Annotated in this window: 52 protein-coding genes, 3 tRNA genes and 1 pseudogene (1 of these 56 running past the window's edge); 26 read left to right on the top strand and 30 right to left on the bottom strand. The window is 40.4% G+C overall.

Annotation, left to right across the window (positions count from 1 at the left end; genetic code table 11):
• Together BV372_RS02770 and BV372_RS02765 are read left to right on the top strand one after the other, a co-directional pair.
• Positions 1–1,569, top strand: the 3' portion of a protein-coding gene (locus tag BV372_RS02770; RefSeq protein ID WP_086682929.1) for an AAA-like domain-containing protein. 15 nt of this gene lie to the left of the window's left edge; only the last 1,569 of its 1,584 coding nucleotides appear in the window; its start codon lies off the left edge, out of view; its stop codon occupies positions 1,567–1,569.
• A gap of 27 nt (positions 1,570–1,596) precedes the next feature.
• The gene (locus BV372_RS02765; protein ID WP_086682926.1) at positions 1,597–4,461 is read left to right on the top strand and encodes an AAA-like domain-containing protein; all 2,865 of its coding nucleotides are present in this window, start codon (positions 1,597–1,599) and stop codon (positions 4,459–4,461) included.
• Here BV372_RS02765 and sir read toward each other — a convergent pair.
• Both sir and BV372_RS02755 read right to left on the bottom strand, forming a co-directional pair.
• Positions 4,458–6,476, bottom strand: a complete 2,019-nt coding sequence (gene sir, locus BV372_RS02760) for a sulfite reductase, ferredoxin dependent (protein WP_086682923.1) — start codon at positions 6,474–6,476, stop codon at positions 4,458–4,460. The genes BV372_RS02765 and sir overlap by 4 nt on opposite strands.
• Positions 6,477–6,781: 305 nt before the next feature.
• Positions 6,782–7,327 (bottom strand): outer membrane beta-barrel protein, encoded by a 546-nt coding sequence (locus tag BV372_RS02755; protein WP_086682919.1) that lies wholly within the window; start codon positions 7,325–7,327, stop codon positions 6,782–6,784.
• A 539-nt stretch (positions 7,328–7,866) separates the two neighbouring features.
• Here BV372_RS02755 and BV372_RS02750 point away from each other — a divergent pair.
• Positions 7,867–8,808 carry an ADP-ribosylglycohydrolase family protein gene (locus BV372_RS02750; RefSeq protein WP_086682916.1) on the top strand — a complete coding sequence of 314 codons (942 nt, stop codon included), beginning with the start codon at positions 7,867–7,869 and terminating at the stop codon, positions 8,806–8,808.
• A 93-nt stretch (positions 8,809–8,901) separates the two neighbouring features.
• Here the strand turns inward: BV372_RS02750 and cutA are convergent, their stop codons facing one another.
• The 4 genes from cutA to BV372_RS02730 all read right to left on the bottom strand — a co-directional run bounded on the left by cutA (position 8,902) and on the right by BV372_RS02730 (position 12,135).
• A complete protein-coding gene (gene cutA / locus BV372_RS02745) occupies positions 8,902–9,234 on the bottom strand; it encodes a divalent-cation tolerance protein CutA (protein WP_086682913.1) in 333 nt (110 codons plus the stop codon).
• Between the two features lie 5 nt (positions 9,235–9,239).
• Positions 9,240–10,325: a transposase gene (locus BV372_RS02740; protein WP_086682910.1), complete on the bottom strand. Its 1,086-nt coding sequence runs from the start codon at positions 10,323–10,325 to the stop codon at positions 9,240–9,242.
• Between the two features lie 22 nt (positions 10,326–10,347).
• Positions 10,348–11,205 carry a hypothetical protein gene (locus BV372_RS02735; RefSeq protein ID WP_086682907.1) on the bottom strand — a complete coding sequence of 286 codons (858 nt, stop codon included), beginning with the start codon at positions 11,203–11,205 and terminating at the stop codon, positions 10,348–10,350.
• A 270-nt stretch (positions 11,206–11,475) separates the two neighbouring features.
• Positions 11,476–12,135, bottom strand: coding sequence for an Npun_F0813 family protein (locus BV372_RS02730; protein ID WP_086682904.1), 660 nt, complete (start codon positions 12,133–12,135; stop codon positions 11,476–11,478).
• A 356-nt stretch (positions 12,136–12,491) separates the two neighbouring features.
• Between BV372_RS02730 and BV372_RS02725 the strand changes: the two genes are divergently transcribed.
• Together BV372_RS02725 and BV372_RS02720 are read left to right on the top strand one after the other, a co-directional pair.
• A tRNA-Arg gene (locus BV372_RS02725) sits at positions 12,492–12,564 on the top strand.
• Positions 12,565–12,635: 71 nt separating this feature from the next.
• Complete coding sequence (locus BV372_RS02720; protein WP_086682901.1) at positions 12,636–13,289, top strand: group I intron-associated PD-(D/E)XK endonuclease; 654 nt, start codon at positions 12,636–12,638, stop codon at positions 13,287–13,289.
• A gap of 276 nt (positions 13,290–13,565) precedes the next feature.
• Here the strand turns inward: BV372_RS02720 and BV372_RS02715 are convergent.
• The 4 genes from BV372_RS02715 to BV372_RS02700 all read right to left on the bottom strand — a co-directional run bounded on the left by BV372_RS02715 (position 13,566) and on the right by BV372_RS02700 (position 16,629).
• Positions 13,566–13,637 (bottom strand) — tRNA-Thr (locus BV372_RS02715).
• An 85-nt stretch (positions 13,638–13,722) separates the two neighbouring features.
• A tRNA-Tyr gene (locus BV372_RS02710) sits at positions 13,723–13,808 on the bottom strand.
• Positions 13,809–13,916: 108 nt separating this feature from the next.
• Positions 13,917–15,737: an ABC transporter ATP-binding protein gene (locus tag BV372_RS02705; RefSeq protein ID WP_086682898.1), complete on the bottom strand. Its 1,821-nt coding sequence runs from the start codon at positions 15,735–15,737 to the stop codon at positions 13,917–13,919.
• A gap of 94 nt (positions 15,738–15,831) precedes the next feature.
• Positions 15,832–16,629 (bottom strand): DUF6816 family protein, encoded by a 798-nt coding sequence (locus BV372_RS02700; protein ID WP_086682895.1) that lies wholly within the window; start codon positions 16,627–16,629, stop codon positions 15,832–15,834.
• Between the two features lie 465 nt (positions 16,630–17,094).
• Here BV372_RS02700 and BV372_RS02695 point away from each other — a divergent pair, with 465 nt between their 5' ends.
• The 3 genes from BV372_RS02695 (at position 17,095) to BV372_RS02685 (ending at position 18,749) form a co-directional block, all read left to right on the top strand.
• Complete coding sequence (locus BV372_RS02695) at positions 17,095–17,634, top strand: ATP/GTP-binding protein (protein WP_086682892.1); 540 nt, start codon at positions 17,095–17,097, stop codon at positions 17,632–17,634.
• Positions 17,635–17,651: 17 nt separating this feature from the next.
• Entirely contained in the window at positions 17,652–18,158 is a 507-nt protein-coding gene (locus BV372_RS02690; protein WP_086682889.1) for a roadblock/LC7 domain-containing protein, read from the top strand.
• Positions 18,159–18,290: 132 nt separating this feature from the next.
• The gene (locus BV372_RS02685) at positions 18,291–18,749 is read left to right on the top strand and encodes a hydrocarbon-binding protein (RefSeq protein WP_086682885.1); all 459 of its coding nucleotides are present in this window, start codon (positions 18,291–18,293) and stop codon (positions 18,747–18,749) included.
• A gap of 67 nt (positions 18,750–18,816) precedes the next feature.
• On the opposite strand, the gene BV372_RS02680 is transcribed toward BV372_RS02685, so the two are convergent.
• From BV372_RS02680 to rpsU, 3 genes are all read right to left on the bottom strand, one after another.
• The gene (locus BV372_RS02680) at positions 18,817–19,221 is read right to left on the bottom strand and encodes a ChuX/HutX family heme-like substrate-binding protein (protein WP_086683027.1); all 405 of its coding nucleotides are present in this window, start codon (positions 19,219–19,221) and stop codon (positions 18,817–18,819) included.
• Positions 19,222–19,301: 80 nt separating this feature from the next.
• Positions 19,302–20,255 (bottom strand): PhoH family protein, encoded by a 954-nt coding sequence (locus BV372_RS02675; protein WP_086682882.1) that lies wholly within the window; start codon positions 20,253–20,255, stop codon positions 19,302–19,304.
• A gap of 211 nt (positions 20,256–20,466) precedes the next feature.
• A complete protein-coding gene (gene rpsU / locus BV372_RS02670; RefSeq protein ID WP_086682879.1) occupies positions 20,467–20,643 on the bottom strand; it encodes a 30S ribosomal protein S21 in 177 nt (58 codons plus the stop codon).
• A gap of 43 nt (positions 20,644–20,686) precedes the next feature.
• Here rpsU and BV372_RS34975 point away from each other — a divergent pair, with 43 nt between their 5' ends.
• Complete coding sequence (locus tag BV372_RS34975) at positions 20,687–20,902, top strand: hypothetical protein (protein ID WP_143844947.1); 216 nt, start codon at positions 20,687–20,689, stop codon at positions 20,900–20,902.
• Between the two features lie 2 nt (positions 20,903–20,904).
• Here BV372_RS34975 and BV372_RS02665 read toward each other — a convergent pair whose 3' ends face one another.
• The 3 genes from BV372_RS02665 to ffh all read right to left on the bottom strand — a co-directional run bounded on the left by BV372_RS02665 (position 20,905) and on the right by ffh (position 23,299).
• Positions 20,905–21,348, bottom strand: coding sequence for a KH domain-containing protein (locus BV372_RS02665; RefSeq protein WP_086682876.1), 444 nt, complete (start codon positions 21,346–21,348; stop codon positions 20,905–20,907).
• Entirely contained in the window at positions 21,308–21,571 is a 264-nt protein-coding gene (gene rpsP / locus BV372_RS02660) for a 30S ribosomal protein S16 (RefSeq protein ID WP_086682871.1), read from the bottom strand. Before rpsP ends, BV372_RS02665 begins: the two co-directional genes overlap by 41 nt.
• A gap of 270 nt (positions 21,572–21,841) precedes the next feature.
• Positions 21,842–23,299: a signal recognition particle protein gene (gene ffh / locus BV372_RS02655; protein WP_086682868.1), complete on the bottom strand. Its 1,458-nt coding sequence runs from the start codon at positions 23,297–23,299 to the stop codon at positions 21,842–21,844.
• A 277-nt stretch (positions 23,300–23,576) separates the two neighbouring features.
• On the opposite strand from ffh, the gene BV372_RS02650 reads away from it, so the two are divergent.
• Complete coding sequence (locus tag BV372_RS02650) at positions 23,577–24,218, top strand: Uma2 family endonuclease (protein WP_086682865.1); 642 nt, start codon at positions 23,577–23,579, stop codon at positions 24,216–24,218.
• 93 nt (positions 24,219–24,311) lie between these two features.
• On the opposite strand, the gene BV372_RS02645 is transcribed toward BV372_RS02650, so the two are convergent.
• From BV372_RS02645 to BV372_RS02630, 4 genes are all read right to left on the bottom strand, one after another.
• Positions 24,312–25,694, bottom strand: coding sequence for an aminopeptidase P family protein (locus BV372_RS02645; protein WP_086682862.1), 1,383 nt, complete (start codon positions 25,692–25,694; stop codon positions 24,312–24,314).
• 25 nt (positions 25,695–25,719) lie between these two features.
• Positions 25,720–25,980: a hypothetical protein gene (locus BV372_RS02640; protein ID WP_086682859.1), complete on the bottom strand. Its 261-nt coding sequence runs from the start codon at positions 25,978–25,980 to the stop codon at positions 25,720–25,722.
• A gap of 173 nt (positions 25,981–26,153) precedes the next feature.
• Positions 26,154–26,399 carry a type II toxin-antitoxin system HicA family toxin gene (locus BV372_RS02635; RefSeq protein ID WP_086682856.1) on the bottom strand — a complete coding sequence of 82 codons (246 nt, stop codon included), beginning with the start codon at positions 26,397–26,399 and terminating at the stop codon, positions 26,154–26,156.
• Positions 26,392–26,598: a type II toxin-antitoxin system HicB family antitoxin gene (locus BV372_RS02630; protein ID WP_086682853.1), complete on the bottom strand. Its 207-nt coding sequence runs from the start codon at positions 26,596–26,598 to the stop codon at positions 26,392–26,394. Before BV372_RS02630 ends, BV372_RS02635 begins: the two co-directional genes overlap by 8 nt.
• 132 nt (positions 26,599–26,730) lie before the next feature.
• Between BV372_RS02630 and BV372_RS02625 the strand changes: the two genes are divergently transcribed.
• From BV372_RS02625 to BV372_RS02615, 3 genes are all read left to right on the top strand, one after another.
• On the top strand, positions 26,731–27,540 hold the full coding sequence (locus BV372_RS02625) for a PhzF family phenazine biosynthesis protein (protein ID WP_086682850.1): 810 nt from the start codon (positions 26,731–26,733) through the stop codon (positions 27,538–27,540).
• 127 nt (positions 27,541–27,667) lie between these two features.
• Positions 27,668–28,528 carry a site-specific DNA-methyltransferase gene (locus tag BV372_RS02620; RefSeq protein WP_086682846.1) on the top strand — a complete coding sequence of 287 codons (861 nt, stop codon included), beginning with the start codon at positions 27,668–27,670 and terminating at the stop codon, positions 28,526–28,528.
• 119 nt (positions 28,529–28,647) lie between these two features.
• Positions 28,648–29,085: a DUF4332 domain-containing protein gene (locus BV372_RS02615; RefSeq protein ID WP_086682843.1), complete on the top strand. Its 438-nt coding sequence runs from the start codon at positions 28,648–28,650 to the stop codon at positions 29,083–29,085.
• 28 nt (positions 29,086–29,113) lie between these two features.
• On the opposite strand, the gene BV372_RS02610 is transcribed toward BV372_RS02615, so the two are convergent.
• Positions 29,114–29,728 (bottom strand): TetR/AcrR family transcriptional regulator, encoded by a 615-nt coding sequence (locus BV372_RS02610; RefSeq protein WP_086682840.1) that lies wholly within the window; start codon positions 29,726–29,728, stop codon positions 29,114–29,116.
• Between the two features lie 205 nt (positions 29,729–29,933).
• Between BV372_RS02610 and BV372_RS02605 the strand changes: the two genes are divergently transcribed.
• The 12 genes from BV372_RS02605 to BV372_RS02545 all read left to right on the top strand — a co-directional run bounded on the left by BV372_RS02605 (position 29,934) and on the right by BV372_RS02545 (position 41,458).
• Complete coding sequence (locus BV372_RS02605; protein WP_086682837.1) at positions 29,934–31,499, top strand: pitrilysin family protein; 1,566 nt, start codon at positions 29,934–29,936, stop codon at positions 31,497–31,499.
• A 42-nt stretch (positions 31,500–31,541) separates the two neighbouring features.
• Positions 31,542–33,074, top strand: coding sequence for a pitrilysin family protein (locus tag BV372_RS02600; RefSeq protein ID WP_086682833.1), 1,533 nt, complete (start codon positions 31,542–31,544; stop codon positions 33,072–33,074).
• Between the two features lie 574 nt (positions 33,075–33,648).
• The gene (locus BV372_RS02595) at positions 33,649–33,867 is read left to right on the top strand and encodes a hypothetical protein (protein ID WP_086682830.1); all 219 of its coding nucleotides are present in this window, start codon (positions 33,649–33,651) and stop codon (positions 33,865–33,867) included.
• Positions 33,868–33,960: 93 nt separating this feature from the next.
• Positions 33,961–34,179, top strand: coding sequence for a hypothetical protein (locus BV372_RS02590; RefSeq protein WP_086682827.1), 219 nt, complete (start codon positions 33,961–33,963; stop codon positions 34,177–34,179).
• A 93-nt stretch (positions 34,180–34,272) separates the two neighbouring features.
• Positions 34,273–34,491, top strand: coding sequence for a hypothetical protein (locus tag BV372_RS02585; protein WP_086682823.1), 219 nt, complete (start codon positions 34,273–34,275; stop codon positions 34,489–34,491).
• 99 nt (positions 34,492–34,590) lie between these two features.
• Positions 34,591–34,809, top strand: coding sequence for a hypothetical protein (locus BV372_RS02580; protein WP_086682820.1), 219 nt, complete (start codon positions 34,591–34,593; stop codon positions 34,807–34,809).
• Between the two features lie 926 nt (positions 34,810–35,735).
• Positions 35,736–36,008: a hypothetical protein gene (locus BV372_RS02570; RefSeq protein WP_086682814.1), complete on the top strand. Its 273-nt coding sequence runs from the start codon at positions 35,736–35,738 to the stop codon at positions 36,006–36,008.
• Between the two features lie 398 nt (positions 36,009–36,406).
• On the top strand, positions 36,407–37,570 hold the full coding sequence (locus tag BV372_RS02565) for a phosphotransferase (RefSeq protein ID WP_179197949.1): 1,164 nt from the start codon (positions 36,407–36,409) through the stop codon (positions 37,568–37,570).
• 51 nt (positions 37,571–37,621) lie between these two features.
• The gene (locus tag BV372_RS02560; protein ID WP_086682808.1) at positions 37,622–38,722 is read left to right on the top strand and encodes a T3SS effector HopA1 family protein; all 1,101 of its coding nucleotides are present in this window, start codon (positions 37,622–37,624) and stop codon (positions 38,720–38,722) included.
• Complete coding sequence (locus BV372_RS02555) at positions 38,719–39,759, top strand: aldo/keto reductase (RefSeq protein ID WP_086682805.1); 1,041 nt, start codon at positions 38,719–38,721, stop codon at positions 39,757–39,759. Before BV372_RS02560 ends, BV372_RS02555 begins: the two co-directional genes overlap by 4 nt.
• Positions 39,760–39,786: 27 nt before the next feature.
• Positions 39,787–40,563: a peptidylprolyl isomerase gene (locus tag BV372_RS02550; RefSeq protein WP_086682800.1), complete on the top strand. Its 777-nt coding sequence runs from the start codon at positions 39,787–39,789 to the stop codon at positions 40,561–40,563.
• A gap of 223 nt (positions 40,564–40,786) precedes the next feature.
• Positions 40,787–41,458 carry a calcium-binding protein gene (locus tag BV372_RS02545; RefSeq protein ID WP_086682797.1) on the top strand — a complete coding sequence of 224 codons (672 nt, stop codon included), beginning with the start codon at positions 40,787–40,789 and terminating at the stop codon, positions 41,456–41,458.
• A gap of 72 nt (positions 41,459–41,530) precedes the next feature.
• Here BV372_RS02545 and BV372_RS02540 read toward each other — a convergent pair whose 3' ends face one another.
• The 8 genes and pseudogenes from BV372_RS02540 to BV372_RS02505 all read right to left on the bottom strand — a co-directional run bounded on the left by BV372_RS02540 (position 41,531) and on the right by BV372_RS02505 (position 56,620).
• Complete coding sequence (locus tag BV372_RS02540; protein WP_086682794.1) at positions 41,531–42,322, bottom strand: peptidylprolyl isomerase; 792 nt, start codon at positions 42,320–42,322, stop codon at positions 41,531–41,533.
• 195 nt (positions 42,323–42,517) lie between these two features.
• Positions 42,518–44,077 (bottom strand): HlyD family efflux transporter periplasmic adaptor subunit, encoded by a 1,560-nt coding sequence (locus BV372_RS02535; protein ID WP_086682791.1) that lies wholly within the window; start codon positions 44,075–44,077, stop codon positions 42,518–42,520.
• A gap of 126 nt (positions 44,078–44,203) precedes the next feature.
• Positions 44,204–47,260, bottom strand: coding sequence for a peptidase domain-containing ABC transporter (locus BV372_RS02530; RefSeq protein WP_086682788.1), 3,057 nt, complete (start codon positions 47,258–47,260; stop codon positions 44,204–44,206).
• 21 nt (positions 47,261–47,281) lie between these two features.
• The gene (locus BV372_RS02525; protein WP_086683023.1) at positions 47,282–47,884 is read right to left on the bottom strand and encodes a helix-turn-helix domain-containing protein; all 603 of its coding nucleotides are present in this window, start codon (positions 47,882–47,884) and stop codon (positions 47,282–47,284) included.
• Positions 47,885–50,081: 2,197 nt separating this feature from the next.
• A pseudogene (locus BV372_RS02520) lies at positions 50,082–50,549 on the bottom strand (HetP family heterocyst commitment protein).
• A gap of 290 nt (positions 50,550–50,839) precedes the next feature.
• Complete coding sequence (locus BV372_RS02515; protein WP_143844945.1) at positions 50,840–51,121, bottom strand: hypothetical protein; 282 nt, start codon at positions 51,119–51,121, stop codon at positions 50,840–50,842.
• A gap of 1,116 nt (positions 51,122–52,237) precedes the next feature.
• Complete coding sequence (locus tag BV372_RS02510; protein WP_086682780.1) at positions 52,238–53,221, bottom strand: hypothetical protein; 984 nt, start codon at positions 53,219–53,221, stop codon at positions 52,238–52,240.
• A gap of 933 nt (positions 53,222–54,154) precedes the next feature.
• Positions 54,155–56,620 carry a GH116 family glycosyl hydrolase gene (locus tag BV372_RS02505; protein WP_086682777.1) on the bottom strand — a complete coding sequence of 822 codons (2,466 nt, stop codon included), beginning with the start codon at positions 56,618–56,620 and terminating at the stop codon, positions 54,155–54,157.
• 181 nt (positions 56,621–56,801) lie between these two features.
• Here BV372_RS02505 and BV372_RS02500 point away from each other — a divergent pair, with 181 nt between their 5' ends.
• Positions 56,802–57,275: a hypothetical protein gene (locus BV372_RS02500; protein WP_086682773.1), complete on the top strand. Its 474-nt coding sequence runs from the start codon at positions 56,802–56,804 to the stop codon at positions 57,273–57,275.
• Positions 57,276–57,278: 3 nt separating this feature from the next.
• On the opposite strand, the gene BV372_RS34970 is transcribed toward BV372_RS02500, so the two are convergent.
• On the bottom strand, positions 57,279–57,539 hold the full coding sequence (locus BV372_RS34970; RefSeq protein WP_143844941.1) for a hypothetical protein: 261 nt from the start codon (positions 57,537–57,539) through the stop codon (positions 57,279–57,281).
• Positions 57,540–57,671 lie beyond the last annotated feature (132 nt).

The raw sequence follows: 57,671 nt of genomic DNA, 5'->3' as shown, positions 1-57,671 counted from the left end.
CAGATTAGAATTCTGTTTTTGATAGCTGAACCTACTAATACTGCTAGGCTGCGTTTACAAGAAGAGTTACGAGAAATCAAACAAAGGCTGCTACTAGCCAATCAGCGAGAAAGATTTCAGCTAGAGTTCGGATTTTCTGCACGTTCAGAAGATGTCAGCCAAGAACTACTGCATTTTCAGCCTCATATTGTGCATTTTTCTGGACATGGCACAAGTACTGGTGAGCTTTGCTTTGAAGATAAATTGGGTAAAATGCAGCCCGTAAAGCCTGAAGCTTTAGCTGCGTTGTTTGAATTAGTAGCCAATCAAGTTCAGTGCGTGGTTCTAAATGCTTGTTATTCAGATATTCAAGCCAAAGCTATTGCCCAGCATATCCCGTTTGTAATTGGCATGAATACAGCAATTGGCGATCAAGCTGCGATCGCTTTTTCTGTTGGTTTTTATAAAGCGCTAGGTGCAAATCGCTCACCTGAGGAGGCTTTTAAGTTTGGGTGTGTAGAGATTCAACTAGAAAACATTCCCGAACAATTAACCCCAATCCTGCGTAAAAAGATAGTAAGCCAATCTCCTGATGATTTCTATGTAGAACGCCCTCCCACTGAGCAGCGCTGTTATGAAGCGATTAGGCAGCTAGGTGCCCTAATCCGAATTAAAGCGCCTGACAAGATGGGGAAAACATCCCTGATGAACAGGATTCTCACTTATGCAAGAGCGAATAACTTTCAAACCGTAACTTTGAGTTGTCGGCGCTTAGTAAATCGTCAAGTTGCGACTGATATAGAGAGATTCTTACAGTCATTCTGTGCTGTTATTAGTAACGAGCTAGGGTTAACTAATAAGGTAAATGAGTATTGGGATAATCAACTGACTCCTATTTATAACAGTAGCGAATACTTTAAAAAATACCTATTACCCAACACATCTCGTGATTTCGTACTAGCGTTGAATGACGTTGATTTAATTTTTGAACACCATGAACTTGCCCAAGACTTTTGTAATCTGCTCCGCAGTTTTCACGATATGGCAAGACGCGGCGATGCAAATAGCAAGATTTGGGAAAAACTTCGTTTGATAATTGTCCATTCTACGGAATTTTATACATCTTTAGATATCAATAACTCACCACTTGCTAATGTGGGTTTAGTGGTAGATTTACCTGAATTTAGTCGGGAGCAAGTACAACTGTTACTCAAGTCTTATCAGATGAATTGGAAAAGCCAAAAGATTGAGCAACTGATGGCTATGGTGGGCGGACATCCTTATCTGCTAAAAATTAGCATTGATGAAATTAAGTTTAATAACAAGACATTTGAGCAATTTTTAAAAGAAGCACCTACCCTATCTGGAGCATTCAGTGACCATCTGCGCGAACTTTTGGAACAACTTGAAAATAATTCAGATTTGAGAACAGCATTTAGTCAAGTTATATCGGCTGATGCAGAAACTCAGGTTAAGTTACATCCAAGAATTGCAAAATCTTTACAGCGTTTGGGATTGATAAAGTTAGACGTAATTTTTGCCAAGCCGCGTTGTAAATTATATCGGCTTTATTTCCAAATGTACCTTTAACAAATAGCAGATAGGTAAAAATTAACAATGAATCAACCAGAAAAATATTATCAAGTTGGTGGAACTTTAAAACCTGATGTTCCTAGTTATATAGAAAGACAAGCTGATAAAGATCTTTATGAGATGCTGAAAAACGGAAATTTTTGCTATGTATTCAACTCTCGACAAATGGGTAAGTCCAGCTTACAGGTAAGAGTGTGTAAAAGGTTAGAAGCCGAAGACTTTAGATGTGTTGTAATCAGCCTAGAAATTCTTGGGACTAAAGGATTTAACCAAGAGCAGTGGTATGATACTTTAATCAAAAATATAGTAGATAAACTGGATTTACAAAGAGAGCAATTGTCAACTTTATTTCAAGATAACAAACGGCTCACTCCTTTAAATAAATTAGTTGATTTTTTTGAGAAAATTTTATTAGCAAAAGTTAATAATAATATTGTTATTTTTATAGATGAAATTGATAAGGTTCTCAGTTTAGATTTTCCAACTGATGATTTTTTTAGCTTTATCCGTTATTGCTATAATCAACGTGCTAATAACCGAAAATATGAACGAATTACCTTTGCATTATTAGGAGTAGCTACGCCATCTCAATTGATAAAAGATACGCGACGCACACCTTTTAATATTGGCGAAGCAATTCAATTAAATGGTTTTTCCTTTCAAGAAGCTCGACCTTTAACTCAAGGCTTAGAAAGCAAAGTAAATGACTTGAAAATTGCCGAAGAAATTCTCCAGGAAGTACTGAAATGGACTAGTGGACAACCATTTCTCACACAAAAGATATGTGAAATTATTGTAGATGATGAAAATGTGATTCCTAGTGAGGCAAAGCTACTATCTAAATGGATAGAAGAATTAGTAAAATCACGGATAATTGATAACTGGGAATTTCAAGATGAACCGCAACATTTAAGAACTATACGTGACAGGATTATTAATAGTAAAGAACCTATGATTAAGTTGCTTAAGTTCTATTTAGAAATTTTGCAATACCATGATTTACCCAGTAATAACAGTCCAGAACAGAGTGAACTAGTTTTATCCGGTTTGCTAGAAGAGACAGCTGGAAAATTAAACGTTTATAACCCCATTTATAAATCTGTTTTTGATTCTAACTGGGTTGCTGAAATGCTTGCCGATATGCGACCTTATGAAGAAGAATTACTAGGATGGTTATCTTCTAATAGTCAAGATAAATCCTGGCTATTACAGGGTCACGAATTACAAAAAGCAATTAAATGGTGTAATGATAAAAATTTGACAATAGAAGATTATCAATTTATTAATGCTAGCCAAGAGTTAGAAATAAATAATCTCAGAACTAGCCAAAATTTACAAATCGCTGATTTAAAAAATCAAATTATAGAATCTAAGCGCTTTCAGCGCTTATTTGCAGGAATAACTGCAAGTCTGATGATTTTTACTGGGGTAATTACATTTCAATTGAAGGAAAAAATTCAATCAGTCTTCATTCCATATATTGAAGAGCCAGAACTATTTAGCCAAGGAGAAAAGTCTTTCTTTTTAGGAAATGGTAATTATTACCAAAATCAGGGTGTCGATGCTTTCAAACGAGGCAATTATACAGAAGCAATTAACCAATTCGCCAAAGCAAAAGAAATTGATAAAAATGATCCAGAAGGATTGATTTACTATAATAATGCCTTAGCGCATCGAAATGGTAATTATTTAACTTTAGCGGTTGCTGTACCCATTAACGCTAGAAGAGACATGGCAAAAGAAATATTGAGAGGAGTGGCACAAGCACAAGACGAATTTAATAATAATGCTGGGCATGGACTAAATAATCAATTATTGAATATTGTAATTGCTGATGATAAAAATGATAGAAGCTTAGGTGAAAGAGTTGCCCAACAATTCATTAAAGATGCAAATGTTTTAGGCGTAATTGGACACAGTGGAAGCTCGGTTAGTGAGGTGGCACTTGCTAAATATAAAGATGCTAATTTAGGGATGATATCTCCAACAAGCACTAGTACAGAATTAAGTATGGAAAAATATAAAGTTTTTTTTAGAACCGTTCCTTCTGATGCAAAAGCTGGTGAACAATTAGCCGAATATGCTATCAAAAATGCCATTAACAAAGTTGTTATTTTTTATAAAGCTGAGGATACATATAGTGAAAGCTTAAAGCAAGCTTTTCAAACAGCGTTTGAAAACAAAGGTGGCAAAGTTGTCCGAATTAGAAATTTGGCAGATCGAAATTTGAATGCATCTTATGAAGTGTATCGCAGCGTAGTTGAAGATGAAGCTAATGCAGTTGTCTTTTTCCCAAATATAGAGCTAATTTCTACCGTAATCAACATGGCTCGAGCTCGCCAACAACCAAAAATACAAAAAATTTTTGGGAAAAATATCCCGTTATTGGGAGGAGATGCTTTGTATGGTGCAGATACTTTAACACAAGGTCAAAAGGCTCTTGAAAGTTTAGTTCTGCCGATTCCCTGGTTTCCTGAAGAATCCAATTCCACTGAAGAATCTTACTCAAAAAAATTTGCTAAACAAGCTTGTACGCAATGGGGAGGAGGTATTAGTTGGCGTACTGCTGCTAGTTATGATGCAACTCAGGCTTTTATTAAAGCTATTTCTGAGTTAAAAAATCCCACTCGACAAACTATAGTTGAAAAGCTCAAATCGATTATACTGCCACCTGAGAAAACTTCAGGAGATGCACTTACTTTTCAAAATGGTGAACGGGATAAAAAACCAGTCCTTGTTAAAGTAGTTCCTGGTAGCGGTGATGATTGCGTTGGTGCCCAAGGAGGTGGATATCACTTTCAAAAAGTTGATGAAAATTCATCTTCGTCGTCTTCTGTTCTACCCCTCACCATTCGTGATGAGGGGGTTAAGAATAAAATTGCTAACTAGAGATTCTGTAAATAAGCCTCCAGCGCCTCGTTAACTAGCTCAGTCATCGGCTTACCTTGGCTAGCTGCGGCAGCTTTGAGCTTGTCATAAATCTCATGTTGCAGGCTAACACGACGCCGCGTTTTATAAGTGGCAATTGTAGTATTCGCGATCGCCACTTCTTGTCCTTCACTTTCTACGGTTATTGAGTCTGCCATTGTCTCTATCAAACCATCGCTATCGTCTGTAATTTCAAGCGATGCAACAGTTTGAGTTTCGTAATTAGCAGCAAATTCGCGGATGGCATCAAAACCGAGGCGATCGCAAAAATCCCCAAAGTTTTCTTCAGGCTTTCTCGATTGCTTAAAGTAGACAAAAATCGGTTCTAGTTGAGTTTCCAGGTCATTATGGTGTAGCCGTTCCATGTAAGGCTGTGCTAGCCGCGTCTGATTTGGCGAACCGCCCAACCATAGTTGGTAACTTTCCGGCGCACTTCCAACAAAACCCAATTCAGCCATGTAAGGACGAGCGCAGCCATTGGGACAGCCTGTCATCCTTACCACAAACTGTTCGTTTTGTAAACCCACTTTATTCAAAACTGTGGTAATCCGTTCTAAAATGCCTGGGATTGCCCGTTCTGATTCAGTGATTGCTAAAGCGCAAGTTGGCAAAGCCGGACAAGCCATTGACAACCGTTCTAAAGGTGCAATTTGGCTGGGATCAGAGACAACACCACGACGGTCGAGAATTTCTTGAATCGTGGGTTTATCTTCTGGTGCAATTTCGCAAAAAATCAGGTTTTGGTGGGGTGTGAGGCGGATGGGCAAGTTAAATTGCTCAACAATTTCCCGTAAGGCAGTTTTTAGTTGAAACGAACCTTCGTCCTTAACTCGACCATTATCAATGGAAATACCTAAGAATAGCTTGCCATCGCCTTGTTCATGCCATCCCAGGAAATCTTGGTATTTAAATTCTGGCAGGGGTTTGAAAGGAGCAATGGATTTCCCAAAATATTCCTCGACCTTAGCGCGGAACTTATCTACGCCCCAATCGTGAATTAAATATTTTAATCTGGAGTGACGGCGGTCAGAGCGATCGCCATAATCTCTTTGGGTGGCAACAATTGCTTTTACGATGTCGTAAACATCATCCTTTGCTACATAGCCAATGGGATCTGCTAGCCTAGCGAATGTTTCTTCTTTATTGTGTGTCCGCCCTAAGCCACCACCAGCAAACACGTTAAATCCTTCTAGTTTGCCTTTCTTATTGGTAATTACTACTAAGGTGAGGTCTTGGGAATATAAATCAATTGAATTATCCCCTGGCACTGTGACGCAAACCTTGAATTTGCGTGGCATATAGTAAGTGCCATAGATGGGTTCTTCGGAATTGTTGATTAGTGTTCCATTACCATCACTTTGTCGCGCTGCTTTCACCTCTGGGCTTTCCTCAGCGCTAATTGCTTTTTCGCCATCTAGCCAGATTTCGTAATAAGCACCAGTTTGCGGGGACAACAAGTCAGCGACATTCTGGGCATATTCCCAAGCGTACTGGTACTCTGGGCGATTCTTCCAAGGAACTGGGGGAGCCATGACATTGCGGTTGACATCGCCACAAGCGCCCAAAGTGGAACCCAAATTATTCACAATAGAAGCGATCGCAGCTTTGAGATTCTTCTTTAAAATCCCGTGTAGCTGAAATCCTTGACGGGTAGTGGCCCGCAGCGTGTGGTTCCCATATTCATCAGCCAGCTTATCTAAAGCAAGATACAGCTGCGGCGGCACTAATCCACCCGGATTTTTCGTCCGCAGCATAAACTGGTAATCTTTCTCCTGCCCCTTGGCGCGATTATCACGGTTATCTTGCTGATAAGATCCGTGAAACTTCAGCAGTTGCACTGCATTTTCGCTAAAGTGAGTAGTGTCCTGAAGTATCTCTGTTGCTACGGGTTCACGCAAAAAATTACTGTTTTCCTTGATTCCTTCTACTTTGGAAGGCTTACGGCTGGCGATCGGGGAAGGAGGAGATTTAACCATTAGAGTTGTAGACTGTTCTCAATAAGGCATCAGTAGACGCCGAAGCTGCAAATTTCAAAGCACCTATTCGGCTAGATGATCCCCGGAAATCCGGTCGGAATTATGAGGAATATTTTAATTTTAACATGGCAAAAAGCCGGCTTTGTTAGTGATGCAACACTTAACAAAACCAGCATACCAGTATATATGGTTGTGCCAAACTATGACATTTTGAACTTTAGAACAAACAACTGACTTCCCTTGTCCCTACAAGAATATTTATTTTCTATCCTCTGCGCGTCTATGCGGTTCGTTAATGAGTTGCTTTATTTAAAGCGATAACCAAGACCACCTTGGATGCTAACAGCAGAAGCAGGGCTATTTTGATATGTTTTCATACCAACAGTGGCATTGCTGTAGACAAGAAAGTTTTTCGCGACTTCAGATTCTACACCAGCGGTTAGCGCTACCCCATCTCTGTCACCTAGGGGAGATTGTTTGCCCTCAGCCTCGACCAATGAGTAACCAGCACCTAAAAATACGTTGGTTCCCTTAGCAATGGGCGCGTCTACAGAAATTTGGGGGATAATGGCAGTCGTCTGATTATCGCCGGTGCCAAATAGGATTTGAGTACGTGCAGAAAATGGGGTAGGTCCCAATTTTAAGCGGCCTGATATGTTACCACCAAATTGAGAATCTTGACCCAGTTGACCGCCATCAGTCACGCCAGATGCAACACCAGCACCAATATAGCTAGCATCAGTACCTTTTTGTGTTTGCGCAGAAGCTTGACCAGCATTTAGAAAAAGAGGAGCAACTACTAAAGAAGACAATGCAGAAATTGTAAGAAAAGACTTGAGAAAACCTTTCATAATCTTCACCAAATATTGTATTTTATTGCTGTTAAATTACTAGTCGAAAATGCATAAAAAATGTTCCTATTTGATTGACAATTTTTACTGCAATTTTTATGTTATTTGTTATTGGTTAGTTGTTGCAAGGCTTTGGTGTAATGAATCATGACTTTTGTCATAGATTTCTTTGCTGATGGGTACTGACTACTAATCAAATCAAGAGTTCCCTTGTGTGTGAATATTGTTACTAAATATTTGATGTTATTGATGCCTGTAAATGACAATTTCTACAGCAATCGCAGCTTTAAATAAAAGCCCTATAATTACACCCTATTATTGTGTTATCCGGGATTTTTTGCTCAAAGTAGACGCTTTTCAAACTGGCACAATAATTAATAAGAAAAATTAGCGGAGATTGGTAAGAGAAAATCATCTATGAATCTTATGCTGAGAACATTTCTATCCTGGATAAAACAGTAGGTTGTAGCAGCTATGGCAACAAGCTTTAGGCAGAATCTATAAAGTTAAGTTTTGGAGACTTCTATGGAGACTGAATAATGCTAACCGCTGCAAAAACGTTGTCTGGATTGATGGGTTTATGTATCGGTGATGCGTTGGGTGTACCAGTGGAGTTTACTAGCCGCGCTGAACGAGTTAAATCTCCAGTCACGAAGATGCTGGGTTATGGCACATGGAATCAACCACCAGGGACTTGGTCAGATGATAGTTCGTTGACGTTTTGCTTGGCAGAAAGTCTTTGTAGAGGCTATTCGTTAGATGCTATAGCCAATTCCTTCTGGCGCTGGTACAAAGCCGCTTACTGGACTCCCCGTGGTGAACTATTTGATATTGGCAATACTACCCATGCAGCGATTATGCGCTTGAAACAAGGCATATTACCTCGGGAAGCAGGGGGAAAAATTGAAAATACCAATGGCAATGGTTCGTTGATGAGAATTCTGCCAATGGCTTACTATCACAAAAGCTTAAGTTTCAGCGAATTGATTGCACGAGTACATGATGTTTCTGCAATTACCCATGCCCATGCGCGATCGCAAATGGCTTGTGGCATTTATATTAGTATTGCCGTTGCCTTGCTAGAAGGGGCTGATCTACAAGCAGCTTATTTGCAAAGTTTAGACAAAATCCAGTCAATTTATTCTGTACGGGAATATTTGTTGGAAAAACCGCATTTTGCCAGAATCTACAGTGGTGAAATTGGCAAGCTGCCAGTAGAAGAGATTAATTCTGGTGGCTATGTAATTGATACCTTAGAGGCTTCGCTGTGGTGTTTGTTAAATAGCTCATCTTATTCTGAGACAGTACTGAAAGCAGTAAACTTAGGTGGAGATACGGATACTACCGCTGCGGTGACTGGTGGATTAGCAGGAATTTATTACGGGGTGGAGAATATTCCCCAAGAATGGATTAACCAAATCGCCCGCAAACAAGACATTATTAACCTGGCAAAGCGTTTTGCGGCTGCTGTGTTCAGCTAATTGGCAATTGTGAATCAGTAACAAAATTATTCAATAAATTACCCCATCTCCTAGGAAAGTAGAAAGATGGGGAAAGTAATTTTGATAAATTGCCTACTGCTCAACCTTCATCTGTTCAGATATCCATTGCAAGTAGGGTTGAGAACCTGCAAGAATTGGTAAAGCAATAACTTCTGGCACCACATAGGAGTGCATTTCCCGGATTTTGGCTTCAACAGTAGGAAATTGCGCCAAATCAGTTTTGATTAACAACTGCCATTCATCTTCTGCGTTTATCTCCCCTTCCCAGGTATAAACCGAGTGGATGGGCAATATACTCACACAAGCAGCGAGTTTAGCTTCCACAAGGGCATTTGCGATCGCTTTTGCCTCTTGGACGTTGGCAGCTGTCGTCAATACCACACCATAGCCAGCAGGTATTTCCATAAAATCTAAACCGGAGACAAGGAATATACCTGACCATCAATCAACAGCCGCGTGATGCCTTTAGCTTGGAGATGAGTACGAGCCTTGTGCAGCATTTTACTATCGGGCACTTTAATCACGCGATCGCGCTTGGTAGAAAAGCGCTTGGCTACGCGGTGGTTATCGAACACTGGGAGAGTTCTTTGCTGCGTTTCCAGGCTGGGAATTTGCCCCAAGTCACCAAAGTCTCTCAGCGGTCGGGTAATTAACTCTGAGGATCTGTCGATGACCAAATAGCAAGTTTTGGGCAAGTGCGCTGAAGACAATGGCAATACCTGAACTGGTGCTTCACCAGGCCGGCGTCTTGTAACTAGAGGTCTTGGCTCCTCAAAGTCATCTTCCTCATCCTCTTCCTCGAAGTCATCGTCTTCGTCTAAATCGTCCTCTAAATCGTCCAAATCCTCTGACTCATCTAGCAAGTCTTCACCTAGCATTTGGGCGAAGACGTTTGCTTCTGGAGGCTCATCATCTTCTAGCAAGGGACTGGAAATACTGGCAATTTCTGGCCGCTTGGGACTGGGAATGCTGGTCACTTCCGGTGGCTTGGGGCTGGGAAGACTAACTATTTCTGGCAGCTTAGGACTGGGGATGCTTGCAACGTCGGGTAACTTTTTGGGTAAAATTTCTAGCTGCTCTGCTGCTGGAGACTTCGATTTTGTCTCAGCTGAAGAGCGCCGCCGCACCCGTCTGATAGCAGGGGTTGATTCTCTACTATCTTCATCTTCTGGAGACCCTGCTACTACTTCCTCTGGCTCAACCTCAGGCAACGTTAAGGGACGGTTGTCGTTGCTTGGAATTTCTTTTTCTGGCTGTGGCTGACTCAACAGCGGTAACTGCTCATAGTTGACCTGCGCCCTGCCTTCAGGAGTTCTAGCAGCACGTTTTAAGGAAACGAGGTATTCGTACTCGTCTTCTGGCAAGGTACTTTTAAGCAAGCGGCTAATTGTCGAGTTACTAACGCCATAGTGTTCCGCCAAAGTTGAGGTGGTTTCGGCAGTTTCTCGATATAACTTCAGAATTTCTTGTTTGTCAGAATCGGTTAATTTTCTCACGGTAGATACCAAAAATCTTTTTCTAAGCTCGTTTTCGTCCTCGCTCCCGCCGCGATCGGCTCAATGATGCGTCATATTCTAAAACAGCGCCCATGCCAAATAAAACTCCACTAAAAACCCAAAACACTTCTAATATTTCTCCACTTTGATAATTAGGAATCGAATTGGTGGCGTATTTAAACCACATATCTGCAATGTAGAGTGAAAACGCTGCGGCTGCAATCATTCTCCAAGACTGGGCAACTCTTCCTCCCCAAAACGCTAAGAGCAAAGTTGTAGCGATAATTAAAATAGCCACATCGCTAACTACGTAAAACCAATTCAAAATAGTGCCTAGCAACTCAAGGGGTTTGGTCTGTTGCAGCGAAATCCACCAGGCTAATAAACTACCAAACACGCCAATCGCTAAGACAATTAGCCATTGCCATTTTTCTAGATTGATTCGCCTATGAGCCGCTGCCAAAATCATACCTGCACCAACAAACAGATAAGTTACTACAAAAAACACATCGCCAATAGAAACATCCGGTTCTTCTTTTAAGATTATTTCCGTATAACCGAAAAATATCCCCCCTAGGAAATAAGACAGCATACCTATGCCAATAGCGAGCCAAACATTTCGCCCACTGACAATTTGCGGACTACGCCAATTCCTCAAGCATAAGATACTGGAACCCAGGTAAGCTAATGCTTCAAAAATATTTGTACCAATTACATACCACTCGGCACGACTTTCTATGCCATCTGGTCCTGGAACTTTAGCGCTAAACAATAGATAGTATAGCAGTGCCAGTACAGCCCAGCCAACGCCAAGCAAGACGATATTCCCTGTGGTGAAAATAGATTTAGAACGGTAAGAATTTTCGTAAGAACTACTCATAGAGATTGACTATGTAAACACACTTTGGCAGTATTTTGACGTGCATGACTGTGTGGGAAGCAATTTATCTGAAAACCAACTAGTGCCATTGTGCGGAAGCCAAAAGTCAAAACTTAAAAGTCAAAAGACTCTTATTTCAGGCTTTTAGGCTGTTTTCAACGGTCTGTTGATTTATGCCATGCTGTACTACTCAATTGCTCTGCCAAAAAATACATAATCAGATGCCAAGAGCAACTATCAGTGGCAACAGTTTTTCCCACCTTGTCTATGCTATTGCCACAGTTTACTCATTGGAGATTGTTTTAGCCAACTGATAAACACCGATCGCTCTGCTTCTGGCATATCTTGTAACCGATCAACCACTGGATGGGCAAATTTAGCATTACCAAAATAGGTTTTGCCTAGCCTATGGAGTTCTTGTAAAAAGATAACTATATGATTTTCTTGCCAGGGAGGCAGACTGGTTGTATCGAGTGGATCTTGTTTGAGCAAAGATTTTAATCCTGCTGGAGAAGATGCTTGAGGAAGTTGCTTTTGCCGCATCATTTCCGCAATATCTTTCTCAAATAAAGCCGCTTGTCGAGCACCTAAAAAATCTTCAATGTCTACATACACAGCTTGCAACAGCAAAATACAGCCTTGAACAAAAATTCCTGTTTTGCTGTGACCACCTGTGTCACTACCTAGCTGCTCTAAACGGATTTTACCCCAGACACTATAGCGGTCTGGTTCTTCCAACAAAACACAGGCTTTACCTCGATGATCGGTTAGTTCTCTCCACAAGGCTCTAGCTTCTTCCTCTTGGCTAGCTTTAAAAACACTAATCAAGCGAAAGGTTTGCCCCTGATAGTGGAGAACTGGCATTGGCTGATCCCGCTTAGGGTGCTGAATGCTTGATATTTCTACATCCTGCCGTTTGAGAATAAACATGGCACTAGCAAATAACTCCTCACAGGGGCGTTCTCAATATGCGATCTATAATCCGATTTGACAGTATCGCCAAGAGTGCGATTACCTAGCATACTGTAGACCATTACCTCGCGATCGCAAGAGGCTAATCTACAGTACCCCGCCCAAACTTGATTTATATCAACACCCAAATAAGCCATTGACCACACAATATATCTAACAAATAGTCCATTTACTTCGTTTTTAGTGTACATTGACTAACTAGCGACTAGCATCTTAGCCTTCCCACTAGGAAATCTGCAATTTTCAATTGCTTCTTGGTAAGGGAAACGATATAATTAGATGAGTGACTCTTCTTAGAGCCATAGTATTATATTGGGCGCGTAGCTCAGTGGATAGAGCCACGGATTTCTAATCCGTTGGTCGCAGGTTCGAACCCTGCCGCGCTCGTTTTAGTTAAATACGAACCTTCAAGCAGTGTTTTTATGGTAATTTACCAATAGGCTGCAAATTCCATATCAATGCACCACACAAAAGACAAGGGTGATTTAGCTGCGGCTAAAGTCATAGCAGATTTAGTTGAAAAAGAATATTCTGTTTTTGTCCCAGTAGTAACTGAACATGCACCCTTTGATTTAATTGCCTACAAATATGGCAAATGTTACAGAATTCAAGCCAAATATAACAGTAGCGGCACAATTAAAAATAAAACCAATTGGGCGGATAAGAATGGGTGTCATGAGAGAAAGTACAAATCGGATGATTTCGACTTTTATGCTATTTACTTACCAGACATAGATAGAGTTATATATCCATCAATTAAATTTGGTGGTTGCCGCATCAGAATAACACCACCAAAATCACCCAGCCCTTTTTACTGGTGGGAAGATTTTAGAGAGTTTACAGAAGCAGCGCCTAAGCGAACTTATAAGGAATTCGGAGTTGATTTAACAACTAGAAAAGTTAATCCAGACTCTAGAATTAATACCAGAAAAGTAGAAAGACCATCAAAAGAAGAATTAGAAAAATTGGTATGGGAAAAACCAACAGCGCAAATCGGTAGAGATTTTGGTGTATCTGATAAGGCTGTAGAGAAGTGGTGTAAAGCTTATGGTATAGAAAAGCCACCTAGGGGATATTGGGTTAAGAAGGCTTTTGGAAAAGTAGAAGTATAGTTAAAAATCAACTATCGAGAATTCACTTTGTAACAATCACTCTTACGAATGTGTATTGCGTGGGGGATTATGGACAGCCATAGCAGAAATTCTTCTCTATTACATTACGAAGTAATAAATCCACAAAAATCAGTTTTTTAATAAAAATATCTTATTGTTTAGTTTAATCTAATAATTAATTCTATTATGTAACTTCTATGCAACTAGATTGACCCAAAGCGATACTGGTAGCGTACAGCCAATTTATGCAATCTTTGCTTTTTCTATGATTTAAAAAGCCCGTGACGAGGATTGAACTCGTGACCTCACCCTTACCAAGGGTGTGCTCTACCACTGAGCCACACGGGCAAAATCTAACTTTTATTTTTAGTTAAGAGCTATAATGCTGTGAACTTTACCATTCTCTCAGCAATTATAACTCATAACTCTGAAGTGGTGGGCCGGGCTGGATTTGAACCAGCGTAGGCGTAAACCAACGGATTTACAGTCCGTCTCCATTAACCACTCGGACACCGACCCATTTGTCTCACGATTTACAATAGTAGCACCAAGTTTTAGAAATCGCAATGATTTTAGAAAAATTATTTTGGCTAAACTGGGTTTTGTGAGGAAACCCAGTTCACAAGACTAACTCAGGAGTTCACCTGTTTCTTGCAAGGAATGCAAGCGGCGGTAAATACCTTGTTGGCGCAAAAGTTCATCGTGGCTACCGACTTCCACAATTCTTCCCTGATCTAGAACGACAATCTTGTCGGCTTCTCGCACTGTACTCAGACGATGAGCAATGATGATTGTGGTGCGAGTTCCTTGAATTGATCGCATCGCTAATTGAATGGAACGCTCAGACTCGTAATCTAGGCTGGAGGTAGCTTCGTCAAAAACTAGTACGTCTGGTTCTACCAGCAACGCCCTCGCAATTCCCAAGCGTTGTCTTTGTCCACCAGATAATCTCACACCACGTTCTCCCACAACGGTGTAATAACCTTGGGGTAGGTTTTGTAGCACTTCATCAACTCTGGCAATCTTGCAGGCTTCCTGAACCTGCTCAAAACTGGCGTTTGGTCTGCCATAGGTGAGATTATCTAACAAAGTTCCGTTGAAGACATCGACTTCTTGGTGAACGATCGCCAATCTCCGCCTGTAATTACCTACATCTAATGTGCGAATATCTTGGCCATCAATCAGAATTTGACCAGATTGGGGTTCAAAATATCGCAATAATAGTTTCACGAAAGTAGATTTACCAGAACCAGAACGCCCGACTAAGGCCACTGTTTGGTATGGCTCAATCAGTAAGTTGATATCTTGCAAAACTAGACGATTGGCATCATACCCAAAACTTACGTGAGATAGTTCTATTTTGCCAGTAAATTGATAAGGTGATTCTGCCTGATATTCAACATTTAGTAAACCATCTGCATCAGAGCCAATTGGCTCTTGCAAAAATTCATGAAACCGTAACATTGAAGAATAGCGACGCGCAAAAACTTCTGCCAAGTTGCTGATAGGTTCCAACTCAGCATAGGCCATACTAGAAAGAGTTAAGGTCATCACAAAATGACCAAGGGAAATCTTACCGCCTACTGTTGCTGCTAAAGTTAAACCCAGTATGCTAAACACACAAAACTGAATTACAGTTTTCTGCCAAGTCAGCAGGTGAATATAACCTTTGTGGATGCGATAGTCAACTACAGCGAATTCCCGATCTAAACGTTGTTTTTGCCGCTTTAGTTCTTTGGCTTCCGTAGCAAATGCTTTCACTGTTTTGATATTAGTGATCAGTTCGGAAGTGCGACTTTCAGTGTTTTCCATGTACTTATCCAAACGGCTTTCGTACCAAATAAGCCGTTTTAACTCTTTCAAGCTAAAGCTAAGAATAATTACAAAAGAAATCAGATATAAAGTCGCAATTCGCCAATCAATCAACAAAATAAACACAAAAATTCCCAGGACTCGCATTAGTTTGGGAATTAACTGTCCGGCAATTTCAGGATATGTCCATGTATGGTTAGAAACGCCTCTTGCTACTCTGCCAGCAATACGTCCAGGGTTATTTTCATCATAAAATTCCAGTGGGAGAGTGAGAATTTTGGCTATGGCTGTTTGACTTTTTTCTCGACGTGCTCTTAATGGTATATCCCAGTGAAACCAATTAGCTAACCAAGGTTGTGTTGGCGCTTTTACAACAGTTACAACAAAAATGATGCTAAGTAATACACCTAAGGACAGTTGTTGATTAACTGGGTAATTAATAAGTTGAGAAAAATTTGCGATCGCTCCTGCTAGTGGTTTGTCCAATGGTTGACCAGACAAGACATTTAAAATTTGTCCGATAGCATAAGGTACAACCAAATCAGTAATTTCGTAAATGCTGGATGCTGTAATACTGAATACACTCAGCCCCCAGTAGGGACGAAAATAATGTATAATATCTCGAAATTTGGCCATGATGCACTCTTTCCAAGAGCGTAAGCTTGAGCTTGGAATCTTTATACTACATACGTAATACAATGTAGTCAAGCTCTACACCTCTAAATCATCCTTAGGGAGTAGTTGGTAATTTAGAAGGAAAAAATTCTAGGCGATAGCGATAAAGCGCAACAGGTTTAGAGCCTGCGGCAAAGTAATCTGGATCTTGAGGTGAAAGGTAAACAGCAGTAACTTGATCTGCTTCTATGGCTGGATTAGATATAGAAAGTTGATGGTAGGCAGTAGTAGATTCTACAGAGTTGAAATAAGGACGAGAACCACCTTTAAAAAGTTGTTGAAACACTTCTGTAGTAATGAATTTCCCATCAGAAGTCGTTTCTGTAGCACGTGCTGTAACAACAGAAACTAGTTGCCGTTCTCCACGCAACAACGTAATCTGGCGATTAGGCGAATCTGGATCTACTTTTACCGATAGCACCGCTTCATCTCCTAAATAAGCTCGTGCTAAATTCAAGCTATTAAACGCTCTATCTGCGACTAATAGTGATAATTTGTTATCTATCTTTGGAAGTATTTTTAGTATGGAAATAGGTGATTTCTCTGGAATAAATCTGACTAAAAAACTTATAGGCTGATTGAGTTGTTTACGGTTAGCTTCAAATCCAGGTGTTACTATATTTGGTGCTAAAGGCGCAACCAAATCCACTAATGTACTTGTAACCTGCCAAGAACCTGCCATCCACTCAGGATAAGCTAAATCGCCGGCAGCAGGTTGCACAGAAGTTAATTTTTCCCATTGCGGAAAATTGCTCAATCTTTCAGACAATTCCCCCGCAGTAGCATTTCCATTCCACCCAAATACCAACAAAGCAACCAAGCAAAAACTCCAAATCGCCCTCATAGCAAGCAATTGATTTTTCCTCAAGCAAAAATTTATCTACAGAATAATTGTGTTGCATTTTGTTGACTCAAGTGACAAAAATGCAAGCAAACATAACTTATCAGTTGTAATCCCACTCGATATGCAAATATAAAAGCCCTGTGTTTAGTATTATGTAATACACAAAGTTATATACAAAAAAGTAATGGTTTATTATTTGAAAAGTAAATTAATAATAGTGTAAAATCCGGTAAAATACTGATTGACTGATTTTCGGGTGCGTAATACCTGGTGCAATTGCTTTGTGAATTGCATCATTGCGAAAAAATAGTTACGTAAAAATTTTCAAAGCAGACTAGAACTACTAATGTGCTTCCAGAATATATTTGCACTGCTGATATCAGTGTGGGCAATTCCGATTGTCTTCACCCATATAGAAAGCAGCTCTGCAATTATCTCAACGGCTATAGAACTATCATCCTTGCGGAGGTTTAGATGGAAATCCTACGCATTGCGATCGCAGGTAGCGTAGGTGCAGGGAAAACGAGCCTTATTCGCAGTATCAGTGAAATTGAAGTCGTTGATACCGATAAAAGAAGCACAGATGAAATAGCGCTATTAAAGGCTAAAACTACGGTAGCGCTAGACTTTGGGCTGTTCACCATAGTACCTAATCAATTACTTTACCTTTATGGCACACCAGGACAACCCCGATTTGACTTTATGTGGGACATCCTCATTCGCCAGGTTCAAGCTTGCATCGTGCTTGTAGATGCACATCGCCCAGAACATTTCCACTATGGGAGTCAGATTCTCAACTTTGTTAACCAAAGGGTGCAAATTCCTGTACTTATAGGGCTAACTCACATGGACTGTCCCAATGCGGGGAAACCAGAAGATATTGCGATCGCTTTGGGATTGCACAATGCAACCAAAAAACCACCAGTAATAGTTGTGAATCCTACTCAAAAAGCTTCAATTACAGAGGCTTTCAAGGTACTTATCTCAGAAATGATGAAACCCTCAATATTGTAGTCAGCAGATGAGCCTCAATGCATTTGGGCAATATCCTCAAGCTACTTCCAAGGACATTTAGCCAAATGTTCATGGATGGGAAAACCTCTACTTTGGCAATAAATTCACACACAACTAATCAGCAACTTTTACCAACAATTACTGAGGAAAAAAACATGATAAACATTTCAATGTTACAGCAGGTTCTACAAGAATTTGTTAGCGGTACATCTAACATTCAAGGTGCAGCTTTGGTAAGTCCCGATGGTCTGGCTTTGGCTTCTGTACTACCTGCTGAGATGGATGAAGACCGTACTGCTGCTATGTCAGCGGCTATGCTTTCCTTAGGTGAACGTATAGGTAGCGAATTAGTGCGCGGGACTATTGACCGGATTGTTGTTGAAGGCGAAAAAGGCTATGGGATTGTAGTTAGTTGTGGTTCCGATGCTGTTTTATTAGTTTTAGCTAACGCTGCTGTTAAACAAGGTTTATTGTTTCTAGAAATTAAACGCGCTGTTGCTCAAATTACGCCTTTAGTAGCTTAGTCAATCAATTTTGGATTTTAGATTTCGGATTTTAAATTGGGAAATTCTCCAATCCAAAATTTAAAATTCGGTCAATAAAGTTTTGGATTTTGAAATCTAGGCATTTATGAGAACTGGGGAGAAGAATTGGTGATGTTGCGTCCTACTTTGGGAGATTTTAGCAGTATTGTCTGCTTTAAAGCAGCAATTTCGGGTATGGAAGAAGCTTTGGGAGAAAAAGCCACTGCGATCGCTTTGACTGCGGCAGGTCGTAGTCGTGGTAAACACTTAGCAAAAGAACTAGGCTTAGTAAATACAACCTTATCCTTGGATGATGTAGCCTATAAACTAGGGTTAGCCTTAGGTAAAGATGGTACTCACTTGTGTATCATTGACCAAATCAAGCAAGAAGGCGATGCTATCAAAATTTTTACCTCAGAAACCTTATGCTCTGCTGGAGAAGCTCAAGGTTCAAGCCGTAAATGTACTTATACCCTTGGTGCTGTTTGGGGAGCGCTAGAACTGGCAATTGGTAAACGATTCATGGGTAAACAAATAGAATCTGTGCTACGTGGTGGCAGCCATGATGTATTTGAGTTTACTGAATTTTAAGATTGGTGGCAAATAAAAAATTAGGCAGAGGGTATAAATATTTATGCTCTCTGCCCAATTCCCACAATTAAATCTCGGCTGGTAAAGGTTGCCAAACTTCTCCATACTTATCTTTCAGGGCTTGCCAAGCCTCCACCTGACCTGGTTCATATTCTCCTGGCTTCCCCCATTGCAAGAATAAACTTAAAGCAGACTCCTGTTTCTCATCTAAAAAGCGGATAGCATAAGTCGTAAAGTTACCCCTTTTTGCTTCACCTGTTTCAAATTTCACTTGCGTAATTTTGTCCATATTCAAGTGAAACTCAAAATTTTCGGTGTGCATATTCGCATATTTACCCTTGGGTAACTCTGCATAAAATAGCTTTTCTAGCTTGCTTCTTACTTCTAAGACACCAGCGCTACTAGTGACAATTACACGCAAAGTTCCTAAGTTTTCGCAAGCTGCTAAAAATTCATTTAATGTTGTGGTCATTTGTCCTTTGTCCTTTGTCATTGGTCATTTGTCATTTGTCATTTGTCATTTGTTCTTGGACATTAGCCAATGATTCTTGACTATTTCTCATATTGTTCGTAAGCAGCGACGATGCGCTGAACTAGGGGATGACGCACGACATCTTTTTGGGAGAATTCACAAAAAGCAATGCCTTCAACGTTTTTTAAGACGTGCAAAGCCACTGCTAAACCTGATTGTTGGTTGATTGGTAAATCAGTTTGTGTCATGTCACCTGTAATTACCATACGCGAACGGAAGCCCAAACGAGTCAAAACCATTTTTATTTGAGCAGGTGTGGTATTTTGGGCTTCATCTACAATCACAAAAGCATTATTCAGGGTACGTCCCCGCATATAGGCTAGTGGCGCGACTTCAATTACACCGCGTTCCATTAAATTAGGGACTTTCTCTGGATCGATAAATTCATTGATGGCATCGTAAAGTGGGCGGAGATAGGGATTCACTTTCTGTTGCAAATCTCCAGGTAAAAAGCCGAGCTTTTCGCCAGCTTCGACGGCAGGACGAGTTAAAATTAGCTTCTCAAACTGGTTGGCGAGGAGTGCTTGAACGGCGACAACAACAGCGAGAAAAGTCTTCCCAGTCCCAGCAGGCCCAGTGCAAAAGGTGAGGTCACTCTTGCGTAGGACATCAATGTACTTTTGCTGTTTAAAAGTTTTGGCACGAATTTCTTCACCCCGTCGAGTTCTGGCGAGGATGTCTCGCTGTAAATCTTGCAGTTCCCCTTCTCGATGAGTATCTAGGGCTTGACGGGCTGTGGAAATATCGGCGCTGGAGATATTATTACCTTTAATCCAGAGGTCTTCAAGCGATCGCACTAATCGCGAAGCTAAATCAATTTGCTTTGGTGTTCCGGAAATATGTAAGTCCTGTCCGCGTAGCACCAAGCTGGCCCCTGTTTGCTGGGATAGGAGTTTGAGATTTTCTTCTCCATCTCCAGCTAAAGCGATCGCACTGGGAATATTCGGCAGCTCAATTTTGAAGGACTCTGCCATAGTATTTCTTAATTGATGAGGAGTATTTATATAGTTTGGGCAAAACTTAATGGAAATTCTAGTTTTGAATTATCTAAGACTTATGGAATAAAAGTAGAGACACGATTACTCACATCTCTACTTTCTGTAGGTTTGCTTTCAAAATAGTTTCAAACCTGAATTTGCACAATTGATACAGGTTAACCACATTCACCAAAGACACTACTCTGATTTAGTAGCGGACACCTTTGCGTGCGGCTTCCTCTTTGCGCTTGCGTCGTAAACTAGGCTTTTCGTATCTTTCCCGGCGTCTGACTTCTGACAAAATTCCGGCTTTTTGAATTTTCTTTTTAAAACGTCTAAGAGCCGAGTCAATAGACTCGTTCTCACCTAAACGAACTTCGGCCACTCTTTGGTTTCACCTCCTGACAGAGATTATTCAGAGTTGCAAGATGATTTTCATTAAACTACAAGCAATATGGCGATCGCTTCTCTTGATGAGAAACACTCATCTGTTCAATCCTCAAAAGGATTTCGAGCATTTTATAGTGACGCGACGCCTAACGCCACTGATGCCAGATTACCAAATTTGGACGTTTTTTAGCCATTGCTATTTACTAGAATGTCTGAGCGGAGTAGAAACCGCCCAGACTGGCTGTAAAGTTTGAACCTAGCGGGTGCGGGGTTTAGCGATCGGCATGGGTCCGTTTCCGTTTCCGTCTCCACGTCGTTCTCTTGATTTGGGTGGCGGTACTCGCTCTTCCCGGTCTTCATCAAAAGCCGCGCCTTCTCGTGAGGCGCTACTGCCATAGATATCCAGATATACTGATTGTCCAGCAACTTCGGCCGCTGCGGCAATTACCGTGCGAATCGCCTGAATATTGCGTCCTCCCCGACCAAACACTTTCCCTTTATCTGCGCTGTCAAAGGCGATGCGAATCCAAGCCTTTTGGAGGCTCTGAGAAATTTCACAATCGACGCTTAAAGACTCTGGAGATTCTAAAAACGGCTGCACTAAAAACCTTACCAACCCCTCGTAATTGGGGCTGGCTGTGGAAGATTGTTTTTCGGAACTATGATGCGGCTGTTGTGGCACTGACCTGTTCAAAAACATTGGCTTTTACTAGGATGCGACGGACGGTGTCAGTGGGTTGAGCGCCTTGTTGTAGTCGCTTGACGATTCCGGGAATGTCCAATCGTACTTCATCCGTTCTGGGGTTATAGAATCCCAGTTCTTCTAGGGGACGACCATCGCGGCGAGCGAGGTTGTTAATAGCTATAATGCGGTAACTCGCTTCCCGCTTTTTGCCGTATCGCTTCAAGCGCAGTTTGATCATGGTTGAAGAATCGTTCTCCTGTTTGTAGATATTACTTGACAGCAAATGCTGTTTCGCAGAAGTCAAAAGTTAGAAGACATTGTTGCTTAAAGCTTTTGACTTTAATGAGGAAGCACCTTAAATCTACGTATTGCCTATTAATTAAGGCTTAACTTTCTTTAGGCACAATTTTCCACACTGGAAAGCTAATTTTAGCACTTGCTGTGCATTAACTGCTATTAGTCTAGAGTCATTTGTCAGTTGTCTAGGTAAATCACTAATGACAATTGACTAAAGATTGCCGAAGCCTTTCTTTTTTTTCTCCTTCTTTTTCTTTTTCGCGCCAGGGTTGTCAGTGTAACCTCGCCATCCAGGGGCTGCGGGACGATTGCCGGCAAAAGCGTTGGCGTTACCCATACCACCGCCAAACATTCCCGGCATACCTGGAAATTGACCTTGGCCCATTTGCTGCATGAGCGATCGCATTTTTTGGAAATCAGCCACTAATTTACTAACATCAGACTCTTTATAGCCAGCGCCAGTAGCAATCCGCCGTCTGCGGCTGGGAGAACTGGCTAATAGATCGGGGTCTTGGCGTTCTTGGCGAGTCATGGAGTTAATCATGGACTCACAGCGTTTTAGCTGGGTTTCTCCATGCTTTAGCTGGTCATCTGAGAGCTTGTTCATGCCAGGAATCATCTTGATGATGCCTCCCAGCGATCCCATGTTCTTCAGCAGGCGCAATTGCTTGAGAAAGTCGGTGAAGTCAAACTTGGCTGACAGGATTTTCTCCTGCATTTTCTCGGCATCTGCCAAGTCAATTTCTTCTTGGGCTTTTTCTACCAAGGTCAGGACATCACCCATACCCAAAATCCGCGATGCCATCCGGTCTGGGTAAAACGGTTGTAATGCCTCAACTTTCTCACCCACGCCCACAAACTTAATTGGCGCACCAGAGATTTGTCTTACCGATAGTGCCGCACCACCACGGCTATCACCATCCAGCTTGGTAAGAATTGCTCCAGTAATTCCTATCTGCTCGTGGAAGGTGCGGGTAAGATTTGCTGCTTCTTGACCAGTCATGGAGTCCACAACTAGCAAGGTTTCTTGGGGTTGAACTGTGGCTTTAATCTGGGCCAGTTCCGCCATCATGTCTTCGTCAATTTGCAGACGACCAGCCGTATCAATGATTACTGTATTGACACCTTCTGCCCTGGCGCGTTCTACACCTTGGCGAGCAATTTCTACTGGATCTGCGTCGCTTCCCAGTTCAAATACTGGTACGTCAATTTGTTTACCTAACGTCACGAGCTGATCGATAGCCGCTGGGCGATACACGTCTGTCGCCACCAACAAGCAGCTGCGGTCTAATTTACGTAAATGCAAGGCTAACTTAGCAGTAGCCGTAGTTTTACCAGTACCTTGCAACCCAGCCATCAGCACAATGGTAGGCTCTCCCTGCACTTCTGCCAGGGGAACATTTTCCTCCCCCATCACCTGTACCAGTTCATCGTAAACAATTTTGATGAACTGTTGGTCAGGTCGCACGCCAGCGATCACCTCAGATCCCTGTGCCTTGGCTTCGACTTCGGTAATAAAATCTTTGACTACCTGGAGGTTGACATCTGCTTCCAACAAAGCGCGGCGAACTTCTCGCAAAGCGTCTTGAATGTTGGATTGAGAAATTTTATCCTGCCCCCGTAGTTTCTTCCAGGCAGATTCTAAACGGTCAGCTAATGCATCAAACATAATTTCGATTACAGATAGTAAGCCAGTAGGAATTTGGGTAGAGTTTGAACGTGCTATTTACCAGCTTAGTAGTTTTCCCACCGACTTGAGCAACCTAATACCTATCTCTGTTGAGGTGGTTAACCGTCCTTTAGTTGTAAATTTTGATTTTTGAGGAAAAATTCTAGGGTTTGGGTTGTTTCGCTGGTCTTATCCTGGCAAGCATTGCTTTCATTAATCAAGTACAGTGAAGGTAAGAATGGCTATTGTACAGCGAGACTATAGATGACTTATCGCTATGGCTAGCAACACTCTAATCCAACCCGCAGAAATTATTCACCTGTCAGGTATTAGTTGGCAAACTTATGAGAATTTGCTAACTGAACTTAGTGCTAGTCGCCGCCTCAGGCTTACCTATAATCGCGGTACTCTAGAAATTATGGTTCCTTCACCTGAACATGAAAGTTATAAAAAAATCTTGGGTCGATTTGTTGAAACCTTAGCTGAAGAACTACAAGTTAGGATTGAACCTCTTGGTTCTACCACTTTCAAGCGTCCAGACATTAGCGGTGCAGAACCAGATGAATGCTTTTACATTGAAAATATCAATGTAATTAGAGGTAAAAAAAGAATAAATTTAGAGCAAGATCCACCACCCGATTTAGTTGTGGAAATTGATATTACCAGCAGTTCCACAAATCGTTTTGAAGTTTATGCTGATATGGGTGTGCCTGAAATATGGCGATATGATGGCAATTATTTTAATATAAATATATTGCAAAATAAAAAATATATAGCTGTTGATCGGAGTTTAGCTTTCCCAAATTTGCAGCTTTCAGAAATTTCTAATTTTTTACAGCAAGTCGGACAAAAGGATTATTTAGATTTGGTCAGGGAATTTCGCAACTGGGTTAAAAGCCAAATTCAGCAAAATATATGAGCTGATTGCAAACACAGAGACTAAGGCTATCAAACCATAAATAAACACAGATAAATTATCGGTGGGCATCTGTGTTTATCTGTGGTTTCAAAATTAGGAAGCAATCAGTTCTTCGACAGCATCAGCTTTATTGGGTAACGCGGCTGTTAAAACTTCGCTGCCATCTGTTGTAACTAAAACATCATCTTCGATGCGGATTCCTCGCACATCGGCAAATTGCGATAAGCGCTCCCAATTAACTACATTATGATATTTTGAGCTTTGTTTGGCATCATTTAAAATGGCTGGGACTTGATAAAACCCAGGCTCAATTGTAACTAGCATTCCTGGACGCAGGGGACGATTTAAACGGAGGTAGCCTAAGCCAAAGCGATCGCTCCTTTGTCGCCCCTCTTCATACCCTGCTAAATCGCCCAAATCCTCCATATCGTGAACATCCAAGCCTAGGAGATGCCCGATACCGTGGGGGAAAAACAAAGCATGAGCATCTAGTTCTACTAAATCTTGGGCATTTCCTTGTAAAATCCCTAAATCCACTAGCCCCTCAGCAATAACTGTGGCAGCTAAAAGATGAATATCGCCATACTCAACACCAGGACTGATTTTGGCAATACAAGCATCATGGGCTGCTAGCACGACATCATAAATATCTCTTTGGGTAGAGGAAAACTTACCGGAAACAGGCCAAGTACGGGTAATATCAGCAGCCCAACCCGTTTCAGTTTCAGCGCCAACATCAGCCAGCAGTAAATCGCCTGATTGCAGTGGATGGTGATAATGCTCGTTGTGCAAAACTTCGCCGTGGACGGTGACAATACTGTTGTAAGAAGTAGTCATGTTATGGGCAATAATTACACCTTCCATTGCCCCACGAACCTCTGCCTCCCTTCTAGCTTGAGGTGTTGCTGCCATACCCACTTTATGTGCTTCCACACTCACAGCTGCCGCCTTACGTAACTCAGCTAATGCTCCTTCGTCGTGGGTAAGGCGTAAGGAAACAACTGCTTTGGCTAACTCTAAGTCAATTCCTTGGGGTGGATTTTGCGGTAAAACCCATCTATTTAATAGCTGGGATTGCTGTGTCCAAGTAGCCGCATCCTGAACTGCGATCGTGGCTGCGTCTGCCATTAAAAACTCTAATTCTGCCATTGATTTAGCAGCATCTGCCCCAATGATTTGGGCAATTTCCTCACGCTTAGGCATTTCTCCATGCCACAAGGCGCTGCTGGGTTGGGGATCTTCCATGAAGAGTTCTAGCTTCCCCGCCTCCAAGCGAATTGCGGCGTTGGGCAAGGGAAGCCCAGCAAAATAGAGAAAATGGCTGTTAGCCCGAAATGGATACACATTAGCGGCAAAGTTACGCGGACTGCTGCTTCCAGACCAAAGAATTGCAGGAAAATCAATTAGTTGAGCTAGTCGTTGCCGCCGTTGGCTTAAGATATCAACCAGAGAACTGGAGGTGTTGAGGATAACCATAAAATAGAAACTCAAACGCTTTTATTTAATCTTTATCGTCATCGTCTTTATCATCTTTGTCGTCGTCATCTTTTTTGTCGTCGTTATCTTCGTCATTTTGCTGACTCGATTGAGGTTTTTGGTTAGGTTGATTTTTGTACTGTTCTTTTTGTTGCTCAGTTTGATTCAGTGGATTCTGTACTTCAGCACCGCAGCTACTTAATCCTAAAGAAATTATCACTATGTTAAGAGCAGCAAAAATAGCTCCAGTGATTTTTACCCTCAAGTGTTGGTTTTGATTTACCATTGACCTAAACCTTTAAACGCTAGGTTTGCTCATTTCAGAAACATACTAGCTAAATCAGAACCTGAAATAGCCCGTGCTTTTAGTGTATCGATTCAAGAATTGATGGAACTGCTGGAAAAGTATGCGATGTCTACGACAAGCTGCTCCGCGTCTACGTATTTTTTAAGGAATGACTACAAACTCTCTAAAAACTTTTCAACTGAAACACCTGCCTGATTTAAAATACTTTTGAGTGTCCCAACTGCTACAGTCTTTTTGTGTAGTGGAACAACACAACCTATTTCAACAACATCCTGATTTTCATCAATTATCTGCTTTTTCAAAATTATATGGCTTCCCCGTTGTCTCATTTGGATAAATCCTAAACGTTCCAAAGCACGAATAACTTCAGAAGCAGGTACTCGTGGTAGCTTAGGCACTCATTACCTCAAATGTAGTTAACAAACGGGGACTTGATTGCGGAAGCGGAAATTCTTCTAGATAAAGTTCAGTTGCTTCTTTGAGATTAGCAATTGCTGCTTCAATTGTTTCGCCTTGGCTAGCTGTTCCTACTTCTGGACACTCAGCTACGTAGACATCATCTTCCCAATACACAATTGCTGAAAAAGTACGAGTCATAAGCAATCATAATATTTCTACTACTTCAGTTTCTATTATTGAGCAATACCATGCGCTCGCTAAGAGAAATACATAGGTTGTGAGAAGCTGACATTATCCAACTTTGTCTAAGTCTTATATAACGGTGATTCTATGGGACAAATCATTACACAGGTGGATGCTTTCACTGATACACCATTTGCTGGGAATCCTGCTGCTGTTTGTGTTTTACCTGCTCCTCAAAGCGATCGCTGGATGCAGAATGTAGCGCAGGAGATGAATTTATCGGAGACGGCTTTTCTAGTTAAACAGGATGATGGCTTTAATCTGCGCTGGTTTACGCCGACGGTGGAAGTACCACTTTGTGGTCATGCAACCTTAGCTAGTGCCCATGTACTCTGGTCAGAGGCGTATTTGTTACCGGATGAAATTGCCCGTTTCTATACGAAAAGCGGTGTGTTGATTGCCAAACGCCAAGTTAACTGGATTGAGTTAGATTTTCCTGTAAATCACTCCCAAGCAACTGTTGCTCCAGAAGAACTTGGCCAAGCCTTGGGTGTAGAGTGTAAATCTGTTTTCCAGAATTCCTTGGGCTATTTGGTGGAAGTAGAATCTGAAGATTTGGTGCGGCAAATGCAGCCCAATTTTCAACAATTAAAAACGTTACCTGTGTCTAATGTGCTCATCACTAGCCTCACTGATTCTAATTCCAAGTATGATTTTGTTTCTCGCTTTTTTGCGCCAGGATTCGGCATTGATGAAGATCCGGTAACTGGTGCGGCGCATTGTTGTCTTGCTCCCTTCTGGCGCGATCGCTTGGGTAAAGATGAGTTCTTGGCTTATCAAGCATCTAGTCGTGGGGGAGTGGTGAAGGTGCGCTATAGCGGAGGCGATCGCGTCTTTTTAGCTGGACAAGCTGTTACTGTGTTGCGTGGGGAATTAATTACAACAAACAAGCAATAGCTTCAGGTTGTATAGAAATCCGAGCTTATTTGTGAAAATTAAAAGCTACAGATCCCCGAGTTCTTAAAGAAGTCGGGGATCTTGATTATTCTTTATTTGTAACAGACTAATTATTAATATTGAAGCTATGAAATTACTCTATTCTCATGAAAATGGTCAACTCTGGCAAGGAGATGCAATCGAGTGGCTGCGTACTTTAGATACAGAGTCGGTTGATTTAGTTATTGCCGACCCTCCATATAATATAAAAAAAGCAGAGTGGGATACTTTTGAATCTCAAGAAGCTTATATTGAATGGTCTTTAGAGTGGATTGAGCAAGTATCCCGAGTTCTTAAACCTACTGGAAGTTTTTATATTTGTGGTTTCTCGGAAATATTAGCTGATCTAAAATTACCTGCTTCTCGTTTTTTTCAAGGCTGCCGCTGGCTAATTTGGCATTATAAGAACAAAGCTAATTTGTCAAATGATTGGGGACGCTCCCATGAAAGCATTTTACATTTTCGCAAATCAAAATATTTCTACATGGATATCGATAATGTCAGAATATTATATGGAGAACATACTTTAAAATATCCATCCCATCCGCAAGCGATAACTAGTCAGTATGGCAATAATGGTAAGAATAATGGCAAGACATGGAATCCCAACTTAAAGGGAGCTAAACCAAGAGATGTGATAGAAATTCCTACAACTTGTAATGGAATGAATGAAAAAACAAAACATCCTACACAAAAACCAGAAGAACTGATTAGAAAATTTATTCTTGCTTCATCCAAACGACACGATATCGTCATTGACCCTTTTTTAGGTTCAGGTACTACAGCTGTAACTGCTGAACAATTAGGCAGAAGATGGTTAGGATGTGAGATTAATTATGAGTATTTAGAGTTAGCAATTCAAAGGATTAAAGATGCAAATCACATGAGTGATGAAGATTGGTTTTGGTTTGATAGAAAAAATGAAGAACGCAGAAAAAAAATTAGGTAACACTATTTTGAATTAAGATTCCCCACTTCTTGAAAAAGTCAGAAATCTCGGTTATTCAATTTCACAAATAATTATTCTGCGGCACAATGGTTAAAGAAGCTCTTATTTAATTTAAAGAAATGTCCCCTAAACAAACAACTAATAAAAACACGATTCAAGCGTGTGACTGGCCGATTGAACAATTACCTGGATTGAGTCAAGAAGAGCAATCCCAACTGCAAAATTGTGGAATTACAACCACAGGCGCACTAGTTAAACAAGGGAAGACTCTAGAAGCGAGGCTGGCGCTAGCTAATAAATTACAAGTTCACCTTCAATATGTAAACAAATGGATAGCTTTGGCAGATTTGGCACGAATTCCCAGCGTCGGACCGCAATATTGTGGTTTATTATTACATGCAGGTATTGGTTCTGTAGCGCAATTGGCTCAGGTTCCCTCTCACCGATTACACCAACAAATCTTACGTTTGCAAGTAGCAACAATGCAGCGGCGAGATTTGTGTCCAGCGATTGAGCTAGTACAGCAGTGGAGTTACCAAGCGCGACAAATAAGTTAAAAGTCTAATTTTTTGAATTTTGAATTTTTTATTCTTTGGCCAGTACACCATTGAGAAAGATATCAGCAAGTCCTTCTGCCATCTGCTGCATTTCTTGGGGGGAGGCGTCGGGTTCCATGAGAGTATTGTTGGAAAAACCTGCGATCGCAAACATTCCCAAGAATACTTTGGCAACTAATTTGGCATCTGTCTGGCGATAAATGCCTTTATCCATAGCCGTTTGAAAGAAAGCCTCAGCAACATCGGTCATTTTAGTAATGACATCTAATTGAATGCGATCGCGCAAGTCTGGATGAAATTGCACTTCCATAAAACAAACTCGCATCAAATCGACATTTTTGCTCAAATTCCACATGCGGCGGCGCATTACCTGGGCTACAGCCTTATAACTACCCATTTCGCTCAATTCTGTGAGCAAATCTGTGAGAATATCTACCCAGCCAGTAGTTGCTACTTCTACCAAAATCGCCTTTTTATTGGGAAAATGACGAAACAAGGTGCCCTCAGCCACACCTGCGGCCTGTGCTAAGTCGCGGGTAGTAGTGCCATCAAAACCTTGAGAGGCAAACAATTTTTGTGCCGCTTGTAAAATGCGGGTACGTGTCTGCGCTTCTGAGGGGGGAGGAGAATTAAAAACTCGCATAGTAGTTATTGGGAGATCTCCGGAACACGACTTGTAGCATTATTGTCTAACGTCCAGTACAAAAAGCACAGAAAGCTTAATACAAGATTAACGCTCTGTTTCCCAATTAGCTTGTCTCTTAGGTAATGAAACTTTACTTTAATCGCCGCTTATGAATCAGCCCAGGTGCTGCCCAGCAATTTTCTCTTACTCAAAGAAGGTATCTATGATACTTTATCGGCTGTTTGTTACTATCTTAGCGTTGACAATGTTCTGGTGTGGTTTACTACCAGAAGTCGCTTTAGCGCAGACTCAAACGGCACCTCCGGCTCTAAGAGTGCTACCACCTAGCAAAACTCCCACTTCGATTCAACCTTATCTCGATCGAGTGGTTAAGCAGTTAACGGAGTTTCGCCTTGACAATGGTTTGAAATTTATTGTTTTAGAACGACATCAAGCACCAGTAGTTTCCTTCCTGACTTATGCGGATGTTGGAGGTGTGGATGAGCCAGATGGAAAAACTGGTGTAGCCCACTTTCTTGAGCATTTAGCTTTCAAAGGTACAAAGCGTATTGGTACAAAAGACTACAATGCTGAAAAACCATTACTAGAACGCCTGCAACAGTTAGATACCCAAATCAAAGCCGCGAAAGCGAGTGGCAAAAAAGATGAGATAGCCAAGCTGCAAGCAGAGTTTGAACAAGTTGAATTGCAAGCAGCCAAGCTAGCCAAGCAAAATGAAATGGGGCGAATTGTCGAACAAGCAGGAGGTGTAGGTTTAAATGCTAATACTTCTACGGAAGCGACACGTTATTTTTACAGTTTTCCCGCCAATAAATTAGAACTGTGGATGTCGCTGGAATCAGAACGATTTTTAGAACCTGTATTTCGCGAGTTTTATAAAGAAAAAGAGGTGATTTTAGAAGAGCGCCGTTTACGGGTAGAAAATTCACCTATCGGCTTGATGATCGAAAAGTTTATCGATGCAGCTTACCAAGTCCATCCCTACAAGCGACCGGTGATTGGTTATGACCAAGATATCCGTAATCTGACACCAGAAGATGTACAAAAGTTTTTTAACACTTATTATGTACCCAGCAATTTAGCGATCGCTATTGTGGGAGATGTTAACCCAACTGAGGTTAAAAAACTAGCGCAAAACTACTTTGGACGCTTTAGCGCCAAACCAAAAGCTGTTGAGCAAATCTCCACAGAACCAAAACAGTCCCAAACGCGGGAAGTTACTTTGCAGCTACCTTCACAACCTTGGTATCTAGAAGGTTATCACCGTCCGGCGCTTACCCATCCAGATAATGCCGTTTATGAAATCATTGGCAGTTTATTGAGTAATGGACGCACGTCGCGGCTGTATAAATCTTTGGTGGAACAGCAGCGTTTGGCGCTGAGTGCCCAAGGTTTTAGCGGCTTTCCCGGTGATAAGTACCCAAACTTGATGCTATTCTATGCGCTGACATCTCCCGGTCATACGGTTGATGAATTGGCGGTAGCTTTGCGCCAAGAAATTGACAAATTGAAAACTGAGCTTGTGACAGATGCGGAATTGCAGCGAGTGAAAACCCAAGCACGGGCAGGTTTGTTACGCAGTCTCGATTCTAATATGGGGATGGCGCAGCAGTTGTTGGAATATGAGGTGAAAACTGGCTCTTGGCGGAATTTGTTTAAGCAGTTGGATGAAATAGCTGCGGTGACGACTGCTGATATTCAACGGGTAGCAAAGGCATCGTTTACAGCAGAAAATCGCACGATTGGCAAGTTGTTGTCTAAGGGATAAGAAACCAACCGCAAAGACGCAAAGGACGCGAAGAAAGAGACTATGCAACAGTATCAGAGTAAAAGGCAGATGTTATTCAAAATCCAAAATCCAAAATCTAAAATCCAAAATCGGCAGAGGCTGATTTATGCTTTGGTTGTTGCTTTTGCCTTTTTACTTTTAACTTTTAACTTTTCTCAGGCGGCGACAGCAGCAGCCAAACATTACACAGAGTTGCAGTTACCACCGTTACCTGAGATTAAGTTACCCAAGTATGAGCGATTTGTGCTGCAAAATGGCATGGTTGTCTATTTGATGGAGGATCATGAGCTACCGTTGGTGGGTGGTACAGCGTTGCTGAGGACAGGAAGTCGCCTGGAACCAGCAGATAAAGTTGGGTTGGCTGAGTTTACGGGTGAGGTAATGCGGACTGGCGGAACTAAGAAGCATTCGCCTGATGAACTCAACGAGATGTTGGAACAACGAGCAGCTTCGGTAGAAACTGGTATCGGTGAAACATCTGGTAGTGCTAGCTTTGAGGCACTCACGGAAGATTTAGAAACGGTGTTTGGGCTGTTTGCTGAGGTGTTGCGAGAGCCAGTATTTGCTCAAGAAAAGTTGGATTTGGCAAAGACGCAGGAGAAGGGTAGTATTGCTCGTCGCAATGATAATCCTAATTCTATAGCCAGTAGAGAATTTCGCAAATTAATCTATGGGAAAGATAGCCCCTATGCTCGCACAACAGAATATACCTCTGTGGAGCAGATTTCCCGTGCAGATTTGATCGAGTTTTACCAAAAATATTTCTACCCGAATAATATAATTTTGGGGATTTTGGGAGATTTTGATGCGAAGAAAATGCGATCGCTCATTCAAGCGAAGTTAGGCGATTGGCAACCTAACCCCAAACTTGCTAAACCCCAGTTACCACAAGTATCTCAAGCCAAAACTGGTGGAGTCTTTTTTGTCAATCAGCCGCAACTAACTCAAAGTAATATTTACATCGGGCATTTAGGCGGAAAATTAGACAGTCCCGACTATGCAGCCTTGGATGTATTGAATGGCGTCTTAAATGGATTTGGCGGACGCTTATTTAATGAAGTGCGATCGCGTCAAGGTTTAGCTTATTCAGTATACGGTCAATGGAGTCCCCGCTACGATTACCCAGGAGTGTTCATTGCTGGGGGACAGACGCGATCGCAAACAACTGTGCAGTTCGTCAAAGCTTTACAAGCTGAAATTAAACGTATCCAAGCTCAAAGAGTCACACCACAAGAACTGGCTTTTGCTAAGGAGTCTACATTAAATTCCTTTGTCTTCAATTTTGAAGATCCTAACCAAACTATCTCACGGTTGATGCGATATGAATATTACGGCTATCCTGCTGATTTCTTATTTCGCTATCAAAAAGCTGTAGCAGCCACAACAGCAGCCGATGTACAACGGGTAGCAAAACAATACCTCAAACCAGAAAATCTCGTAACTCTGGTGGTGGGAAATCAAACGGCGATTCAACCCCCATTGACTCAGTTAGCAGCACAAGTAACGCCTATAGATGTGACTATTCCCCCTGCACAACCACAGGCAAAAAATTAATCACATAACTTTTTTCTGATTAAGTTGTAACCAAACTATCTATAGAGACGCGTTTCCTCGCGCCTCTATTTTTTATCTGTCGAGGCAAGGGATTAAGTGTTGCTCACCGACTTGGGGCATGGCAGATGGAGGAAAAACAAATGGCCCATACCCCATGCTCATTTTAATAGCTGGTGGTATACAAAGTTTACCAGAACTCCCTTCTCAAGAAATTGTAGATATTGAACCTCTCACAGATGTAGTCGCTCAGAGACAACATTAAAAGACAAAACTCCTGTACTAAAGTCTGTAAAAGTAGTCGTAAAAGATTGATTTTTCCAATGTAATGCCCAACTATAAAAAAGTAACGTGGGGTAGTAAAGCTCTCTACTAATTAAATTTATTAAATATAATTAACTTCCAAATCAATATTTTAGTAGAAAGACATAAAACCTTTAGTTGTGTCTATAAAAGCAACTTAAAAACCTTGATTTTCTAGGTTTAGTCAATAAAAATGAAATCAAGGATTAAACAAAACAAAGTTTAACCCTCTGACAAAAGTTCCTCAAATCATTTTTATTGAAGGAGAAAAATCATGGCTGTTATCAAAATTTCTGAACTACGTCCTGTTGGTTCTGAACTGTTCCAAGATTCCGAAAGCTTTCTCAATGAGCTAAATGAAAAAGAAGCATTGTCATTAGTAGGCGGAGCATTCACCGTTGTAGGTGTGTCATTAACTGCTCAGACTGTTGTTACCGCGAATGGCAATACTATTAATGCCAATACTTTTACTAACGCTAATACAGTTGGATAATCTTTTTATCAGAAATCAAGTCAAGGATTAAACAAAAAAGTTTAATTCTCTAACGAAACTTGCTCGACTCATCTTTATTGAAGGAGAAAAATCATGGCTGTTATCAAAATATCTGAACTACGTCCTGCTGGTTCTGAACTGTTCCAAGATTCCGAAAGTTTCCTCAATGAGCTAAATGAAAAAGAAGCATTGTCATTAGTAGGCGGAGCATATACCGTTGTAGGTGTATCATTAACTGCTCAGACTGTTGTGAGCATTAATGGCAATACTTTCAATGCTAATAGTTTTGGTAACGTTAACACAGTTGGATAGTCTTTTAATCAAAAATCGAGTCAAGAATTAAACTTTTTTGTTTAATTCTAGAACAAAACTTGCTCAATTCATCTTTATTGAAGGAGAAAAATCATGGCTGTTATCAAAATATCTGAACTACGTCCTGCTGGTTCTGAACTATTCCAAGATTCCGAAAGCTTTCTCAATGAGCTAAATGAAAAAGAAGCATTGTCATTAGTAGGTGGAGCATTCACAGTTGTAGGTGTATCTGTAAGTGCTCAGACTGTTGTGAGCATTAATGGTAATAGTATTAACGCTAATACTATTGGTAACGTTAACACAGTTGGATAATCTTTTGTTCTGAAATTAAACAGAGGATTAAGTTTGCTTATTCTTAATCCTCTTATTAAAATTCCTCAAAACATTTAATTTTTCTGAAGGAGAAAGATCATGGCTGTCATCAAAATATCTGAACTACGTCCTGCTGGTTCTGAATTGTTCCAAGATTCTGAAAGCTTCCTGAATGAGCTAAATGAAAAGGAAACCTTGTCATTATTAGGAGGAGCAGTCACCATTATAGGCGCATCATTAAGTTTTCAGACTGTTGTTAGTGTTAATGGCAATAGTATTAATGCTAATACTGCCTTTAATGTTAATACAGTTGGATAATTTTTTAATGTAAGAAAAATCTGCTAAAAAATGCCGATATTTCGCCAACTTTTTCTAGCTTAGTATTCTTAAAGGACAAACACATTTTATTTTTGAAATGCTTACTATCTAAGGATTGCACTCATGAATTTTAATTGGAAGTTCTGAAACCTTTAATGGGAAATGCGGACGGAATTGAGATGTGTTTGCCCTGCATTGTAATTGATTAAATATCATAAGGAGAAAACCAAATGCCCAATATCAGAATTTCGGAACTATATCCTCTTGGCTCTGATTTGTTTCAAGATTCAGAAAGTTTTCTCAATGAAATGACCAATGATGAGATAGAGGGTCTCAGAGGCGGAGGATTAGTGATCACAGGTGTCTACGTAAATACGGTTAATATAAATACCCTCTTTAGCGCTAATAGCAACACAGTTAATGCAAATACAATAGGCAATTATAATAGTAGATAGTAAAATCGAAATTTCATTTATGCTAAACAATGTAGCTTTTCCTGAATGTTTTAAGGCTTTATCTGTCAATATTTATCTGAAGCATAAGCGCTTTAGAAAAGCTACTTTCTTACCTATCTACTTCACAAGTTTAATGAAGTAAGTCGACGCCAAAAGATTAATCTATGTAACGAAATGTAAAAGTCACGTATAATTTAGAAATACGTAATTGCTCAGTTTTACAAATATAAACGTAGATTTTTTAGAGTGTGTAGGCTTACTTGAGCCGCTGAACGTAAAAAATTATTAGACATAACTCCAGTAATTATGTCTAATAATTTAATCTCTGGTATTTGACTTTTAGGCTTATAAGAGATGAAAATAATAATTAATGTTTTCAACATAAGTATAGATTTTTCCAATTAAATAAATTAGAGAAAATCATTTTAATGAGAGTTATTATATCAACTTGCTTTACATTAGGAGCGAGCAATGGATATCCCAAACCTTGAAAACCTGTCTAACAATGGCTCTATTCTGTTTCAAGATTCTGAAACATTTCTCAACGATTTAACAGAGAATGAAATAAATTCTGTAAAAGGAGGGGTTATTAATACAGGAACATTTCTTGAATTAATTCCCAGCGAATTTTTAAACTTATTAGCAATACCTGGTGAACAAAATGCAATAGCCAGTAACGATCAAACTGTTAATGGTCAGACTTTTAATGCTCGCACAGCTAGTAACATAAATACATCTCCATAGCCACTGATAAAATCATTAGGCATATATTTATATTGAGTTCAAGGAGAGTAATGACTAAACTCAATATATGTTTATGTAAATAAATTCAGATAAATCAACTTAACTAGTGAGGATTGTGCATGGGGAATTAGATGCTAATAATTAATACGCGGATCTAGCTTAAAAAGAGGGCAGAGGACAAGAAGACAAATAGTAAATATGTTCATGCCCTCGTCTTAGACACATTTAGTAGTAGGTATCAATCTTGAAAATAAGGATTTGAGGAACATAAATGTAGCTACCAAATTCATTTATCTGAGTTCTTGATACCTCATTTAAAATGGCTACTTAAAATACTACTTACCAGTAGATTTAATTAGAAAAATTGACAGACATTATTAAATATTAATTATTGAATTATGGCATTTTCTTTGAGTTCTCAAAACATTTTTGATTATCTAATTAAGCATGGTCTTTGTACACCAGAAGAGCAAGATAACAGCAAAATTGAACCGAAATACGCCAAAAATTTTAATTTATTGCTGACTCTCGTAAACGAACGTAAACTTCTGATAAAACAAGAACCTCTTAACCAAGAACGAAAAGCATCTGGTGAATTTTTACGAGAATGGCAAATTCAAGAATTTGTTCAGAAAATTCCTGAATTAAGACAAATGCGCGACTGGATATCAGAAGGATTTCATTTTAATCCAGATGATTCCATTATTATTTTTAATTACCTGGAGAACTATCGTGATGTGATGGCTTTCCATATAAAGGAAAATATTTTTCCTACAGAGATAGCCTCTGCTATAGGCAGAATCTTAGCCAGCATCCATAGCTTAACTTTCAATCATAAAGATTATCAAGCTTTTTTTACTCAAGAACAGGTAAATGAATGCTCTGAAAACCTTCCTCATTTAGTTAAAAATTTAGGACGGATTGGTCCAGAAATTTTTGGTTCGGTTCCCGCTGATGGACTGAAATTCTTTTCCCTGTATCAACGATATGACAGTTTAGGTCAAGCTATAGCCGAACTGGGGAATTCTTTAAAACCCAGTTGTTTAACACACAATGACCTGAAATTAAATAATATCCTTTTGGCTGATGATTGGGAACAAGGTGTTGGCAATAGCACGATACGATTGATTGATTGGGAAAGGTGCAGTTGGGGAGATCCAGCTTTTGATTTAGGTACGCTCATTGGTAGCTATCTGCACATCTGGCTGAGTAGCATGATTACTGGCAAAACCATGAGCATCGATGAATCCTTGCGGATGGCAACAACACCCTTAGAGATAATACAACCTTCTATTGCTGCTTTAGCGATCGCATATTTAAATCAGTTTCCAGAAATCTTACAGCATCGTCCTGATTTTTTACAGCGAGTCGTACAGTTTGCTGGTTGGAATTTGATTATCGCTATTCAATCAACCCTGCAATATCAAAAATCTTTTGGTAATACGGGTATCTGTATGCTGCAAGTGGCTAAGTCTTTGTTATGCCGTCCAGAAGCATCGATTCCCACAATTTTTGGGATGCAAGCATCAGAACTTACCTCTACAAGCTTATCTCCCGTTTAGAAAAGGGTATTTTTCCTTTCATCATCTCCCCTTAGTTAAAGGCCAGCACCTATGCAATTATTAGATTCGCTACCAATGCAACTGGCAACTATTCCAGAATCATTACAGAATTCATTGCAAGATATCGTTAATAAAATTCAGATAGAATCCAGATTTTGTATTAGCCACCCCGACTATAAACCTGTAGAAGTACCTGCTGAGACACTCTCACGCTTTCAGCAATTACCCTCAGATGTACAAGATAAGTATTTAAACGCGCAATTATCTAATTTTCTCTACGGTATTTATTACAACGGTTCTCTAAAACGTGCTTTAGCACTTGATGGAGAGACAACAAATTTAGCAGTTAACCAAAATTTAGAAAATAATACCTTTTTAGGCGTGGATGTGGTGTTTTACAATCGCCTCCATCAAAGCAACAAGGGTGAAGGTTATTTTAGTCCTAATTGGCTGGTGGTGAAAGAAGAATCAGATGGGGCTTTAGCAGTACATAAGGGTGGTTTGACTCTGCATATTGAACGCAGTAAACATTTGCGATCGCAAGACGAATCTATAACTGTGGGAAACCCTGTGGCTATCAAACTGCCGAAAAATTTGGTGCAAAACGGCTTTTACATGGCAGTTAGTAATGCAGGCTCTTACAGTGGTGAAGACATAGTACGAGTTTATTTCAACTTAACTACTGATGGTGCGGTTGCAGTCATGGAAAGCTTGACTACCCAACTAAATGCCATCGATCTGCCTTTCAACTTTAAAGCGCTATACAACCCTTCAGATTATGGGCGTTATGACTCAGCCGTGCTTTACTTTGACAAAAATAATTATGAAGCTGTTCACCCAATACTAGAAAGGGTGTATGCAGAGCACCAATCCCATTTTCTGCCAGAAGTGCCTTTATTTACTAAACTTATCGCACCAGGGTTGGCGATCGCTGAAGAACCAGACCAAAAATTTGGTGAAAAAGAAAGCTTTGGAATGAATCGCTGTCAAATTGTTGCCAATGGTTTGATAGAAGCTTGGCAGCAAGAAGATGATTCGCCAGAAGGTCGAATGGCGTCAATTTTGGCACAATTCTCCTTAATGGAAATTGACTTGCAACGTCCTTATCTCAATGCCAAATCTAAAGATATTTACCCAGCTTTAGAGTTATGAAAATTACTAATCTTGCTCCTGATATCCAGATTCCTGATTTTCAACCACAGTTAACCGCCGCAGATGAACTTACCCTGGCTAATAGTAGATTTGCCCAATCAGATCTACCTTTTTACCGCAAACTTGGGCGGACTAATTTAACTGTTAGTTGTTTAGGGCTGGGAGGTGGAGGCCATATCTCCAGTGAAGATACCCTTTACGCCTTCGACCAAGGTATCAACTACTTTTTCTACTCCAGCGATTTACATCAATATCTTTATAGTTCTATGCGTCCCGCACTCCGCCAATTATGCGGACGCGGTTCTTCAATACGTGAGAAGGTGGTTCTGGCAACTGTCAGTTATATGATTAGAACCCCAGACACAGTATTCACCTATTTATTCGATCAATTTATCGACCTGGGTATTGACTACATTGATGTGTTTTTCTGGGGCTGGATTGATGAGCATAATCATCCTGCTTTCGAGAAGTGCATTAACGCCTCTGACGATATCCGTGGTCCAGGGTCAGTGTGCCAGCGCCAAATAGAAAGAGTGTTTGGTGTCTCCGAAAAGCTGAAAAAAATGGGTGTGGTGCGTTATATTGGCGCTTCTTTTCACGACCACGATTTAGCAAAACAGTGGTTGAATAGTCCTTTGTTGGATGTTGTCATGGTAAGGCACAACGTGGCACATCGTACCGCCCAAAGAAAGGTTTTCCCCCATTTAGATGCCAACGATCCCCATCGACCAGGAATTGTCACCTTTAAGTCAGCAGGTATGCTTGGTGCCCTTTGGCAACCCCCGGTTGGTCTACCAGCTGGATGTTGGCAACCTTCAGTTCCAGATTTATATCGCTATTCGTTAAGCCAAAACTCTGTTGATGTTGCTCTAGCAGGTTGGCAAACTCGCGAACATGTAGATGCAGCGATTCAGGGTGTGCAAAAGGGCAAACTTACCCCGGAAGAAATCAACTACCTCAACCTGTACGGTGACTTACATCGTAACCGCATCAAACCTCACGAAATTCCCACAGAAAGTTTGCTTGTTAGCAGATAAAAATAACAATCTTCATAACATCAAGCCATGACAGAACAATTAGAACAAACTCTACCGCTAAAGGTTTTACCTAAAGAACCAGTAAAAGCCTGTCCAGCAAGTGATGCCGAAATCTTGGCATATCTGCGTCGTTCTGCTAAGTTTGCAGAAATCGCCGTTGCAGCTGAACATGAGGCATTAGTTTTAGCCAACTGCAACCAGTTGGGAATTGAAATAACTGATGATGAATGGCAAGCAGCTGGCGATGCTTTTCGCTTGGAACGCAAGTTATGGGGAAATGCAGAAACTATTGCATGGTTGGAGGAACAGCGCATTAGTGTAGACGAATGGTCGCAAGGAATTAAAGTGGCAGTGTTGGAGAACAAGCTGAAAGAACATCTGTTCGGTGCAACAGTCGATGGCGCTTATATCTCTAACCGCGACAACTACAGACGGGTGGCGCTATCGCAAATTCTGGTTACTGACCTGGCAACTGCTTGGAAAATTGTGCAAATCCTACGTGAAGGACAAGCTTCTTTCTGTGCTTTGGCTTTGGAATATTCTAAGGGTAAGCAGTCTCAAGAAAATGGCGGCTTTGTAGGAATTCGCTATTTGGCAGACCTGATACCAGAAATTGCTGAACCTCTTACCGAAGCGAAAGAAGGCGAAATTATTGGTCCTGTGGAATCAAAACTGGGTTATCACGTTCTGAGAGTGGAAAAGTGGTTCCCTATAGAATTGAATCAAGCAGTGAGAGAACAAATTATAAACTCGTTGTTCCAAGTGTGGTTGGAAAATTTGAAAAATTCTAGCCATCAGGATTAATACAGATTAAACGCGGAGAGATGGGGACACGGAGACATGAAAGGGAAAATCTCGCTAACAATTTCTCCACCTCGTTTTTAGGGTGAATTCTTTTCTATAGGAATATGCTGCTTTGCGGCTCAACCCTTGGCTATAGCTCACCGCGTCTCTCCTCTTTGCGTCTTACTTACTGCCTTGTAGGTAGCAAGTTTAAAAAATCAACGCAGATCATCAGGGGAAAATCATGACCATAATTTTATTGGCTACTGATGCTAACGAGACCATTAATGGTACAGATGCTAACGATATCCTTGTAGGTTTAGGGGGTAACGACATCATTAATGGTCTGGGAGGTGATGACATCATCGATGGTAGCGATGGTAATGACAGTATTAACGGTGGTTCTGGTAGGGATCTGCTTACAGGTGGTCGTGGCATAGATACGTTGACTGGTGGGGAAGGTAAAGATTCTTTCTTATTCTCTGATGACCCCTTCTCTGCGGGTTCTCCAACGCTAGCTGCTAACGGTATCTCAGTTTTGAATCAGCCTGATATTCTTACCGACTATCAAATTGGCGAAGATGATTTAGCATTTCAAAAGCAGCAGTTAGGTATTGATATATTCAACTTCCAGAAAGGAAATAGCGGTAACTTAGTTGGTAATAGTAATGTACTAATTCTGCTAGACCCATTTCCGAATGCGGCGGCGGCGGCTCAAGCGATCGCAGATAATAATGCAATTACAAGCGATCGCGGTTTATTTGTCTACTTTAATACTACTCTAGGTTTTTCCCGAGTTGTCTTTTCCCAAGACCTGAGCGACAGCGGTGCAATCAGCGTTCTTGGCAATTTAACTAATCAAACAGATCCTGCTAACCTGGCTCTGTTCTCTTCTGGTGACTTTACATTGACTTGATGTCTCTAAAATCTTTGCAACACATCAATCATTTGTAGGGACGCACAGCTGTGTGTCCCTACCTCATGTTTCTTACGCTGCTTGTGATGATTTTGGCTTGATCATTTCTTTGTGATAATTACTATTCACATCTAGTTGCGCTACAATTTCAAATTGCTCAAGTTGTTGTTTTACCCAAGCTGTAAATAATTCTCCTAAAATCGTACCGCGCAGTTGCTCATCTAATTCAGGTTTGATAATTTCTTCTACCCAAATTAAATGCACTCCTTTAGCAGTAATTATTGGTTTGAGAAGTTGTGGCGGATTAGTAGCAAATACTGCTGCTGCTATTTCCGGTCGAAAATCGTTACGGCGTTTAATTCCCTGATAACCTCCAGCACGACGAATCTCTGGATTTTGGATATATTGACGGGCAATTTCCTGAAAATTTATTTCACCTTCTTGCAAGGCATAAAACAGTTCTAAAGCTAAACCTTCATCATCTAAAATTACTTCATAGGTAACAGCACCAGCATAGTTAAGTTGGTTTTCATAAAAAAACTGCTCTACTTTTTCTCCAAATAGATGAGTTACTAACTTTGACGAAATTAAATTAGTTTGAGCTAATTCTTCAAAGTCATCGAGTGAAAGATGATATTTTTCTAGCCATGCCCAAGTATCTTCTGCCTTAAGAAGTTGGTTGCTTAACCGCAGGCTATCTGCTGCTTGTTGAATTTCTTCTTGCTCAACTTCAATACCCGCCTCTAAGGCAGCATCGGCAATGATTTTGCGAGTAGCGATCGCTTCTAACAGACTGGGAATTTGACAACTGATTTTGACATGATGAAAAATATCTGTGCTAGAAAAAGCTAAAATTTTAGCCATAATCTCATTCCTCAAGCTATTCAAGCTTATGTGACGAAAATCTTTAATTTTTCTGGTAAATACACCATATTTTCCTTGCCGTCTTAATTTTTAGTTATGTTAATTTATGCATATATATTTGTAATATAACTAAAAATTTTACCTCTATTAATTATTATCCAATTGTTTGCATAAAACAATTAAAGAATAGTTATATTATAATTCTAATCCGCCCTTTTGCAACTTCTTAAACGGGTCTAAAACAAAGTCAATAACTCGACGTTGTCGAATAATTACTTCTGCTGTTGCTGTTTGTCCAGGTGTCAAGGAAATACGTTTATTTCCTGCTTCTATATAAGGCTTAATAAGGGTAATCTCTAGCTCATAAATTTCAATTTTTCCTTGGTTTGTTTCCTGAATTTTTGAATCAGGCGAAATCCAACTGACATGACCTTCTAAAACTCCATAATCTTGGAATGGATAAGCATCAAACTTGATTTTTACAGGCATACCTTTCTTCAAAAAACCGCTTTGTTGGCTGGGCATCTGGGCTTTGAGTACATAAGCAGTATTCTTAGGTGCAATTTGAGCAACCATCTGACCAGATTGCACCACCGATCCGGGTTTAGAGATGGGTAATGCAAAAACAGTGCCATCAACAGGCGATCGCAATGTTCGTTGCTCTAACTGAAGCTTTAAGGACATCATCTGACTGCGGCTTTGCATGATATCTGCTCGCAGTACACCAATTTGTGTTTGTAAGTCTTTGAGTTGTTCCTGACTCTTGAGGACAGTGAGTTTTCCAGCTTGCAGTAAACTCTTATAGCTACTTTGTACTTCTTGTAATCTGAGTTTTGCTTGCTTGATATCAGACTCAAGCTGACTGATCGTTGTCTGATAGCGGCTTTGTTCTTCAGCTAAACGCAATTGGGCTTGTTTGATATCGGATGTGGCTTTTTCATAAAGTCTTTTGCTTTCTTGTTCTTCTTTTTTGAGTTGATCGACTTGGTTTTCAGAAACCGCGCCATCCTTGACAATTTGGTTAAAGCGTGAAACTTGCCTAGAATCTATACTTAAACGGCTTTGAGCCGACTTTTCGTCATTCTGAGCGCTACTAATCTGCTGCTGTGCCTGATTAACTAATGCCTGTTTTTCTAATTTTTGTAAGTTATAGGTACTCTGTTTCCCATCAAGGTTTTGCTGCGCTTGATTAACTTGGGCAATCTTTTCTAACTCTTGGGATTGGTTTTGTTGCTCTTGGACACGAATCGACAGTTCTAGTTGGTTTTTGAGTAACTCTAGTTGCATCAGGCGATTTTGTTGTCCTTCTAACTTCGCTCGCGCCTGTTGGAGTTCGGTTTTCAGAACACCAGTTTCAAGTTCGACTAAAACCTGTCCTGTGGCTACGGTTTGGCCTTCTTTAACCTTCACCGCAGTCACGCTACCAGCAACTGCACTATCTAATTTTTGTGCTGCGCCTTTGGGTTCTATACGTCCTCTAGCGCTTCCAGTTTCATCAACCTTAGAAAGCATCGTCCAAGGTAAAGCGATCGCCGCAAAGCCAATCAAAAAATATAGCAAAGAGTGTGTCCAACGCTTTGGTAAAGCATCTAACAGTTCTTCAGTGCTATGAGACCAATCATTAGTATGATTTGCTGTTTCTGTGTGATTAAACTCAGTGGAAGCTTCTACAACTTCAGATTGGTAGTAGTTTTTAGCTGCATCTTCATTAGATGTAGTTAATGCTGTTGATGAATTCCAAGATGGATCAGGCATAGCTTGTTACCCATAGTGAAGAGAGGGGAAAACAATTCAAAATTCAGAAATCTACTAGATTCTTGCCTATTGATCAATGACAAAAAATTTTCATGCGTGTTGGTGTACGCAGTTGATGATAATTACTTATGATTCAACTTGCGCCAACTGTTGCTGATTAAGGTAGAAGTAATGACCTTTTTTAGCAATTAATTGATTGTGAGTACCACTTTCAACCAATAAGCCACGATCTAAGACCAAAATTAGGTCAGCATTACGTACCGTGGAGAGTCGATGAGCAATAATTAAGCTGGTACGCCCTTTAAGTATGGTTTTAAGATTTTTCTGGATGATACGTTCAGATTCAGAGTCAAGATGACTAGTGGCTTCATCTAAAAGCAATAAACGGGGATTACCCAGCAAAGCACGGGCGATCGCTAATCTTTGGCGTTGTCCACCAGATAACATTCCGCCACCTTCGCCGATTTGGGTTTCGTAGCCCATTGGTAATTGTTTAATAAATTCATCTGCTCCTGCCAAATCTGCCGCTTCCATAATCTCTGCTAAAGTGGCTTCTGGGTGAGCAATGCTAATGTTTTCGCGAATCGTACCGCCAAATAAAAACGTATCTTGATCCACCACACCAATTTGGCAACGGAGCGATCGCAGAGAAATACTAGTAACATCTTGACCGTCAATCAAGACTTTGCCATCTGTCGCCGGGTATAAACCCAAAACTAATTTAGAGAGAGTTGTTTTACCCGAACCGCTACGCCCGACAACTGCCACTGTTTGCTCAGGCTTAATTTCAAAGCTAAGATTTTCAAGAACGTTAATCTCGCTTTCCGAATGATAGCGGAAAGTGACTTGCTCAAAGCGAATATGACCACGCAACCTCGGCAATAACTGCCGGGGTTGATGTTCTAAATCTTCTTCGGGTTCTGCTTCTAAAACATCATTAATCCGTTCTGTGGAAACTATTACTTCCTGCAATTGGTTCCACAACACTATGAGCCGCTGGAAAGGACGGATGATGTTACCTAACAACATATTAAAAGCAACTAATTGCCCAATGGTCAGCTGGTTTTGAATCACCAACGACGCGCCAAACCACAGTAAACCTGTAGTTACCAAAGTTTGGATGGTAGAACTAAAAATTTGTAGTTGGTTGCTAATTACCTCGGCTTTAAATGTTTTTTTGATCAAATTATTGAGAAGTTCTTCCCAATGCCAGCGCACCGTCTGTTCAATCGCCATTGAGCGAATCGAGCTAATTCCTGTCAGACTCTGAATCAAATAACTGTTTTCTTGGGCTAAGGCAGTAAACACCTCTTGGGAAATGCGGCGTAAAAAAGGCGTTGCAATTAGTGCTAGTAAAAAGAATGGTGGCACAATTGTCAAGCACAGCAATGCTAATTGCCAACTGTACCAAAACATCAATCCAACGTAGATAAATACTGTCAGCAAATCCAAGCTAATAGACAGTGCTTCTCCGGTAAGAAAGCGTTGAATCTTCTGATTTTCTTGAACGCGAGAAACAATATCGCCAACATAACGTGATTCAAAATAAGACAAGGGCAAGCGGAAAGTATGTTTGATAAAACCTACCATCAGCGATACGCCGATGCGGTTGGCGGTGTGATCGAGCAGATATTGCCGCAGGCCATTTATGGCAACGCTGAACAAACCAAAAATCAGCAACCCGAAACCAACGGTATTTAAAGTTAGGGTACTACCCTGAACAATGACTCTATCTAAAAGTAACTGTGTGAATAGTGGCGTTACCAGTCCCAATATCTGAATCAACACAGAAGCGATGAACACTTCTAGCAGCACTGTAGTGTGAGGTTTGACTAAATCAAAAAACTGCCAGAATCCTGAATTCGCTTCCTGAGCTTCTTTTAATAAGGCTGTAGGTTGTAATAATAAAGCATAACCAGTCCATCCGGCTTTAAATTCCGCAACTCTAAGGTGGCGTTGACCAATGGCGGGATCGCCTACAATTACTTGTTTTTTAGTAATTTCGTAGACGACTATGTAATGCTTGCCTTCCCAGTGAGCGATCGCCGGCAAAGATTGTTGTGCTAATTTATCAAGACTAGCTTTCACCGGACGGGTAGTAAAACCGACGCTTTCTGCTGCTGCTGTTAAACCCCGCAGTGATGCACCATCGCGGGTAACGTTAGCTAGCTCCCGCAGGCGATTGACACTCAATCGCTTACCCCAATAGCGACTAATCATGACCAAACAAGCCGCCCCACAGTCTGAAGCACTTTGTTGTTGATAGAACGGATAACGCTTGCTGAGGCGTCCCCACCAATGCCCTAATCTGACTTTGGGGCTGGGAAAATATGCACGTCGTTTTTTTTGTGGTTTTTTTGGCTGAGTCTGGGAGGGGAAGGAAATAACGTTGCTACTGGTGCGAGTAAATAGTGCCACAGGTTGTTCTGCAATGGCGGCTTGGGGTTTTTGCAAATCAACCAATTCTGCCAATTGTTCCCAATGTTGCAGCGCTATTTGCCAATCAGTATGCTTGAGAGTGTAAGCAATCGTTGGTTGCGTAGCTTGCCAACTGCCCGGTTTCATAGGAGAGATGTTGCCAGATATTAATCTGCTACCGTCAGAATGCTGTAATTCTCCTCGACGCACTACCCATAACTGAGTTTCTGCGGCTAGTTTGGCTGGTACTAAACCAATGCCCAGATGCTGTCGCGAGAAATAAGCTAAGGCTTTGAGCATATCTTCAACAGATGTATTGCCTTTTCCAATAGAGTTCTGGCGACACAACATGAGTAAATCCCAAAGTTCTGCACGGGCGAAGAGGCGATCGCGAATGCTGGGATATTTGCTCATCAAAGCTTGCAATGTCTCTTGTTTGAGATAGCTAAGCTTTAAGTTCACAGAAGATCTGGCAGAGTATGGTTGCAAACTCGCTTCCGCAAATAAAGTCAATTCACCAAATGATGCTCCTGGGGAGAGGGTAGTAATTAAGTTCTCAGCACTATCCAGTAATCTGACTTTACCCGCTAAGACTAAATAAATTCCCGCCTTTGCCTCTGTTGCTTGCCAGAACTGTTTTGCTATCGGCGGTTCCACAATTTCCATCGCCGCCAAGCAGCTTTGCAGTTCTCTATCTTCTAGCGTCTCACCCAAGGCAACGGTGAGCTGTTCACCAAGCTGCGCTTGTGAAAATACTGATGGCATTTCCTCATCTCCAAGACTGAATTAGTGATTGGTCTGTTTCAAATTAAATGACCAAGGAAAATTCGGCTGGGCGTTGTTAGATTGCAAGTCACAAATTCTAATGCCAGCATCCTTTAAACAGTCAGTTGCTTGTTTGTCTGAGGATTTTTGCTTGGTTGACAGCCCCATTTGCTTTAGTAACCGATTGATATGGCGATCGCTAATTTCAATCCTAAATTCCTGAGCAAGATGCTTGCTCAACCATTGAGCTGTCCAGCTACTAAATGCATAACCATAATCACGCGGACTCCGACTCACCAATTCTTTTAACTTTTCAAGATATTGATGATTAACAGTCTTCGGTCTACCAATTGGTCGCTCATTCCATTTGTGCGCTAGACCCGCTTCTGCTACAGCAATCCAGTATCGTGCCATCTCTTGAGAACAATTTAATATTTCGCAGATATGGGTTTGAGACGTACCTTTATCTGCTAGCAACATAATTTCAATCCGACGACGATATTCTGGTTGTAAATCTGCTTGCAAATTCTTGAGTAACACCTTTCGTTGAAAAGGCGTCAAAAACCTGCTTTCTTGCGTAGGGACACTATCACAACTCTTGTCTTGACTGGAATAGTATGACATAATCATTGTCCAGTTGCATTCAACTGTTAGAAATGTGGGCAAAACAATCTGCTGCAATTGTGATTGAATCATGACATCCAAGGTTTCACAATTGCGTAGTTAATTAGTCCTGCAAGACTAATTAATTACTTAACTTTGATGTGCAACTAAGCCGGGAGTTTTCTCCCTAGGTTTGTCAAAGCCTAGGGACTCATCCCCGGTTAGCGTTGTTTATAACTCGCACTGCTGGCGTTAATGAAGTCAGATAATAAGAAATAGGCCAGTGAATTACATCTAGTTATTTTTCCTTTTTGCAAATGATATAAAATTTCTCTTAAATTCTTTTTGAGGGATCTGCGAGGGTATATAGTTTGCAATTGGCAAAAAGATACCTTGACAACATCTCTAGAAAGCATAGCTATTAGCTCCCCTGATAAATACCATTAATCGCTAGAGATTTAGCTTCCTTGAGCTTGATTGTTGAAAACCTTTTTTAAATTATTTATGACAGTTATGAATTGGAAGCAGTCACAAGCAAAGCCAGATCTTTCTGACAAGCTACTTTTAGAGTACGTCGTTCACAAAATTTTTCCCAGAGAAAGTAGATTCTCTTTTAATCCAAAACTGTTTAAAAAAGGATTTATGACGATAAAGCTAGTTAATACTTTACCATGACAAAGAACACACTATTTCTTTAAATATTAGATTTTCCTGATTTAGTCAAGCTTATATTCAAGAAATTTTACATTTTTACTAGAAATTCATACTGACTTCATCAAATCTTTAATTAATTTAAATAAGTTTTATTAATAGCTATAAATACTAAATTTTATTTAAAAAAACTTATATAGAAATGTAATCCTAAAATTTAGGAACTGTACAAATTTATTATTTTGTGCATTATCTAAAATAAGTCTTTTTAGGCTTGTCTCAATCATGATTTGATAAGTATACATCGCTTAAAGCTCATCAACAAACCAACCTTGAATAGCGAAAAAGGATGAACCATATTTGGGATTTGCTGTCAATGTATAAGTCCTAAAATTTTAAAGCACTGTTATAGCTAGGATAGATTTAGACGTAAAATGTATATGATAGTGACCCATAACCTAGCTATTTATACATCTATCTTAAGTAAGAAAATTATAAATTTAATAATATTGTCTTGCTAACTCACTATTTCCATATCGCAGAGGCTGTTAACAAATGGTTGAATTAGGAATTTGTAGCATTTCCAATTTTAATAAATCCTAGCGACCTCAAAACCTATATTTTTTTAATAAATAATACTGGAAGCTATTTAAGTTTTTTAGCTTCCAGTATTGATGAGATAAATTGCTAATTTCTAAAACCGCTATAATCCTGGTTGGGAGGACGAGGATTACGATAGTCGTTTATAGAAGTGTAAGAGCTATAAGTTCTATCAACATCGACTACGATTTAACTGTTACTTTTTCCATTTCCACGTTTGCTAATAGTGTTAAATATAATCTTTTTGGGCTAAAGTCATACTAACCACATTTCCACCATCTCGAAACTAGGTAGGAGCAATTCAAAGTCTGGACTGGGGGAGGCCACCACTCTCACTTTTGTTAGCTCAAGCTGTTTGGGAAAAAGAACCACCAGCAGCAACAGTTGGAGCGTTGATCTTGGTGCTAAAGTTATTTACTCTATGAGATTTTGACTGATATTTGATGATTAGAACTAATCATTGATTTTGTTACAATCATGAAATTAGCTTGTCAATAATCTCTGTTTCAGTTGGCATCTATAATTTATAAGATTTTTTCGAGCAATATTTGCCAAATTGGCAGATTTTATAAAAATCAAAAAAATTGGTACTTATTTTAAGAAACTTTAATTATATATAAATTTGCTGAGTACTCACTCAGTTTACTAGGAAACTTTGTTGCAATTTATATTGTTTGTGGAAAAATTTATACGGTTTGATTATCATCCTTTATAACTTACAATTGTGAATCACACTAGCAGCCAATTAAATATATATGTTGAAAGCTAGCAAAGAGCAGTCCGCCTCAAGGAGGAGGACGCTAAAGTTAGAGGTTGTTGAGGTCGTAATCACAAAGCAATCTGTAGGCTGGATTTTAACAAGCAGTCCATTTAACAGCAAAACAGCATAATAAACCTGCCGTGCTATAGATTATTAATCTGCATGGCAAACAGACAGCTACTAAATGAACTGCTAATCTAGATCTATTTAATTAAATCGGCAGAAGCACAAAGAAGAATCTAGAGAAATTTCTAGTTTTACTTCTGATTTTATTGCTCAATGTTATTGAACTTGCTTTGTCAGCCACTGCTCCTTACTACCGCGAATTTCTGATTTTTGCTTGCCAACAACTTCAAGATAAGCCACATCCTTAATTTTACTTAAGCAGCTTGGAGAAATATTAGTATCAGACCTCTTCTCAGAAGATTGTTTGGAAAGGTTCATGCTCGAATTTTGCTGGTGGTTAGACCGACTCATCAGAGAGTTTTCTTTGAGTAATCGATTGTATGTGCGGTAAGGAATGTAATGTAAAGGATTGTAGCCAGCAAAGCGTAGCATTAAAACACATGCCCATGAATACTTTCCTGCAAGAATCGCTTCAACCACTTGGTCAAACTGTTCAGGATGCATTGAGTTTTTTAATTTGCTACTAATGCTAGGAATATCTTGGTTCATAGTGTTGTTTGTCTTTTGATGAAGTAAACCGATTTAGTTGCGGCGGTTTTTGAAATTTAAGTTGAAGTTAGCAAACTGCTCTAGCCTATTTGCATTTGCTGAATTAGCTGAAGGAAGATATCGGCAATGCAGTAGTAGCGAATGCTGTGGGAAAACACAACTCTATTAACAGGTCCAAACAGAAATATCAAAAGTTTTGCGCAAATTTTGCCATTTCTGACAAATCAAGTCGCTTGTTTGAGACCACTCGCTCTACTGGGGAGAAACCCCTAACCCTCTGCATCACCCCACTATTCGAGAACTACTACGCTGCGAGTTCTCTTTTGGAGTACGCTGAACAGGTTCTCAACCCTGGCGGTTGAGAACCCACCTGGGGATTTCTCTAGGTAGCGTTGTTTCACCCTGCCTCTGTCAGAACCTCTGCAACGCAGTGGCTCTCCTCCGCATCTTCTATGGTGATAGTTTGTAGCTGTTTCTGGTGCAGTTGCCGTTGTTATAGGCACAGCACTGCCATAAATTGATACTTTCTCAGGAGCAAGATGGTATTGAGGGTGCAAATCATAAAGCTTCATCTTAGAACTGCTCCCTTGACTTGAGGTTTCGACTGCATTTAGCTTGATTATTTTTTCCATGAGCTGACCTTTGTTCGGAAACTTGACTATTGTGAAGCAAGCCTGTTTACCGCTTTGCCTTAATTCTTCAGATACCTTCCCAAGTTTCACAGTCCTCACTAGGCGGTACTAAGCACTTATGGAAGAGGCTGCTTTTGCTTGGCAGTTAACGTCAGGTAAAAATTTACCCTTTGTTATTTCAGATGACTGGCAGAAAAAAGTCTCTGTATGGCTCTTGGTAGATGCAGTTTCGTCCTCTTGAAATTTTCCAACTCCTAATTCAATTACTTTCCCTGATAAGATAAACGTATTTTATAATACCAATAAATTAGAAGTTACTGAGGAAAACTACATAGATTTTAGGTTAGTAAAAAAAAGTTCTGTATCCTTGATGATCAAGAACAACATTTTTATTTATACTATTTTTTGCCGTTAATGTCATCCACCAAAATAGTAGCTTTATAAGTTAAATTTCCTGAGTTCATTGTGATATCTAGTTTTGTATTGTACAACTTTGGATTTTTTATCTATTCCATAAATCCCGAGGGGTAATACCCCTCATTTAAAATTCATTTGGAGCTTTCATATACCTAGGCTCACTAAGAAATCTTACCATTAAATCTGTTCTTTAAAAGCAAAAAAATTAGCAGTCTAGATATTTTTAAAAAAAAGTTAAATTTATTCTATTTATTGAAAATTATTTTTAGTAATTATGTATGATGCTAGTTCGCTTTTATTGTCGAGACTGCTTGCATAACATAGGTTATAGCCTTTATTGATTTGTTGAATCAGACTAGATTTCGTAGCAATGTAGCTTAAATTTTAGTAATGAGTTAAAGATATAAAATTGGAATTGTTACTGTTTTATGCTATGATAGATAAACCATAAAAATAAAGCTAAAATAGTCTACTAAACTAAGAAATAAAATAATATTTCACAAAAAAATTAGCAGTTCAATTTAGAAGATTAAGCTTTGAGTAAAACATTAAAGTCTTAATTTCTACAGTAGAAAGCGCTAAACTTAAGTAAAAAACATTGCCGCTATCTTCATGAATAACGAGTTTACTTAAGGGAGATTACATATTGAATTGTAGTTGATATAAGTGGTATTCAAAACTGTTCATTCCTAACAGTTTCTTATAAGTGCTTTTTCCTAAAATGATACATCGGTATAAAACAAGTATGAAAGTCGGGATAGCAGATACTAGAGTGTTGGAGATGATGAAGGTGGTAACCTCCTGACCAATGCAGGCTAAGTTTTGTTGAAACTGTTGTTTTGACTGCCCATATAGACCACTTGTTGCTTCATTTAAAATCAAAATTCTTGGATATCTAGGTCTTACCTGGCTGTTTTCACCCAAAACCAGCGTTGCGATCAAGTTGTGTGCTTCTGCTAGCTTGATATATGGGTTTGCTGAAAACGAAAAACACAGTTGCGATACCAAACCCAGCTGAGTTTGCAAATATTGGGAAACGAGATGAAAAATAAAATATGCTGTTAAGGCGATTCGGCAAGCATTCCAGATTAAGAAGCTAACAGTAAAGATATTGAGAGTAAACAAGCTTTTAAGGTGTATAAATCGGCTGAGAATAACCTGGATCAATAAGAGAGTCACTAAAGCGGAAGTTTGCAGCAAACATGTTGGGGATACTTGCAATTGATTCTCAAAATTTTTCTTAGAGATATTAATAGCCGCTTCCCCCTGTAACTTTTCTAATTGCTTACATCTAGGGGTAAATAACCGAGGCGCAAGATCCTTAAGTAATTCCCAGTGTTCTAGAGACAAGTGGTAAACTACTAAATCAGTTTGGGCGATCGCGTCTAGTGATGTGACATTAATATCCCCCCAACTTTCGCCTAGCCATAAATTCTGAATTTTGCCATCTTCAATTTCTCCATGTAAACCATAACTAGTCAGTTCCTCATCTAGTTGGGATTCCCGTAACACCAAGACTTGATTCAAGCTTGATACTGGGTTCGTATCCCTTGCAACTACCCTCAACTTGTTGAGGATAGCCACTTTTTGAGTGGGAGACTGCTGGCTATTTGTATATACCATATCTCCCTGAACTCTTGACGATGAAGAGGAGTTCATGGCTATATTTTGGGTTTTTGAGTAATTTAATTAACTTTAATGAGGTGAATACTTACAGTATAAAAAGCTATTAATTTCTTCACTGTTTGGATTTTCTCATTCCAACAGCCTCTGCAAAATGCAATTATTTGTGTTTTTAATTACCAATTGCTGAGTTCTCATTTTCCGGTAGCTTTTCGTAAGTGAAAGTTTAGAAAAAAAAATTACTAGCAACACCCATATATGTTTTCAGCAGAGTTCTCATTGACTGCTGATACCTGCCTATACAACTTGGACTAAAGTCATCAATAGGCACTTCATGCTTTATCAAATTTGACTGACTCTTTAATCAGTAGGTATTGATTTTACTGTCTTCTTCTTGTAATCACAGCCACATATAAACAAATTGTTAAAATTTTATCATACATGAAAAGTGAATATTTTTCATAGTAAAAAGTTGTATTTACTGTATTTATTTTTACAAAAGAATAGTAAAAATAATTTTTTGCTCAAGTAAAAATTGTTAATTGTGAACATAAAATTGGTGAGATTAGTAATCTGGATGGCTAGAGATAGTGATGCTGAATCTTGTTAAAACAGTAGTCTTGAAGTTTTAATATTTAGCATCTTTCTTGGTATTACTTATCTTTTCCATTTAATTTGGAAACACCCGGAAAATAAAAACACATATATTAATACTTACTGCTTCAGCTACAAGTAAATTAGGCTGGGAAACGCAAATAATAAAACGTATAAATTTATTTTTATGTATATTTGGTTGCAATTTTCAGATTAGTTAATCAAAAATTAATATACATAGAGGCTGGAAATTGGGATAAGCAGCAAGGAAGCAGGGTTAGGGGTTAGGGAGATCATACTTCCTCCTAACCCTTTACGTCTTTTCCAGTTCTCAATGCCCTACTGAGCAATGACTAAGTAAATTGCCCAAATAGCCATTGCCCTTAGATAAGTGCTGGCACGAAAAGTACCAGATGCTGTGATGGCTTCGGGTGTGCGGAATTGTAGCCCGTTTTCGTAAACTTGCTGCACTACAGCTTGTGTTAAGCGCAATGCTTCATCCTGCATTCCCATCTGTACGAGAAAAGCTGCTAGTCCAAAGTTGATACCTGTCCAGACTTCCAGAGGGTGAGTAGCTTTGGGGTTTTCTGGCGAACCGTCGGGAAGAACACCGTTCGCAGCACCGAACTGACCATTTTGAAACTTGAGGAAGCAAGCATCATATACAGTTTTCAAGGCAGAGAGGGCGCGATCGCTATCTACAATATCCGGTAATCCCAACAATCGCGCATAAAATTGTCCGCACAACTGATCTGCCATAACTACATCAGAACCGCTTTCACTATCTAGGCGGTAATATTGTCCATTCCAAAGTTTTTCTTCGTAGATCGGGCGAGATTGTTGCAACCAAGCTTCATAGATGGATTTTTGCACCGCCAAGTCGCCAAGTTCGCCAAGGTTTTTCTTGGCGTTCTCTGCGTCTTGGCGGTTCGTTAATAAAATATCACTAATAGCGATCGCAGCTTCCAAAGCCGCCAACCACAACCCACCACAATATGCGCTTACGCCTTGCAACCGCCAATCATCAAAAGTTTGATCCGGTGCACCAGAATTTTCAGGAATCCCATCCCCATCTAGGTCAAAAGTTTTTAGGTAGTCGAGAGTTTGGACAATAGCATCCCAGCAGTCTGCTAAGAACTGGACATCATCAGCGCCCGTAAGAAGAAAATCTCGGTATACTTGCAGTACAAAATCACTGCCTAAATCTTTCCATAAATTGCAGTCTTGATAGCAGGTGTAGTTGGTTTTCTCCCAGACGTGTTCATTGGGTGCGCCTAAATCGTGGGGTGTTGCGCCTGCGACTTTCCGAACAGCGGTTGTAGTGTCTGCACCAATTGTGTAGTAATAGCCAATAATCCTTTGGTGCTCGTCACTTTGGGGAATCGCCCTTGCAAAAGCCCGCATCACTGACTTTTCTAGTTCTGGAAACAACATCAGCAAGGCAAAAGAACCATACAAACGCACATCAAGACTTTCGTACCAGCGATAATCTAAGCATTCCACCACCGCAAATTGACCAATGGGATCGATTTCTGAGGCTGCACTCCAGAGAGTACCACCACTGGTGAGGTCATACAGCTCATTAAATAGAGCCATCTTAAACCAAGTCGGTAAATCTTCCCGGTCGAGAATGGGCTGTTGCCAACGTTGAATCTGCGATCGCCAATTTTGATATTCTGTTAACGCAGTAGATGCGATCGTCCAAGCATTTTGACCACTTCTATCAAAAAAGTCTGTATATCTGCGGTAATAGTTAATTCCGGCGGCAAATTCTGTTACCGGAAAATCCCAAGCTAATACGAAGGGAATTTCTAGAGATTCCCCTGGTTGTAGGGTGAAGCGGAGTGCGATCGCTGCTCCTATTTGTGTATTATCTGCTGCCGGAGTTGTATCAACATCATTGGACAGAGAACCATCTGCCGCAAAGCTTTGCCACAACTCCTCGCCAGTACCAACCGGATTCCAGCGCGTATGCTGAAATACTTCCACCTGGGGATGTTTTAGCGTGGCGATACACCAGCTACCATCCCCTTCTTGCACAGGTGCATCACTATTAACTCGCGATAAAAAACAACCAAAGTATTGGTCATTTTCCACTATTTGATTGTAATTACCTTGACTCTCGCCCCAGCGTGGCTGATACTCATACACCGGACTGCCATCATCCCGAATCTTCACTTCAGGCGCTTTTAAAGCATTCGTAAACCAGCCCACCATATTTTGCCAGGTGAGCATGATGCTAAGAGTAATAGGTGCATTCGTTGGGTTATGAGCATTCCAGAGAAATATAGCTACTGGGTAACTAGTTTCTTGATAGTTATTTGCCCAGATGGGGGAAAACTGCTCACAGGTTAACTGTGCTTGCAATACATTTTCGTAGACAAACCAACTGCGTGGATATAGCGCGTGATACTTACCTGTGTTAGAAACGCCAGAAATTTCTTCCTGTCCCCCTAAACCTCTACTTCCTGGATACCATTGCCAAGCTTTGAGACTGCCATCTTCAGGCGGTTGAGTAGACAAAGCGTAAGCTTGGGAAGTTGTGCCATCAGATTCAAATACACTGAATTGACAAGCGGGAATGTTTTTGAAAGTATGCTCTCCCCCGTCAATGTGCCAGAGATTAAAGTCTCCCCGCGAAGAACGGCCGATGCATCCTGCACCAAAGCCACCTAAAGGCATACCATGCCAAGGGCCGTCATCGATATTACTAGCGTAGCGAACAGTATAAGGTTTGTCCCAACCTAAACCAATGGGACGACTCCAAGTGCAAGCGGGGATTTGCAGGGGGTTTTGATTTGTCATTGCCAAATGTCACAGCGTGCAGTTTTGCTAATGAAGACTAGCGCGATGTACGATTTTTCTCAAGTTGTTTGTCCGAGTGTCAATTGGGTTCGAGGCAAAACAATATTTATTAGTGTCATTGTAATTTAAATTGTATATATGGGCACTCTAAATCTTAGAAACATACTGGAGATTAATATGTATGTCTAAAGCCCCAATTAGCGCAACACTAGCGCCATCTGAGAGAGATGAGGTGTTGCAAGCCATCGCCACCATTAAAGAAAAGCTACCATTTTTGATTGATTTAACTAACGAGGAGCGGAAAGCTTTACCCAAGATGGGAGATAAAAGCCGCGCTTTTGTTAGCAAAGCATTAGAGGTAGCGGCGCAGAACCCAGATTTCTTATCGCGATCGTTTGACCTCGAAGAAATGCGGAAAGATGTACAGTTGTTTGAGGCTTTGTATCCAGTATTGCTGTCTTTGACACAATTACAAGAATTGGTGGATGATACATTTCTGGCGGTGGGTAGTGAAGCCTATGCAGCCGCCTTGCAGGTGTATACTTATGCCAAAGCTAGTGGGCAAGGCGCTGGTTTAGAGACAGTAGTTGAGGAAATGGGGCAAAGGTTCGCCCGTAAATCTCGGAAGCCCAAGCCTGAAACAGCAGCGTTGTAGAAATTAACTCGGTAATTGCACTTCAAAGGTGCAACGTTGCAGATCGGAACTCGGATGTTGGAGTAAATTACTCGGCGTTCCGAGTTCAGAACTCGGAATTTCAAGATCAGAACACGAAACTTGAAGTTCTGAACAGCAACATTCGAGATCCAAAGGTAAATGATGGTGAAAAAAAGGCGATCGCTCGTGCTTTGAACTCGGAACTTCGTGCTTTGAGGTGCAACAGCCGATATCCAAGGGTGAATGATGGTGAAAAAAAGACAAATATAGCCCTTCCTATCCCATCTTTACCAACCTGCAACCTTACGCTACCACAAATATTTTCCGTAGGGGCATGGCATTGCCCATTGGTGTCAACTTAAGCAAAAAGTAAGCAAAAGATGTAATCTAAGAACA

This window comes from Nostoc sp. T09, assembly GCF_002154695.1.
Classification (GTDB): domain Bacteria; phylum Cyanobacteriota; class Cyanobacteriia; order Cyanobacteriales; family Nostocaceae; genus Aulosira.
The sequence above is the reverse complement of the archived record's forward strand: the minus strand, read 5'-3'. Positions and strand labels throughout refer to the sequence as shown.

Coding starts and splice junctions, on each gene's coding strand:
- BV372_RS02765 (WP_086682926.1), top strand. CDS start 1,597: ATGAATCAACCAGAAAAATATTATCAAGTTGGTGGAACTTTAAAACCT.
- sir (WP_086682923.1), bottom strand. CDS start 6,476: ATGGTTAAATCTCCTCCTTCCCCGATCGCCAGCCGTAAGCCTTCCAAA.
- BV372_RS02755 (WP_086682919.1), bottom strand. CDS start 7,327: ATGAAAGGTTTTCTCAAGTCTTTTCTTACAATTTCTGCATTGTCTTCT.
- BV372_RS02750 (WP_086682916.1), top strand. CDS start 7,867: ATGCTAACCGCTGCAAAAACGTTGTCTGGATTGATGGGTTTATGTATC.
- cutA (WP_086682913.1), bottom strand. CDS start 9,234: ATGGAAATACCTGCTGGCTATGGTGTGGTATTGACGACAGCTGCCAAC.
- BV372_RS02735 (WP_086682907.1), bottom strand. CDS start 11,205: ATGAGTAGTTCTTACGAAAATTCTTACCGTTCTAAATCTATTTTCACC.
- BV372_RS02730 (WP_086682904.1), bottom strand. CDS start 12,135: ATGTTTATTCTCAAACGGCAGGATGTAGAAATATCAAGCATTCAGCAC.
- BV372_RS02720 (WP_086682901.1), top strand. CDS start 12,636: ATGCACCACACAAAAGACAAGGGTGATTTAGCTGCGGCTAAAGTCATA.
- BV372_RS02705 (WP_086682898.1), bottom strand. CDS start 15,737: ATGGCCAAATTTCGAGATATTATACATTATTTTCGTCCCTACTGGGGG.
- BV372_RS02695 (WP_086682892.1), top strand. CDS start 17,095: ATGGAAATCCTACGCATTGCGATCGCAGGTAGCGTAGGTGCAGGGAAA.
- BV372_RS02690 (WP_086682889.1), top strand. CDS start 17,652: ATGCATTTGGGCAATATCCTCAAGCTACTTCCAAGGACATTTAGCCAA.
- BV372_RS02685 (WP_086682885.1), top strand. CDS start 18,291: ATGTTGCGTCCTACTTTGGGAGATTTTAGCAGTATTGTCTGCTTTAAA.
- BV372_RS02680 (WP_086683027.1), bottom strand. CDS start 19,221: ATGACCACAACATTAAATGAATTTTTAGCAGCTTGCGAAAACTTAGGA.
- BV372_RS02675 (WP_086682882.1), bottom strand. CDS start 20,255: ATGGCAGAGTCCTTCAAAATTGAGCTGCCGAATATTCCCAGTGCGATC.
- BV372_RS34975 (WP_143844947.1), top strand. CDS start 20,687: ATGATTTTCATTAAACTACAAGCAATATGGCGATCGCTTCTCTTGATG.
- BV372_RS02665 (WP_086682876.1), bottom strand. CDS start 21,348: ATGTTTTTGAACAGGTCAGTGCCACAACAGCCGCATCATAGTTCCGAA.
- rpsP (WP_086682871.1), bottom strand. CDS start 21,571: ATGATCAAACTGCGCTTGAAGCGATACGGCAAAAAGCGGGAAGCGAGT.
- ffh (WP_086682868.1), bottom strand. CDS start 23,299: ATGTTTGATGCATTAGCTGACCGTTTAGAATCTGCCTGGAAGAAACTA.
- BV372_RS02650 (WP_086682865.1), top strand. CDS start 23,577: ATGGCTAGCAACACTCTAATCCAACCCGCAGAAATTATTCACCTGTCA.
- BV372_RS02645 (WP_086682862.1), bottom strand. CDS start 25,694: ATGGTTATCCTCAACACCTCCAGTTCTCTGGTTGATATCTTAAGCCAA.
- BV372_RS02640 (WP_086682859.1), bottom strand. CDS start 25,980: ATGGTAAATCAAAACCAACACTTGAGGGTAAAAATCACTGGAGCTATT.
- BV372_RS02630 (WP_086682853.1), bottom strand. CDS start 26,598: ATGACTCGTACTTTTTCAGCAATTGTGTATTGGGAAGATGATGTCTAC.
- BV372_RS02625 (WP_086682850.1), top strand. CDS start 26,731: ATGGGACAAATCATTACACAGGTGGATGCTTTCACTGATACACCATTT.
- BV372_RS02620 (WP_086682846.1), top strand. CDS start 27,668: ATGAAATTACTCTATTCTCATGAAAATGGTCAACTCTGGCAAGGAGAT.
- BV372_RS02615 (WP_086682843.1), top strand. CDS start 28,648: ATGTCCCCTAAACAAACAACTAATAAAAACACGATTCAAGCGTGTGAC.
- BV372_RS02610 (WP_086682840.1), bottom strand. CDS start 29,728: ATGCGAGTTTTTAATTCTCCTCCCCCCTCAGAAGCGCAGACACGTACC.
- BV372_RS02605 (WP_086682837.1), top strand. CDS start 29,934: ATGATACTTTATCGGCTGTTTGTTACTATCTTAGCGTTGACAATGTTC.
- BV372_RS02600 (WP_086682833.1), top strand. CDS start 31,542: ATGCAACAGTATCAGAGTAAAAGGCAGATGTTATTCAAAATCCAAAAT.
- BV372_RS02595 (WP_086682830.1), top strand. CDS start 33,649: ATGGCTGTTATCAAAATTTCTGAACTACGTCCTGTTGGTTCTGAACTG.
- BV372_RS02590 (WP_086682827.1), top strand. CDS start 33,961: ATGGCTGTTATCAAAATATCTGAACTACGTCCTGCTGGTTCTGAACTG.
- BV372_RS02585 (WP_086682823.1), top strand. CDS start 34,273: ATGGCTGTTATCAAAATATCTGAACTACGTCCTGCTGGTTCTGAACTA.
- BV372_RS02580 (WP_086682820.1), top strand. CDS start 34,591: ATGGCTGTCATCAAAATATCTGAACTACGTCCTGCTGGTTCTGAATTG.
- BV372_RS02570 (WP_086682814.1), top strand. CDS start 35,736: ATGGATATCCCAAACCTTGAAAACCTGTCTAACAATGGCTCTATTCTG.
- BV372_RS02565 (WP_179197949.1), top strand. CDS start 36,407: ATGGCATTTTCTTTGAGTTCTCAAAACATTTTTGATTATCTAATTAAG.
- BV372_RS02560 (WP_086682808.1), top strand. CDS start 37,622: ATGCAATTATTAGATTCGCTACCAATGCAACTGGCAACTATTCCAGAA.
- BV372_RS02555 (WP_086682805.1), top strand. CDS start 38,719: ATGAAAATTACTAATCTTGCTCCTGATATCCAGATTCCTGATTTTCAA.
- BV372_RS02550 (WP_086682800.1), top strand. CDS start 39,787: ATGACAGAACAATTAGAACAAACTCTACCGCTAAAGGTTTTACCTAAA.
- BV372_RS02545 (WP_086682797.1), top strand. CDS start 40,787: ATGACCATAATTTTATTGGCTACTGATGCTAACGAGACCATTAATGGT.
- BV372_RS02540 (WP_086682794.1), bottom strand. CDS start 42,322: ATGGCTAAAATTTTAGCTTTTTCTAGCACAGATATTTTTCATCATGTC.
- BV372_RS02535 (WP_086682791.1), bottom strand. CDS start 44,077: ATGCCTGATCCATCTTGGAATTCATCAACAGCATTAACTACATCTAAT.
- BV372_RS02530 (WP_086682788.1), bottom strand. CDS start 47,260: ATGCCATCAGTATTTTCACAAGCGCAGCTTGGTGAACAGCTCACCGTT.
- BV372_RS02525 (WP_086683023.1), bottom strand. CDS start 47,884: ATGTCATACTATTCCAGTCAAGACAAGAGTTGTGATAGTGTCCCTACG.
- BV372_RS02515 (WP_143844945.1), bottom strand. CDS start 51,121: ATGAAGCTTTATGATTTGCACCCTCAATACCATCTTGCTCCTGAGAAA.
- BV372_RS02510 (WP_086682780.1), bottom strand. CDS start 53,221: ATGGTATATACAAATAGCCAGCAGTCTCCCACTCAAAAAGTGGCTATC.
- BV372_RS02505 (WP_086682777.1), bottom strand. CDS start 56,620: ATGACAAATCAAAACCCCCTGCAAATCCCCGCTTGCACTTGGAGTCGT.
- BV372_RS02500 (WP_086682773.1), top strand. CDS start 56,802: ATGTCTAAAGCCCCAATTAGCGCAACACTAGCGCCATCTGAGAGAGAT.